General features: G+C 53.5%; 51 protein-coding genes and 1 riboswitch (1 of these 52 only partly in view). Of the genes, 40 read left to right on the top strand and 11 right to left on the bottom strand.

All coding sequences use genetic code 11. From position 1 onward, the window contains the following. The 11 genes from NFS35_RS07295 to NFS35_RS07245 all read left to right on the top strand — a co-directional run. On the top strand, nt 1-89 hold the final stretch of the coding sequence (locus tag NFS35_RS07295) for a Na+/H+ antiporter subunit E (protein WP_251206467.1). It extends 427 nt beyond the left edge of the window; 89 of the gene's 516 nt are visible here — the last part of the coding sequence; the start codon falls outside the window, past its left edge; its stop codon occupies nt 87-89. Further along, nucleotides 73-444 (top strand): monovalent cation/H+ antiporter complex subunit F, encoded by a 372-nt coding sequence (locus NFS35_RS07290; RefSeq protein ID WP_251206466.1) that lies wholly within the window; start codon nt 73-75, stop codon nt 442-444. Before NFS35_RS07295 ends, NFS35_RS07290 begins: the two co-directional genes overlap by 17 nt. A gap of 82 nt (nt 445-526) precedes the next feature. Beyond that, nucleotides 527-988, top strand: a complete 462-nt coding sequence (locus tag NFS35_RS07285; RefSeq protein WP_251206465.1) for a cation:proton antiporter — start codon at nt 527-529, stop codon at nt 986-988. Next, a complete protein-coding gene (locus NFS35_RS07280; RefSeq protein ID WP_251206464.1) occupies nt 985-1269 on the top strand; it encodes a hydrogenase subunit MbhD domain-containing protein in 285 nt (94 codons plus the stop codon). The genes NFS35_RS07285 and NFS35_RS07280 overlap by 4 nt, the downstream gene beginning before the upstream one ends. Further along, nucleotides 1250-2212, top strand: coding sequence for a hydrogen gas-evolving membrane-bound hydrogenase subunit E (gene mbhE, locus NFS35_RS07275; RefSeq protein ID WP_251206463.1), 963 nt, complete (start codon nt 1250-1252; stop codon nt 2210-2212). The genes NFS35_RS07280 and mbhE overlap by 20 nt, the downstream gene beginning before the upstream one ends. A gap of 59 nt (nt 2213-2271) precedes the next feature. Further along, on the top strand, nt 2272-2649 hold the full coding sequence (locus NFS35_RS07270) for a sodium:proton antiporter (RefSeq protein WP_251206462.1): 378 nt from the start codon (nt 2272-2274) through the stop codon (nt 2647-2649). Continuing rightward, nucleotides 2649-4313, top strand: a complete 1665-nt coding sequence (locus NFS35_RS07265; protein ID WP_251206545.1) for a complex I subunit 5 family protein — start codon at nt 2649-2651, stop codon at nt 4311-4313. The genes NFS35_RS07270 and NFS35_RS07265 overlap by 1 nt, the downstream gene beginning before the upstream one ends. A gap of 36 nt (nt 4314-4349) precedes the next feature. Next, nucleotides 4350-6053 carry a complex I subunit 5 family protein gene (locus NFS35_RS07260; protein WP_251206461.1) on the top strand — a complete coding sequence of 568 codons (1704 nt, stop codon included), beginning with the start codon at nt 4350-4352 and terminating at the stop codon, nt 6051-6053. A 92-nt stretch (nt 6054-6145) separates the two neighbouring features. Continuing rightward, nucleotides 6146-7612: a complex I subunit 5 family protein gene (locus tag NFS35_RS07255; RefSeq protein WP_330640090.1), complete on the top strand. Its 1467-nt coding sequence runs from the start codon at nt 6146-6148 to the stop codon at nt 7610-7612. Continuing rightward, nucleotides 7609-7866 (top strand): hypothetical protein, encoded by a 258-nt coding sequence (locus NFS35_RS07250; RefSeq protein WP_251206460.1) that lies wholly within the window; start codon nt 7609-7611, stop codon nt 7864-7866. The genes NFS35_RS07255 and NFS35_RS07250 overlap by 4 nt, the downstream gene beginning before the upstream one ends. 1 nt (nt 7867) lies before the next feature. Continuing rightward, a complete protein-coding gene (locus tag NFS35_RS07245; protein ID WP_251206459.1) occupies nt 7868-10036 on the top strand; it encodes a complex I subunit 5 family protein in 2169 nt (722 codons plus the stop codon). Between the two features lie 68 nt (nt 10037-10104). Here NFS35_RS07245 and NFS35_RS07240 read toward each other — a convergent pair whose 3' ends face one another. The 4 genes from NFS35_RS07240 to NFS35_RS07225 form a co-directional block, all read right to left on the bottom strand. Continuing rightward, entirely contained in the window at nt 10105-10329 is a 225-nt protein-coding gene (locus NFS35_RS07240) for a hypothetical protein (protein WP_251206458.1), read from the bottom strand. 16 nt (nt 10330-10345) lie between these two features. Next, complete coding sequence (locus NFS35_RS07235) at nt 10346-10660, bottom strand: hypothetical protein (protein WP_251206457.1); 315 nt, start codon at nt 10658-10660, stop codon at nt 10346-10348. Nucleotides 10661-11000: 340 nt separating this feature from the next. Then, nucleotides 11001-12641 (bottom strand): glycoside hydrolase family 32 protein, encoded by a 1641-nt coding sequence (locus NFS35_RS07230; RefSeq protein WP_251206456.1) that lies wholly within the window; start codon nt 12639-12641, stop codon nt 11001-11003. A gap of 243 nt (nt 12642-12884) precedes the next feature. After that, the gene (locus NFS35_RS07225; protein WP_251206455.1) at nt 12885-13868 is read right to left on the bottom strand and encodes a LacI family DNA-binding transcriptional regulator; all 984 of its coding nucleotides are present in this window, start codon (nt 13866-13868) and stop codon (nt 12885-12887) included. A 713-nt stretch (nt 13869-14581) separates the two neighbouring features. Here NFS35_RS07225 and NFS35_RS07220 point away from each other — a divergent pair. Beyond that, nucleotides 14582-15610 (top strand): glycoside hydrolase family 172 protein, encoded by a 1029-nt coding sequence (locus tag NFS35_RS07220; RefSeq protein WP_251206454.1) that lies wholly within the window; start codon nt 14582-14584, stop codon nt 15608-15610. A 9-nt stretch (nt 15611-15619) separates the two neighbouring features. On the opposite strand, the gene NFS35_RS07215 is transcribed toward NFS35_RS07220, so the two are convergent. Both NFS35_RS07215 and NFS35_RS07210 read right to left on the bottom strand, forming a co-directional pair. Beyond that, a complete protein-coding gene (locus tag NFS35_RS07215; protein WP_251206453.1) occupies nt 15620-16300 on the bottom strand; it encodes a potassium channel family protein in 681 nt (226 codons plus the stop codon). A 64-nt stretch (nt 16301-16364) separates the two neighbouring features. After that, nucleotides 16365-17717, bottom strand: a complete 1353-nt coding sequence (locus NFS35_RS07210) for a TrkH family potassium uptake protein (protein ID WP_251206452.1) — start codon at nt 17715-17717, stop codon at nt 16365-16367. A gap of 277 nt (nt 17718-17994) precedes the next feature. On the opposite strand from NFS35_RS07210, the gene nagB reads away from it, so the two are divergent. From nagB to NFS35_RS07190, 4 genes are all read left to right on the top strand, one after another. Continuing rightward, complete coding sequence (gene nagB, locus NFS35_RS07205; protein WP_251206451.1) at nt 17995-18759, top strand: glucosamine-6-phosphate deaminase; 765 nt, start codon at nt 17995-17997, stop codon at nt 18757-18759. Next, a complete protein-coding gene (nagA, locus tag NFS35_RS07200; RefSeq protein ID WP_251206450.1) occupies nt 18749-19849 on the top strand; it encodes an N-acetylglucosamine-6-phosphate deacetylase in 1101 nt (366 codons plus the stop codon). Before nagB ends, nagA begins: the two co-directional genes overlap by 11 nt. A 134-nt stretch (nt 19850-19983) precedes the next feature. Next, nucleotides 19984-20269, top strand: a riboswitch (cobalamin riboswitch). A 164-nt stretch (nt 20270-20433) separates the two neighbouring features. Further along, nucleotides 20434-20853 carry a DUF4430 domain-containing protein gene (locus tag NFS35_RS07195; RefSeq protein ID WP_251206449.1) on the top strand — a complete coding sequence of 140 codons (420 nt, stop codon included), beginning with the start codon at nt 20434-20436 and terminating at the stop codon, nt 20851-20853. 143 nt (nt 20854-20996) lie between these two features. Then, a complete protein-coding gene (locus NFS35_RS07190; RefSeq protein WP_251206448.1) occupies nt 20997-21548 on the top strand; it encodes a hypothetical protein in 552 nt (183 codons plus the stop codon). Nucleotides 21549-21617: 69 nt separating this feature from the next. Here the strand turns inward: NFS35_RS07190 and NFS35_RS07185 are convergent, their stop codons facing one another. From NFS35_RS07185 to NFS35_RS07170, 4 genes are all read right to left on the bottom strand, one after another. Further along, nucleotides 21618-23045, bottom strand: coding sequence for a HAMP domain-containing sensor histidine kinase (locus tag NFS35_RS07185; protein ID WP_251206447.1), 1428 nt, complete (start codon nt 23043-23045; stop codon nt 21618-21620). Next, complete coding sequence (locus NFS35_RS07180; RefSeq protein WP_251206446.1) at nt 23042-23752, bottom strand: response regulator transcription factor; 711 nt, start codon at nt 23750-23752, stop codon at nt 23042-23044. Before NFS35_RS07180 ends, NFS35_RS07185 begins: the two co-directional genes overlap by 4 nt. An 84-nt stretch (nt 23753-23836) precedes the next feature. Next, nucleotides 23837-26254: an endonuclease MutS2 gene (locus tag NFS35_RS07175; RefSeq protein ID WP_251206445.1), complete on the bottom strand. Its 2418-nt coding sequence runs from the start codon at nt 26252-26254 to the stop codon at nt 23837-23839. 29 nt (nt 26255-26283) lie between these two features. Continuing rightward, nucleotides 26284-26838: a Uma2 family endonuclease gene (locus NFS35_RS07170; RefSeq protein WP_251206444.1), complete on the bottom strand. Its 555-nt coding sequence runs from the start codon at nt 26836-26838 to the stop codon at nt 26284-26286. Between the two features lie 190 nt (nt 26839-27028). On the opposite strand from NFS35_RS07170, the gene NFS35_RS07165 reads away from it, so the two are divergent. The 11 genes from NFS35_RS07165 to NFS35_RS07120 all read left to right on the top strand — a co-directional run bounded on the left by NFS35_RS07165 (nt 27029) and on the right by NFS35_RS07120 (nt 41521). Next, nucleotides 27029-27874: a sugar phosphate isomerase/epimerase family protein gene (locus NFS35_RS07165; protein ID WP_251206443.1), complete on the top strand. Its 846-nt coding sequence runs from the start codon at nt 27029-27031 to the stop codon at nt 27872-27874. 114 nt (nt 27875-27988) lie between these two features. Then, nucleotides 27989-28963: a type 2 periplasmic-binding domain-containing protein gene (locus tag NFS35_RS07160; RefSeq protein ID WP_251206442.1), complete on the top strand. Its 975-nt coding sequence runs from the start codon at nt 27989-27991 to the stop codon at nt 28961-28963. A 204-nt stretch (nt 28964-29167) separates the two neighbouring features. Further along, nucleotides 29168-29290: a hypothetical protein gene (locus NFS35_RS28960; protein ID WP_275564665.1), complete on the top strand. Its 123-nt coding sequence runs from the start codon at nt 29168-29170 to the stop codon at nt 29288-29290. Then, nucleotides 29287-30507, top strand: a complete 1221-nt coding sequence (locus NFS35_RS07155) for an MFS transporter (RefSeq protein ID WP_251206441.1) — start codon at nt 29287-29289, stop codon at nt 30505-30507. Before NFS35_RS28960 ends, NFS35_RS07155 begins: the two co-directional genes overlap by 4 nt. Nucleotides 30508-30673: 166 nt before the next feature. Beyond that, entirely contained in the window at nt 30674-32440 is a 1767-nt protein-coding gene (locus NFS35_RS07150) for a sensor histidine kinase (RefSeq protein WP_251206440.1), read from the top strand. A gap of 4 nt (nt 32441-32444) precedes the next feature. Beyond that, nucleotides 32445-33812 carry a helix-turn-helix domain-containing protein gene (locus NFS35_RS07145; protein WP_251206439.1) on the top strand — a complete coding sequence of 456 codons (1368 nt, stop codon included), beginning with the start codon at nt 32445-32447 and terminating at the stop codon, nt 33810-33812. A gap of 182 nt (nt 33813-33994) precedes the next feature. Then, nucleotides 33995-35803, top strand: coding sequence for an extracellular solute-binding protein (locus tag NFS35_RS07140; protein ID WP_251206438.1), 1809 nt, complete (start codon nt 33995-33997; stop codon nt 35801-35803). 94 nt (nt 35804-35897) lie between these two features. After that, the gene (locus NFS35_RS07135) at nt 35898-36818 is read left to right on the top strand and encodes an ABC transporter permease (RefSeq protein ID WP_251206437.1); all 921 of its coding nucleotides are present in this window, start codon (nt 35898-35900) and stop codon (nt 36816-36818) included. 14 nt (nt 36819-36832) lie between these two features. Next, the gene (locus NFS35_RS07130) at nt 36833-37723 is read left to right on the top strand and encodes a carbohydrate ABC transporter permease (protein WP_251206436.1); all 891 of its coding nucleotides are present in this window, start codon (nt 36833-36835) and stop codon (nt 37721-37723) included. 68 nt (nt 37724-37791) lie between these two features. After that, nucleotides 37792-40104 (top strand): hypothetical protein, encoded by a 2313-nt coding sequence (locus NFS35_RS07125; RefSeq protein ID WP_251206435.1) that lies wholly within the window; start codon nt 37792-37794, stop codon nt 40102-40104. A 130-nt stretch (nt 40105-40234) separates the two neighbouring features. Next, entirely contained in the window at nt 40235-41521 is a 1287-nt protein-coding gene (locus NFS35_RS07120) for an MFS transporter (protein WP_251206434.1), read from the top strand. 284 nt (nt 41522-41805) lie between these two features. On the opposite strand, the gene NFS35_RS07115 is transcribed toward NFS35_RS07120, so the two are convergent. After that, nucleotides 41806-42720 (bottom strand): AraC family transcriptional regulator, encoded by a 915-nt coding sequence (locus NFS35_RS07115; protein ID WP_251206433.1) that lies wholly within the window; start codon nt 42718-42720, stop codon nt 41806-41808. A gap of 424 nt (nt 42721-43144) precedes the next feature. Here NFS35_RS07115 and NFS35_RS07110 point away from each other — a divergent pair, with 424 nt between their 5' ends. The 13 genes from NFS35_RS07110 to NFS35_RS07050 all read left to right on the top strand — a co-directional run bounded on the left by NFS35_RS07110 (nt 43145) and on the right by NFS35_RS07050 (nt 57444). Continuing rightward, the gene (locus NFS35_RS07110; RefSeq protein WP_251206432.1) at nt 43145-44368 is read left to right on the top strand and encodes a Gfo/Idh/MocA family protein; all 1224 of its coding nucleotides are present in this window, start codon (nt 43145-43147) and stop codon (nt 44366-44368) included. Continuing rightward, nucleotides 44365-45435 (top strand): phosphotransferase enzyme family protein, encoded by a 1071-nt coding sequence (locus NFS35_RS07105; RefSeq protein WP_251206431.1) that lies wholly within the window; start codon nt 44365-44367, stop codon nt 45433-45435. Before NFS35_RS07110 ends, NFS35_RS07105 begins: the two co-directional genes overlap by 4 nt. A gap of 266 nt (nt 45436-45701) precedes the next feature. Continuing rightward, nucleotides 45702-46895, top strand: coding sequence for an MFS transporter (locus tag NFS35_RS07100; protein WP_251206430.1), 1194 nt, complete (start codon nt 45702-45704; stop codon nt 46893-46895). Nucleotides 46896-47079: 184 nt separating this feature from the next. Beyond that, on the top strand, nt 47080-48492 hold the full coding sequence (locus NFS35_RS07095; protein WP_251206429.1) for a DUF3810 domain-containing protein: 1413 nt from the start codon (nt 47080-47082) through the stop codon (nt 48490-48492). A gap of 166 nt (nt 48493-48658) precedes the next feature. Continuing rightward, nucleotides 48659-50242, top strand: a complete 1584-nt coding sequence (locus NFS35_RS07090; RefSeq protein ID WP_251206428.1) for a PDZ domain-containing protein — start codon at nt 48659-48661, stop codon at nt 50240-50242. Continuing rightward, on the top strand, nt 50243-51187 hold the full coding sequence (locus NFS35_RS07085) for a 3'-5' exoribonuclease YhaM family protein (RefSeq protein ID WP_251206427.1): 945 nt from the start codon (nt 50243-50245) through the stop codon (nt 51185-51187). Between the two features lie 43 nt (nt 51188-51230). After that, nucleotides 51231-52403, top strand: a complete 1173-nt coding sequence (locus NFS35_RS07080) for an FprA family A-type flavoprotein (RefSeq protein ID WP_251206426.1) — start codon at nt 51231-51233, stop codon at nt 52401-52403. 159 nt (nt 52404-52562) lie between these two features. Continuing rightward, nucleotides 52563-54437 (top strand): 23S rRNA (uracil(1939)-C(5))-methyltransferase RlmD, encoded by a 1875-nt coding sequence (gene rlmD / locus NFS35_RS07075; protein ID WP_251206425.1) that lies wholly within the window; start codon nt 52563-52565, stop codon nt 54435-54437. Nucleotides 54438-54458: 21 nt separating this feature from the next. Further along, entirely contained in the window at nt 54459-55499 is a 1041-nt protein-coding gene (locus NFS35_RS07070; RefSeq protein ID WP_251206424.1) for a DUF2971 domain-containing protein, read from the top strand. 172 nt (nt 55500-55671) lie between these two features. Further along, nucleotides 55672-56040, top strand: a complete 369-nt coding sequence (locus tag NFS35_RS07065; protein ID WP_251206423.1) for a hypothetical protein — start codon at nt 55672-55674, stop codon at nt 56038-56040. Between the two features lie 104 nt (nt 56041-56144). Beyond that, on the top strand, nt 56145-56852 hold the full coding sequence (locus tag NFS35_RS07060) for a DUF2971 domain-containing protein (RefSeq protein WP_251206422.1): 708 nt from the start codon (nt 56145-56147) through the stop codon (nt 56850-56852). Between the two features lie 237 nt (nt 56853-57089). Then, nucleotides 57090-57284: a hypothetical protein gene (locus NFS35_RS07055; protein WP_251206421.1), complete on the top strand. Its 195-nt coding sequence runs from the start codon at nt 57090-57092 to the stop codon at nt 57282-57284. 16 nt (nt 57285-57300) lie between these two features. Beyond that, nucleotides 57301-57444, top strand: a complete 144-nt coding sequence (locus NFS35_RS07050; protein WP_251206420.1) for a hypothetical protein — start codon at nt 57301-57303, stop codon at nt 57442-57444. The last annotated feature ends 227 nt before the right edge of the window (nt 57445-57671 follow it).

Here is a 57671-nt window from a genome sequence, read left to right as displayed (position 1 = left end):
TCGTGACATATATACGAAAATTCGAGTCTGAAATTATGCCATTCCATAAATTGTGCGGCGGAGAGGATAAGGATGGGAAGAGGGATTGAAAGCCTGGAAAAGGCTTATGACATATTTTTCACAGGGGCGCTCATTGTGCTGGCGGTTCTGGTGATACTATGTCTTGTGAGGGCCATCATCGGGCCGAGAGTGGCGGACAGAATCGTGTCGGTGAATATGACGGGCACCATGGTCATCGTGATGATCGCCATACTGGCGCTGATGCTGGAGGAAGGATATCTGGCGGATATCTGCCTGATTTATGCCATGATCAGTTTCCTGGCGGTGATCGTGCTGGTCAAGGTATATATGGGAGTGTATCTGGAGGAAAAGCAGAAAGGACAAGAAGACAATAATGCAGTAATAAAAGCGGAAAAAGGGGAAGAGGCTCAGGACAGGCTGTAGGCGGCCCGGAAACTACGGCGCCGGGAGCTTTCCCGCAGGCGCATAGGAGCGGGGAGACGGACGGGAGACAGGAGGACAGGAGATGGCTGTGCTGGAATGGATACGTTTTTTGGTTGGCGGCGGACTGCTTTTGTGCGGGCTGGGAACCTTTATCATCGAAATCATAGGGGTGTTCCGGTTCCGGTATGTGCTGAACCGGATGCACGCGTCAGCTATCGGGGATACTTTAGGCATCGGGTTCGCGCTGTCAGGGCTGATTGTCGTCAGCGGATTCAATTTTACATCCCTGAAGCTGTTTCTGGTGATTGTGTTTCTGTGGTTCTCCTCTCCGGTGTCCTCCCACCTGATTGCCAGGCTGGAGGTGAGCACCAATGAGGAGAGCGCGAAGCATTACAGGATTCTGGAGCTGGATGCTGGGGACAGCGCTGGCGATATGGCCGGGACAAAGCCGCCCGGAGCAGCGCAGAGCGGAAAGCCGGGAGAGGGCATGGATGTCCCCGGGGCCGTGAAAGTGACAGAAGCCCAAAGGAGGCGGGAATTGTGACGATATTTACCTGTATTTTGCTGGGATTTCTGGTGGTCTGCGCCATTGCGGCCAGTTTGTCCAAAAAGCTTTTGAACACCATATTGATTTTCATGTCCTACAGCCTGATCATGTCCATTATCTGGGTGCTGCTGGAGTCCCCCGACCTGGCGATTACGGAGGCAGCGGTGGGAGCGGGCGTCACCACGGTCCTGTTTTTGGTGACCCTGAAAAAAATCAACGCCATCATCAAGAAGGAAAGTTCGCAGGAGGAGAATGCCAATGAGCAGGAAAATACCTGAGGAGAAGTATCAAAAGACCTTTTCCTGTCAATTCAGACGCTGGCTTGAGGGCACGAAGGATCCTTTTGTGGGAGAGGTGGAGATGCAAAAGCAGGCGGCTTTTGCGGAGAGCCAAGAGGCCAGGGAGCGCAGGGAACAGGATGAAAAGCTGCTGAACACAAAAGTCTATGATCTGGAGAATAACTTTGAAGTGCGGATATTCCGCAGGTTCTACAAGGTGTTCAGCGTGCTGTTCTGCATCTTTCTGGTGGCCATGCTGCTGGTGGCGGTGTCGGACCTGCCGGTATTCGGCCATGCGGAGAATCCGGTGAACAACGAGGTGGCGGAGCGCTATATCGAGAAGGGCCTGGAGGAGACCGGGGCGGTGAACATCGTCACAGGCATGATCCTGGACTACCGCGCCTTTGACACCCTGGGGGAGTCCCATGTGCTGTTCATCGCTACCTGTACGGTATTGATTCTGCTGCGGAGGGACGGAGAGAAGGAACAGGAGCTGGACGAGGACAATGACAGAATCCATGAGCCGAAAGACGACGTGATACTGCAGACTGCGGCCAGGATTCTGGTGCCGCCGATCTTTCTCTTCGGCATTTATATCATCCTTGCCGGGCACCTGGGGCCGGGAGGCGGCTTTTCCGGCGGCGCGGTGATCGGAGCCGGATTGATTCTGTATCTGAACGCTTTCGGCTTTGCCAGGACGGAGCGGTTCTTCACGGCCAGGACTTACCGCAGGATGAGCTTCTGCGCGCTGGCCTGCTACAGCCTGGCGAAGAGCTATTCCTTCTACACCGGGGCGAATCACATTGAGAGCGTCATCCCGCTGGGGACGCCCGGGGCAATCTTGAGCAGTGGACTGATATTAGTCCTGAATATCTGCGTGGGCGTGGTGGTGGCAGGCACCATGTATACCTTTTATGCCATGTTCCGGAAGGGCGGCTACTGAGGAATCGTCCTGAAATGGGCACAACACCGGAAGGGTTCGCTGCCAGGGAGGTAAGATAGATGAATTGGACATATTTATTTGAAAATTATGAGGAGGCCGTGGCCATGATTCTGTTCGGCATCGGATTCTCCAATCTGCTGCTGCAGCGGAATCTGATCAAGAAGATCATCGGGCTGAATATCATGGACACCGCCACCTATCTGTTCCTTGCGCTGAAAGGCTATATCGCGGGCAGAAAAGCGCCGGTGGTGGTGGACGGGGTCACGGACGTGGAAGCCTATATCAATCCCATCCCCAGCGGGCTGGTGCTGACGGGAATCGTGGTGTCGGTGTCGGTGACGGCTCTGATGCTGGCCCTGACCATCCGCCTGTACCGCAGGTACCACACGCTGGATCTGGACGAAATCAGCACCCGGCTGAAGAAGGAGGGGAAATGATGGCGTTCGTGCAGAATTTCCCGTTCCTGTCCATTATCCTGTCGCTGTTTTCCGGGCCGCTGTGCGCTGTCCTGGACGGGAAATGGGCCAGGCGGGTGAACGGGGCGGTGATTGTGATAATCGGAATCCTGTCTGCCTTTGTGCTGAAAAACGTCATTTCCGCGGGACAGCCCTATGTGTACCGGATGGGGCATTTTTCGGCTCCCTGGGGGAATGAGATCCGCGTGGGCGTCCTGGAGGCCTTCATGGCGTGCTTTTTCTGCGTCATCATGCTGCTGTGCATGATGGGGGGCATCAGAGAGCGGGAAACGGAGATTGAGGAGGGTAAACAGAACCTGTACTATGTGATGGTGAATCTACTGCTGTGTTCCCTGCTGGCGCTGATCTATACCAATGACCTGTTCACGGCTTATGTGTTCGTGGAGATCAATACGATTTCCGCCTGCGGGCTGATCATGATCCGGCAGACCGGCAGGACCTTCGAGGCGGCTACCCGGTATATGATCATGAGCCTGCTGGGGTCGGGCCTGCTGCTTTTGGGGATCTGCTATCTGTATGCCATCACGGGGCATCTGTTGATGAGCAATATCAGGGAGCAGGTGCAGCTGCTGGCTGCAAGCGGGCAGCATCATATTTCTTTGATGGTGGCGCTGGGGCTGATGTCCGTGGGGCTTGCCATCAAGAGCGCCCTGTACCCTTTCCACGCCTGGCTGCCGGATGCCTATGGGTATTCCACGCTGTCTTCTTCGGCCATTCTGTCCTCGCTGGTGTCAAAGGGGTACATTTTTCTGCTGATCAAGATTTTCTGCCGGGTGATCGGGTTCGATGTGGTCACGGAGAGCAAGGTGGTGAATGTGCTGTTCGTGTTCGGCATCATCGGGATGATCATGGGGTCCTGGAGCGCTATCAAAGAGAAGAATCTGCGGCGGATGATTGCCTTTTCTTCTGTGGCGCAGATCGGGTATATCTATATGGGGCTGGGGCTGGCTACGGAGGCTGGGATTGTGGCCAGTATCTACCATGTGCTGTCCCATGCGGCTACGAAGTCTTTGCTGTTCGTGGCGGCTTCGGGGCTTTCGGACGCATCGGGGGGCAGTGACCGATATGCGGACATCACGGGAGCGGGATTTCGAAATAAACTGGCCGGGACAGCGTTCCTGGTGGGGTCGCTTTCCATGGTGGGCATGCCCATGTTTTCAGGATTTATTTCCAAGCTGTTCTTCGCCCAGGCGGCGGTGGGACATGCCCATAAAATGCTGCCTACGGTCATTGCGCTTGCCATCAGTACCATTCTGAACGCGGTCTATTTCATGAAGACTGTAATCCGGATATATACGCCAATGGGCGCTTATGAGGCGGTGAAAGGTGATGGAACAGGAAAAGCTGACGGCATAGGAAAGGCTGATGGAACAGGAAAAGCTGACGGCATAGGAAAAAGGGATGGGACAGGAAAGACGGATAGAGCGGAAGAGAACGGGGCCGGCTCTGAGAGGAGTGCCAGTGACTGTCAGGAAGTGGGAGGGACTGGCAGACAGGTAATCATTTGGGAGCAGCCAGCCAAATCGGCGGCATTGATTTGTTTTATTCTGCTGAATCTGATCCTGGGCTTGAATTCAGATCCGATTATGCGGCTGATCCAGGGCGGGATTGAGATGTTCGACTAGCGGGGCCTGAGGGCTCTTTTAGGGAGGAAAGTTTTGATGGATGTATGGTTATTGGTTCCGATAGCGCTGCCGGTGATAGGCGGTGCCGTACTGCTGGTCTCGGCTTTCCGGGAACAGGCGGCCTCGGACGCGGGGGATTCCGGAACCGGGGCGGAAAGGGAAAATCGCGTATCGGCGGGGCTCTGCGCCTATGTGGGCGCGGTGCTTGGGATTTCCGTGGCCCTGGCGCTGGCGGCGGCCTGGACAGGGGACAGGGAAGCGGTGCTGTTCACGCTGCTGGACGCGATACCGGTGTACTTCCGCGTAGATGCGGTGGGCAGGCTGTTCGTTACGGTGGTCAGCGTCATATGGGTATTGGCGGCGCTGTTCGCCTTTGTCTACATGCGGCATGAGGGGAAGGAAAAACGGTATTTCGGATTTTACCTGATGCTGTATGGTGTGCTTGTGGCCTTTGATTTTTCGGGGAATCTGGTGACCATGTATCTGTTCTATGAGTTGACGACGCTGGTCTCCATGCCGCTGGTGCTCCACAACGGGAAACGGGAGTCTGTGATGGCGGCGCTGAAGTATCTGTTCTATTCCCTGTGCGGCGCGTATGGGGGGCTGTTCGCCATCTTTTTCCTGTACCGGTACAGCCATTCGCTGACATTTACGGCGGGCGGGACGCTGGACATGGCGGCCGTACAGGGCCATGAGGGCATTCTGCTGATTGCTGTGTTCGCCGCGCTGCTGGGCTTTGGGGCAAAGGCCGGCATGGCGCCGCTGCACGCCTGGCTTCCCACGGCCCACCCGGTAGCTCCCTCCCCGGCTTCCGCGGTATTGTCCGGCGTCATCGTGAAATCCGGCGTGCTGGCAGTGGTGCGGGTGGTCTTCTATATCGTGGGGGCGGATTTTCTCCGGGGGACCTGGGTGCAGCAGACGTGGATGGCGCTGGCGCTGTTGACGGTGTTCATGGGTTCCATGCTGGCCTACAGGGAGCGGGTCTTCAAGAAAAGGCTGGCGTACTCCACGGTGAGCCAGGTGTCTTATATTATGTTCGGGCTGTCGCTGTTGACGGCGGATGGGTTTACGGGGGCCATGCTCCATGTGGCGGTGCATGCGGTGGTGAAATGCGGCCTGTTCCTGACAGCGGGGGTGTTCGTCTATTATTTCAATTATACAAGGGTGGAGGAACTGGTGGGGATTGGGAAGCGGATGCCGAAGATGCTGTGGTGTTATCTGCTGCTTTCTCTTGCGCTGGTGGGGATTCCGCCTACGGGGGGCTTCGTCAGCAAGTGGTATCTGGCACAGGGGGCATTGCAGTCGGATATGGGAGTATTCGCGTGGCTGGGGCCTGTCGTGCTGTTGGTTAGTGCGCTGTTGACGGCCGGATATCTGCTGCCGGTGGCCATGAAGGGATTTTTCCCGGGAGACGCGGCAGCGGCGGATTCCGGGGCGGGAAATCATGGAGCGGCGGCTGTGGCTGCGAATGAGGTAGGAGAGCCAACTAAGGGTACAAAGACAAGCGGGACAAAAGCATCCCATGAATGGGAAATATCCGGCAAAGAGGAGCCGCCCTTGGCTATAAGGGCTGATGGCAGAGAAGAAGCTTTCCCGGCTGCGAAAGCTGATTGCAGAAAAGAACCTGCTTTTGCCATGCTGCTGCCCCTTGTGATACTGGCTGCCCTGGCGGTGCTGGCGGGAGTCTTCCCCGGTGCTCTGATTCAATATGCCTCTGAGATTGCCACATCGGTATTATAGGCAGCCAGCGAGCGTTCAGGCATTAAGAAATGTCGTTTACTATATCTCGGCGATGACGATGGAGAAAGGGTTTGGTTGCCATGAGGGAAGTCATGATGTTGATAGTGGTGCTCCTGCCTGTGTTCACGGCCCTGCTGCTGCCGCTGCTGTCCTTTCGGAGCAGAAAGGCTATGTGGATTTATCTGGAGACGGCAGTGTGCGCCAACTCTGTGCTGGTATGGTGGATGCTGCTCCATGCGCCCGATAAGACGCTTACGGTATTCCGTTTCATGCATGATTTGAGCATCACCCTGCGGCTGGACGGGCCGGGGGCGGTGTTCGCGGGGCTGGTGGCCTTTCTCTGGCCTTTTGCGGAGCTGTACTCCTTTGAGTATATGGAGCGGCAGGAGAATGCGGAATCTTTCTTCCTGTTCTACACGGCCACCTACGGCGTCACCCTGGGCGTGGCCCTCTCGGAGAATATCCTGACCATGTACTTCTTCTTCGAGATGCTGAGCCTGGTGACGCTGCCGCTGGTGATGCATACCAGGACCAGGGAGGCCACCCTGGCCAGCAGGAGCTATCTGTACTATATGCTGGGGGGCGCGGCCTTTGCGTTCATCGGCATGATATTCGTGCTGGTCTACGGCACTACCTCTTCCTTTGTGCCGGGCGGGGTGCTGGACATGGCCCATATCCAGGAGAAAAAGGATACGCTGCTGCTGGTCTATGTGCTGTGCTTCGGGGGGTTCAGCGTGAAGACTGCCATGTGGCCGTTTTCCGCCTGGCTGCCCAGGGCCGGTGTGGCCCCTACTCCGGTGACGGCGCTGCTCCATGCGGTGGCGGTGGTGAACACGGGGGCTTTCGCGGTGATGCGGGTCACCTATTACAGCTTCGGAACCGGGATGCTGCGGGGGACCTGGGCACAGGATACGGTGATGGGGCTGGTGGTGTTCACGATTCTGTACGGCTGCAGCCGGGCGCTGAAGGAGACCCATTTCAAAAGGCGGCTGGCATGGTCTACGGTGAGCAATCTGTCCTATATCCTGTTCGGGGTGGCGCTGATGACGCCTATGGGGATGACGGGGGCCCTGACCCATCTGGTGTTCCATTCCTTTATGAAGATGTGCTCTTTCCTCTGCGCCGGGGCGGTGATCCATAAGACGGGGCGGCATTTCATCTATGAGCTGGACGGGCTGGGGCGGAAGATGCCGAAGGTGTTCGGCTGTTTTACGGTGGCGACCCTGGCGCTGATGGGCGTGCCGGGGCTGTGCGGCTTCGTCAGCAAGTGGTACCTGGCCAGGGCGGCGGTGGAAAGCGGGAAGCCCCTTGCCTATGCGGGGGTGGGGGCTTTGCTGGTCTCTGCGCTGCTGACGGCGATTTATATGGTTGGCATTGTGGTGCGGGCTTTTTTCCCGGGGCGGGATTTTGACTACAGCGCCGTAGAGGATGTGCGGGAGCCGGGGTGGAAGATGCTGGTGCCGCTGGCGGTGTTGGCGGCGTTGATTCTCTGCTTTGGGCTGCATTCCGAGCCTGTGGTGAGGGTGTTGGAGGAGTGTGTGAAGGGGTTCCGGTATTGATAGAATTGCCTGATAGATTTGAATCAAAAAGAGGGTACATTCCCCGCAGGGTTCTTTCTGCACTTTGGGTATCCTTATATTCCCAGGATTTGCTACAAGCCGCCAAATTGGGCAGCATAAAGGCGGCAAAGTATAGAGTTCCTGTAGCGGCTGAGGCATTTTTTGCAGGCAGATCTGAAAAGGTCATGTTTTGCGGAGGAAAAATAAGGGACTTCTCAGGTGAAAGTATGACAGAAGCAGAGTATGGAGGATAGCATGGAATCAGGGACAGGGTTGGGATTTTTGATATTTTTTCCGTTTATAGCGGGGGGCCTGGCGTACCTGGCAGGGCATGCTTCCGGAAAAAAGAAAGAAAATGCTCCCCACACCGGAGGGATTCTGCGGGATGCCATTGTAATCGTCTCGGTGGTGCTGGAATTCATTGTTATGACATCTGTGTCATATTTTGCCGTCAGCAGTCAGTCTTCCTATGTCCTGGAGATTCCGGATATCTGCGGCCTGGGCCTGGGTTTCGTGCTGGACGGATTTCGGTCTGTTTACGGCTGTGTGGCGGCGTTCATGTGGATGATGACGGCGATTCTCTCCAGGGAATATTTTGCCCATCTGCACCATCGCAGCCGTTTTTACCTGTTTCTGCTGTGGACTTTGGGGGCTACCCTGGGCGTGTTCCTGTCCGCGGATTTGTATACTACATTTATCTTTTTTGAGATAATGTCCTTCACCTCCTATACGTGGGTGGCCCAGGAGGAGAACGGGCCGGCGCTGCGGGCGGCAGACACCTACCTGGCCGTGGCGGTGACAGGGGGGCTTGTGATGCTTATGGGCATTTTCCTGCTGTACTATCAGCTGGGGACGCTGACGATCAGCGAACTGCCCGCCGCCGCTGCGAACTGCGGGGAGAGGAATCTGCTGTATGCGGCCGGGGCCTGCATGCTTTTCGGCTTCGGGGCCAAGGCGGGGGCTTTCCCTCTGCACATCTGGCTGCCAAAGGCCCATCCTGTGGCCCCGGCCCCGGCTTCCGCGCTGCTGTCCGGCATTCTGACCAAAACGGGTATTTACGGTATCCTGATTCTGGGCTGCTGCCTGTTTCCCGGGGACGGGAAATGGAGCGGGCTGATACTGGCGCTGGGAGTGGTCACCATGCTGGGGGGCGCTCTGCTGGCAGTGTTCTCTGTGGATCTGAAGAGGACGCTGGCCTGTTCCTCTATGTCCCAGATTGGTTTCATCCTGGTGGGAATCGGGATGCTGGGCATGTCCGGGATAGAAGGGGAGACGGAATACCGTATATTTGCAACCCATGGAACGTTTCTACACATGGTGAACCACTCCCTGATAAAGCTGGTGCTGTTTATGGCCGCCGGGGTGGTGTACATGAATGCCCATGCCCTGAACCTGAACGATATCCGGGGCTTTGGCAGGAAAAAGCCGCTGTTGAAGTGCATTTTCCTCATCGGTGCGCTGGCTATCGGGGGGATTCCGCTTTTTGGCGGTTATATCAGCAAGACCCTGCTGCACGAGAGCATCGTGGAATATGGCGGGGGAGCTGCGCTGAGGGCTGTGGAGTATATTTTCCTGTTCTCCGGGGGGCTCACGGTGGCTTATATGACGAAGCTGTTCGTGGCGGTCTTCGTGGAAAGGAATGGGGATTTTGCGCTGCAAGAGAAATATGACAGCATGAAAGGTTACATGAAGCCTGCAACGGTCTTTGCCCTGGCGGGGAGCGCAGCCGTTCTGCTGGCGTGGGGCCTGTGCCCGCATGCCCTGATGGACAGGGCGGCGCAGCTGGCACAGGGGTTCTTCCGGCTGGAGGAGACGGGGCACCAGGTGCATTATTTTAGCTTTGGAAATCTTAAGGGCGGATTGATATCTATTGGAATCGGCGGGCTGGTGTATCTGTTCTTTATCCGCAGGGCGCTGCGGAACGCTGAGGGGGAATATGTGAATGCGTGGCCGGAATGGCTGGATTTGGAGGAGCTGTTGTACAGGCCGCTGCTGCTGCGCTTTCTGCCCTGGCTGCTCGGGGGATTGTGCGGGCTGCTTCACAGGCTTCTGAGCAGTCCGGCGATTCTGAAGACCTTGTCTGCCGTGGCCGGGGTGTTCTGCCGGATACTGGACAGCCTTGTGGACGGGCTGGTGGTGTTTCTGCGAAAGACCCTTTACCGGGACAGCCCGCTGCCCTATGAACGGCCGGAGGGGAATGTGTTCACGGAAAAGCTGGGAGTCGCGCTGAACGCTTTCCAGAGCCTGGGCAACCGCACCTGGCGCAGAAAGAATCCTGTCCACAGGGACTATGTGCACCTGGCGGCAATGAAGAACGAACAGTTCAGGGAGACCAACCATATCATCCAGAGGAGCCTGTCTTTCGGATTGCTGCTCTTCTGCATCGGGCTGTCGCTGACCTTGCTCTATATTATCTGGTGGTAGCGGGGAGTTCCGGGGGTTGGCAGGCGGCCTGACAATCTGGCGGGCTTTTTTGCCCGTCACGTTGGAGCTCAAATCCCATACTGCTTGTACAATTCGTGACGCCTCTTACGGTTTGTGGATACGGCATCTATTTCGCTGAACTTCTTTTCCTTCAGGAGCGCCTGTATCAGGTTCCCCAGGCGGGTTTCGCCTATGGTGATGCCACGCTCCTCGCCTCTTGCTTCCCCTCTCGCCTCCAAGAAATCAATATACTCGCACATGGTAATCTCCTTTCCTTCTTCCTGCTTTCTCAATAATTCGTCCACCTGGTCAGTGAAGCGCGTGTCCCCGGTAAGCGCCGCCCTGATAAGAGGCCTTCCGCAGGATCTGCCTTCCCTCCAGGGCCGTCTCATTGCCTATGAGGAACTGCAGCTTTATTTCGCCGTTTTTTATCAGATAGGCGCTCACGTCCTCGAACTGGCTGTGCACCTTTCCCTTTCTGCGGTAAAAGCTTTCCGTGGGCGCCGGGAAGACATCCTCCGCCTTCAGCCGCTTCCGCCCGCTATAGACAAGCGCGTTCCCACAGTCCGCGAACACGTCGCTGTGTGCCATCAGTACTTTTTCCAGAATGTCCTTTTCTGCCATCCTGTCGTCTCCCTTCTTCACTTTCCGGGAGGAACGGAACCTCCCGCCTTCGTTGTATTTTGGATAGTTCAGCAGGAATTTTCCGATTTACAAGAATGGTCTCTTTGAAGTTAAGAATCTGTGTCTATAGGAAATCTGCTTGCATTTATCCTAACACAGTTCCGGGGGATTTTCAACCCTTTTTCAAGTTCGCTTATCTTCTTTAATTGGTTCGGACAACTCTGGAAAAAATGAATGATAAAGAAGTCAGAGGAAGGCAATAGGTATCGTAGATGAATTAGAATTCAGAGCCCCCTATGATTGCAAATAGATGCAGGCGGAGGCTCCGAAAACTTTCTGTTCATTCATTTGAGGGTTCCATTCCCTGCTCCCAGACATTCTCCACAGCATGGCAGACATACTGCGCCCGGCATTCCCCTTTCACAATCAGGCTCATATGTTCGGGGGCCATGGCATAGGTGGCCATGACGCTGTCCTGGAAGCAGAATTCCATGGTGGTGGTGTCCGCCAGTACTTGGAAATGCAGGTTTTCCCCATCGAAAACCGCGGCGTGGCCGTTCTCGAAGGAGAGGGTGCGGGAGGAGGAGTCGAAACGTATCCTATGCTCCCCGGCCCGGATGGAGACCGTGCCCTGGATGGCGGAGAGGTTCACGCTGTAATGGGCGGGATTGTGCATGGGCAGAGCGGTCTCGCCCTGCAGCTGGAAATCCGCTTCCGATGCCACGGCTCCGAAGAGACTGTCAACCTGGTCTACAGGCCTGCGGCAGACCCGGAGCCCGTCCTGGAAGCGTTTCAGGAAGATTTCCGCGGGTATGGACATGCACTGTGAAAAGGGCATCCCCTCGTACCCTAAGTCTTCCCCTGCGCCGCCCATGCCCCGGATCCAGCTGATGTGGACGCGTTTTCCCTCCGGGTGGTGGCTCCAGGTTTGGCCGGCGTAGGTGGCGCTGCCGTAGTCCAGGGGATTGCAGTGCCCGGACTCCACGAAATGGTATCCGTCGAAATCCCCGATCCTGGCCATGCCGTCCGCGCCGTAGAGCACCCATTTCGTCCCTTCCTCCCCTTCTATGGGAAGCGGGAAGATGTCCGGACATTCGTAGAGATTGTCGCTGCGGGAGGTGCGCCGCCAGGTGTGGAAGTCCTCCGACACATAGAAGGAAACGCAATTCCGTTCGTTTTCATCCGTCTCATAGACAGCCATCACATAGTGGTCCTCATAGCGCAAGAGACGGGGATCCCGCCAGCCCTCGCCGTTGCGGGTGGGGACGGTGGCTTCATGGGAGAAGCGGTAAAAGGTGTTCCCATCATCGGTGCTGGCGGCGAGGAACTGCCCGCCGCTGGGATAGCCGGGCTTGGTGCGGTCCGTGTTCTGTGTCCCCAGCACAGTGAAAGCGGCGATGATGGCGTCTTTGCCGTAACCGGCCCTGTCCTCATAGTCCACCACGGCGCTGCCGGAAGCGATGCTCCAGTCCCTGCGCCAGGGACAGATGGCGTCGTCCTTTTCCTCCCAGTGGAGCAGATCTGTGCTGACCGCATGGCCCCAGCAGATGTTGACACTGCCGTGGGGAGTGCCCAGGGGATTGTGCTGGTAGAACATGTGGAAGACGCCGTTCTTGTACACCAGCCCGTTGGGATCGTTGAGCCAGCCCCGTTTGCTGGAGAAATGGTAGGCGGGGCGCAGGGGCTCTCGGTACAGATCCGGATAGAGGGGGTTCTCTTTGGTGGCGGCTTCCCCGCTGACGATTCGGGCAAGGCATTTCTGGGTGATGCCCCTGGGGTCGGGCAGCAGGATTGTCAGTTCTTTTCCCCTGTGCTGGCTGACGTTCACATAGAAATAGGCTCCGCCCTCATCGGTGAGGGCCAGAAGGGGGCTCAGGACCAGCTCGCCGCCGGCCCAGATCTGCATCTCGTTGCGCTCCCCGCCAGGGATGACAGGGATGTGCAGATAGTCGTGGCTGCATAGGATTTTTCTTTGGATCATGGTGTGCGCTCCTTTTTATTGTTGTTGTAGTAGTTTTATTTACTGCGCTGCTTGAAATCCGTTTTTCGAAATTCGCAATTTGCTAAAACCCTGATTTATATGGAACTGTGAATCCAACTGCCCAGGGCTTCGGCATTGTCTTAGCAACTGTCGGAAAACAACGGATGCAGCCTGTTTAGGAGGAAGCCCGGAAATACAATGAAAACAGCTATAAACTCGCATCGGTTATTTGTAGACAAATCCTTATACCTGGATAGAAAGGACGGAATTCCGTTCTATCAAAAAGGGCTTAAACGAAGTGGAAGAGGGGTAAATCTCGTTTTCGGTTTCGTAGGACAGAATTTCGCGGACGATGGAACCGGCCAGGGCCTGTATGGGATGCCCGATGACGGATATCCGCAGAAGCTGCAGCCAGCGGTCATCGTCGAATGCCAGGAAAGAGATATCTTCCGGCACTTTCATATTCAGCTCTGTGAGGACTTCATAGGCCAGATAATTCATATCGTAGGCGATGGCGAATATGGCAGTGGGCTTCTGGCGGAGAATCGCCGCCTTTATTTTCCGGAAGTTCTGCTCCTTGCTTTCGGAGGACAGGTTCTGATAGGGAAAGGCGGGTTTGCAGCCAATCTCTTCAAAGGCCCTTGTATACCCCTCCACACGGTTAACCCCTCCCACCATCAGGATATTGCGGTGCCCCTGGGAAAGGAGATGGCGGGCGCCCAGATATGCGCCCAGGTTGTCGTCAAAGGTAAAACTGGCGAAATCGTCATAGTCATTGGATATCAGCTGCAGAAAGTGGATATTGGAATTCTTCATCCAGCGGTACAGTCTGTTTTTCTGATTCCCATCCCGGTACAGCGGAGTGAAAACAATGGAATTTACCTGGGCGCTGGCGAGGGATTGCAGAATGTTCCATTGTCTGTCAGGATTGTCTTCATCAAACGCTATCAGAAGCCGATATCCATGCCTGGCAAGCTCAGTCTCCAGGGTGTGGGTGATTTCCAGGAAAAAAGGGTTAAAGCCGAAAGAAATAATTAGTCCCACGGTCTTGGTCTTCTGAGACCTTAAATTGGAGGCAACTTGATTGGGGGTGTAGCCCAGTTCCTCCGAGATTTTCATGATACGTTCATAGGTTTCCGGTTTGACTTTCGGGTCTTTTCTGAAAGCGCGGGATACGGTGGTATGGGATACCCCTGCCAGCCGGGCCACGTCCTTGCTTGTTGCCATAAATACCTCCAAAGTAAAAACTTCAGATAACACATCCTACAGTGATTTTGAAATTGCTGTTGACAGTGATTAGATTATATGTTATTTTTGAGAAAATGTAAACGTTAACATTTTAAAGGCAAGGAGAGAACATGAAAGAAAGAAGACCGGGAAAAAGGGAAAGGGCGTGTGCAGAGAACTGAAAAAAGCTGGCAGCTGTGGCTGCTGCTTCTTCCATCTTTATGCTTACTTTTCATATGTAATCTCCATATACAACCGCCTTTCTTTGTGCTAAACTGTTTACAGATACGAATAAAAGAATTTATCACATTCTCCCTTTATCACAACATCTGCAAGTTTCCACTCACCACAAATGAGCCAGCCGCATATGTTGTATTTTAGCAGATGCGCATTTCCGCTAAAATACAGCGTTTTAGGCAGGCCTGCGTTTCTCGGATTGTGAGTAGCGGGGATTTCGAACAGAGTGGTTCGAAAACAAAACTGAGATTTTAAGAAGTATCTAAATGACAATTCGGATATTTCGTAGTAAAATTAAATTTGGAAAGATACCTGACAGAATCCGGAAAGCTTTTTGGAAATGGTCATGGCCGGATGAATTTCAGAAAGAAAAGATAGCGAGTTCGTGTTTGAACATGACCGTCTGCTGTTTCAGGGAGACAGAAGCATCTGTGGTGCAGGACAGTACATTATAGCAACTAACCAGGAGGACGACTATGGAAAACATTCATCTGATTCAAGACATCAAAACATTTGCCTTTTCCGCCGAAAACCCCACAGGCAAAAGGGGCGGCGGCTCCAGGGGCGGGGACTGCACCAAGCTTCGGCCCTGTATCGGCATCCGTCCCGGAGAAACTGTCACCCTTTTGGAGACCGACGGCCCGGGAATGATTCAGAACATCTGGTTCACGGGATATGTGGGACACAGCTTTATACTGCGGATCTACTGGGAGGGCAGTGAAACACCATCTGTGGAAGCGCCTATATCGGCTTTCTTTGGCTGTGCCTATGATGAAAATTTTGAAGACCGGGAGGGCAGGTACCCTGTCCTGAATTCCGCCAAAATCCTGGTTGCCCCCGGGAGGGGCCTGAACTGCTACTGGGAGATGCCGTTTTTGAAGCATTGCCGGATTACCATGGAAAACCGCAGCAAAGAGGAAAAGACACTTTTCTACATAATAACAGGATGCTATATGGATTTGCCGCAAAATATCGGCTATTTCCACGCGTCCTACCGTCAGGAGCATCCTGTAAAGAAAGGCCGTTCCTACACTGTCATAGACAATATCCATGGAAAGGGCCAGTTCATGGGCCTTACCCTGGCAGCAGGCATGAACGGCAACAACACCTGCTGGGTAGAGGGGGAGGCGCGGATGTATATCGATGAAGACAAGTACCCTTCCATCCACTATACCGGCACGGAGGATTACTTCGGAGGCTCCTATGGGTTCGGCAATGATATCTATCTGAAGAGATACCACACTTACAGCGGTCTTTATGCCGGAATGTTTGCCATCCTGGGCGACAATTCCGCCTTTTACAACGGCCAGCAGAGATTCCTGCTGTACCGTTTCCATGTGCCGGATCCGATTCATTTTGAGACCGGCTTTCGGATGACACTGGACAATCTGGGATGGACAGGCCCCAGATATGATGACTACACATCTGTGGCATTCTGGTATCAGACCTTGCCCCATGAGCCTTTCAGGCCTTTGCCGGAGGATGGGGAGATGGTAATGAAATAAATCATAGAATCAGTTCTTCCGCGGCGCATTGGCGCTGGCGATTTTCTTCAAAGTGGAATTAGTCCCCAGAAGCATGAAGACATCGTCCTTTTTCGTGGGCTGGTCTGCAGGAGGGTTGACCAGCAGCGTACCGCCTCGTTTGACGGCGATGGCGTTCACGCCGTATTTCTCGCGCAGCTTGAGCTGGCGCAGATCCTTGCCGATCCAGTCCGTGGGGGTGATGATTTCGCCGATGGAGTACTCAGAGGACAACTCAATGGTATCGAACATATTGTTGAACGCCAAATCGTTTGCCAGCTGGACGCCGATTTCTTTTTCCGGATAGACGATTTTGTCCGCGCCTATTTTGGTCAGAATCTTCCCCTGCTTTTCATCATATGCCTTGGCGATGACCTGGCCGATGCCCTGTTCCTTGGCCCAGATAGTGGCCAGCACGGAGGCGTCCAGGCTGTGGCCGATGGAGATTACCGCCCCGTCGAAATTCCTGCCGCCCAGCTCCCCCAGGGTCTCGTCATTTGCCACGTCCAGGCACATGGCCAGGGTGACGTAATCGGCGATGAGCCGCACGCGCTGCTCGTTGCGGTCTATGGCCAGGACTTTGCAGCCGTTAGCCTCCAGCTGGACAGCTATGGTGCTGCCGAATCTTCCCAGGCCTATGACGATGTATTCTTTTTGTGATTGTTTTTTCATGGGAAAATCTCCTTATTTTCATATAGGATATTTAGTGTTCTTTCAAACGCCATTTTTGGCTTTATTATCCAATAATGACCTTGCCGTCAGTATAGGAAATGTCGTCTGCCGGCGTGTGGCTGTTGAAGACCAGCGCCAGGGTGATAGGACCGATTCTGCCAAGGTACATGGTGAGGGAGACTATCAGCTTCCCGGCGGGAGACAAGGCACCGGTCAGGCCTCTGGAGAGCCCCACGGTAGCGATGGCGGAGGTCATTTCATATATGGTGTCAAGGAAGTCGCTCCGCTGGACAGCGAGCAGGGTGATGGTCAATATCACCAGCACGGAAAAGCTGAAAGTGACGATGGCCACACAGCGCCGTATGGTCTCATCGGCAATCTTCCGATTTAAGACATTGACGTCTTTCCTGCCCTTGATATTGGCGAACATGGAGGCCAGCAGCAGCACTACGGTGACAGTTTTGACGCCGCCTGCCGTACCGGCGGGAGAGCCGCCGATGAACATGAAAATCAGGTACGCCAGGCAGGAAGCGGGCCGGAACGCCTCCTGGGGAATGGTGGCGAAACCTGCGGTCCGCAAAGTGACGGACTGAAACAGGGATGCCATCACCTTTCCGGGCCAGCCCAAAGGCCCAAGAGTCTGCGGATTATCAAATTCAAACAGCAAAGTCATGGCCGTACCCGCCAGCACAAGGAACGCCGTAGCCCAGATGACGATTTTGGCATGGACGCTCATCTTGCGGGAATAAGCGCCGTCTGCGGCTCCGCGGCGGGGACGAAGCACGCGCAGGACTTCCCAGTAGACAGGGAATCCCAGGCCGCTGACGATGATCAGATAGATGGTGGTGAAATTTATGATGATATTGTCCGCGTAAGCACAGAAGCTGTTGCCGCCCAAAAGGTCGATTCCGGCGTTGCAGAAAGCGGACACCGCGTGGAAGATGCTGTACCAGATTCCTGCCAGACCGTACTCCGGAATGAAGACAAATGAGTAACAAAGAGCGCCAATCCCCTCCAGTATGAGGGTCACTTTGAGGATGCGCATGGTCATCCGCACCAGTCCGGTCAGGGTATCCAGGTTATAGGCGCTCTGAATCAACATCCTGTCAGATAATGTGATCCTGCGCCGAAAGAGGCACAGCACGATGGTGGTAAAGGTCACGATTCCCAGGCCCCCGAACTGGATAAGGAGCAGAAGCACTATCTGCCCAAAGGCGGAGAAAGTCTGGCCTATATTGACGGTGGAAAGGCCGGTGACGCAGATGCTTGAAGTGGACACGAACAGCGCGTCCAGAATATCGATGGATTGGCCGTCCCTGACGCTGACGGGGAGCATCAAAAGCAATGCCCCTAAAAGCGCGCCGGTGAGAAAGCCCAGCATGATGATTCCGGTTGTAGTGGTTTTTCTTTTTTTCATATCTTTAAACGTTAGGACGTTCTTCCTTCTTTGCTGTTTTTTGATGGTTCTGTTTCTGTTCCTGTGGGCAGGGAGTCGCAATTCCTCTGGCACGATGCCAGTATACTACGAAAATGCGCAACTGTCAAAGAAATATCGCGGCCCTTACCGGCTGTACAGCAAGCGGCTCCAGGTCAGAAAATCATTGCTTCTGACTAATAAATATGCTAGAATACAATCATAATGAGTACAGAACTATATGACAGAGAATACAGCAGGAAAGGAAATTGGTGTAAGTATGAAGATTTATGCAGCAAAGGATTACAAAGACATGAGCCGTAAGGCGGCTAACCTGATTTCCGCGCAGGTCATCATGAAGCCGGATGCCGTGCTTGGGCTGGCTACAGGCTCTACTCCGGTGGGCGCTTACGAGCAGCTGAGAGAGTGGTATGAGAAGGGCGATCTGGACTTTTCCCGTATCCGCAGCGTAAATTTGGACGAGTACAAGGGTCTTTCGGGAGAGCACGACCAGAGTTATCGGTATTTCATGAACCACAATCTGTTTGACCATGTCAATATCAAGAAAGAAAATACCAATGTACCAAGCGGCCTCGCCGAGGATGCGGAGGCGGAATGCGCCCGGTACGACGGCGTGATCAGGGAACTGGGCGGTATTGACCTGCAGCTGCTGGGGATCGGCGGAAACGGCCATATCGGCTTCAACGAGCCCTGTGATGTCTTTGAGAAAGGGACTCACGTGGTGACACTGACAGAGGAAACGAGGCGCAGCAACGCCAGATTCTTCAGCTCCATAGACGAGGTGCCCACCCACGCGCTGACAATGGGCATCGGCGGCATCATGGGCGCGAAGAAAGTGCTGCTGTTAGCCTCCGGCGAGGCCAAGGCCAAGGCGCTGTACGACTCCTGCTTCGGCCCTGTAACACCCGGTGTGCCGGCTTCTATTCTGCAGCTCCACAACGATGCCGTCATCATCGCGGACGAGGCGGCTCTGGCAGAGATTCGTGAAAAGACAGGCTGGGAGGGTGACGTTTATGATAATTAAAGATGGCCTGGTCTATCAGGAGGATAAGACCTTTGTCAAAAAGGATTTGTATATTGAAAACGGAAAAATCGCGGGAAGCCCTGCAGAGGTGACGGATAAGACGGAAGTGGACGCGTCAGGGCTGCTGGTGCTTCCCGGGCTGGTGGACGTCCACAGCCACGGCGCGGTGGGCTGCGATTTCTCAGACGGAGATATGGAGGGCCTGGGCAGGATCCTGGCCTATGAGCGTGCCCATGGAGTCACATCCTACTGTCCTACTTCCATGACCATCCACAAGGACGAACTGCGCAGGATTTTCAAGGCCATGGGAAGCTTTTCGGAGAGTGGGGAGATGGCCCGTGTGGCCGGTATCAATATGGAGGGACCGTTCCTGGATGTGAGCAAGAAAGGCGCCCATCTGGCGGAGCATATTCTGGCTCCGGACGCGGAGTTCTTCAGAGAGTGCAACGCCTCCAGCGGAAACAAGATTCGCCTGGTGACTCTGGCGCCCAACGTGGAGGGAGCTCTGGAATTCATACGGGAGCTGCACGGCGAAGTGGTGATTTCCCTGGGACATACCGCGGCGGATTATGAGACTGCGAAGCAGGCCCTGAAAGCAGGCGCCAACCATGTGACCCATCTGTGCAATGCCATGATGCCTTTGGAGCACAGGAATCCCGGTCTGATCGGCGCGGCATCGGAGGATGAGAACTGCTATGCGGAGCTGATCAGCGACGGCATCCATGTGCATGAGAGCATGGTGCGGGCGGTGTTCAGGATGTTCCCCGGCAGGGTGGTGCTGATCAGCGATTCCATGCGGGCTACGGGCATGGAGGACGGAACCTATGATTTGGGCGGGCAGCAGGTGACTGTGAACGGCAGGCTGGCCACGCTGGCAAGCGGCACTATCGCCGGTTCCGCCACCAATCTCTACGACTGCATGCGCACCGCCGTGTCTTTCGGCATCCCGAAGGAAGAGGCTATTGCCGCCGCTACCATGAATCCGGCTAAGAGCATCGGCGTATATGGCGAGGTGGGCTCCCTCACCCCCGGCAAGCGGGCGGATGTGGTGCTGGCAGACCAGAATCTGAATCTGGTAAAGGTGATGTAGATATCAAAAACCGTGTCAGGCAGCCGCCCGGCAGGGCGGCTGTTTCGGCAGCGGGAGATATGGAGCCGGCATGTGGAATCGGCTGAATTTGCCGATTGCATTTTGGGAGATAGTATGCTAAAATACTGATTCAAGTGAATAGAGACATGACAGGTGCCGGAGGGCGGAAGTATCCGTCCGGTCCGGTGAAAAGGGAAGCAGGTGGAAGACCTGCACGATCTCGTCGCTGTGAGAGAGGAGTCATGCTTCGTGCCGCCATGGGAAGAGGGCGGCGTATGCCACTGGGAAAAGCGGTTTTTGCAGGCAATGGGTCAGGCTTTAAGGCCGGCCTGGCGCGGAAATCTGCGGAGCCGTCTCCTGGGAAGGTGAAGCAGGCGTTGACACTCAAGTCAGAAGACCTGCCTGCCATGTGCGCCATGTAGCCACGAGGAATTGGCTGGTGCGGAATGTGCTTCGGATGGGGCACATTATTTTCCGTATGCCAACTTCTGCGTTCAGCAGGAGTTTTTTTGTGGCTGCAGCGATATTCGCTTGCCCGAAAGAGACAGGCTGCAGAATGGCAGCGGAAAGCGGAGGAAGAGAAAATGCAGAGCAAGAAAAGCAACAAAAAAGTGATTATCGGCGCAGTGGCGCTGGTGGCAGTGATAGCGGTGCTGGCCATCGTGTACGCCATGTTCCGGGAAAAGCCCGTGGAGGGTTCAAAGGCCATCACGATCGAGGTGACGGGAAAAGCAGGAGACACAAAAGAATACCAGCTGAAGACGGACGCAGAGTACCTGCGCCAGGCCATGGAGGAGGCGGACGGGCTGACCTTTTCAGGCACGGAGAGCGAGTATGGCATGATGGTGGATACGGTGAACGGCGACGTGGCGGATTATAACGCGGACGGCGCTTACTGGGGCTTTTATGTGAATGGGGAGTACTGCAATTACGGCATTGACACCCAGCCTGTGGAAGACGGCGATGTATTCGGGATTGTCTATACGGTAGATTCCGCGGAATGATTTCAGGGGGCCGGTCTGGATACAAGAATAGATTCATGTGTCGAGGGCGCCGGAAACAGGAGACAGAAGAACGGCACAGGGCCTTGGGCGGGGATGGAGAAAGGAGCTCCTGATCCTGCTCAGAAAGGCCGGGGGTACATCATATGGGAGAAAAGAAGCAGAAAAAGCTGTCGATAGGGGATATCGCCCTGATGGGCGTGATGGTGGCGGTGATAGAGGTGTGCAAGGCAGCCATGGCATTCCTGCCCAACATAGAGCTGACCAGTTTCTGGATTATCATGTTCACGCTGCTGTTCGAGTGGAGGATACTGTTCGTGATTCCCGTGTTCACTCTGGTGGAGGGAGCCATGTACGGATTCGGCCTGTGGTGGGTCATGTATCTGTATGCATGGCCCCTGCTGGCGCTGGTGGTCTACCTTTGCAGGAGACAGGAATCCGCATGGTTCTGGAGCTTTGTGTCAGCTATCTTCGGTTTCCTGTTCGGTTTCCTCTGCGCCTTTCCCTACGTAGCGATAGGGGCCGCGGACAGTGGTCTGCGGGGCGGCCTCTATGCCGGATTTACATGGTGGGTGGCAGGCATTCCCTTTGACATCGCCCACGGCGCGGGGAACTTCGTGCTGATGGCGGTGCTGTACCGGCCTGTACATCAGGCGATGAGGCGGCTTGGCCCGTCTTTGAGCAGGAGCGGAGAGTAGATTTGCTTTCCGTGAGGTGCTGCATAATATAAAAGCGAGGAGTGCAGGGAAATGACAGGGGAATAAGCTTCAGTCCTCATCGTCATCGCTGTCCGCCAAAAGCAGCGAGAAGATAAACTCGCTTCCCGCGCCTTCCGTGCTGATGACATTGATGTGTTCCCCGTGGCAGTTAATGATTTCCTTGACGATGGAGAGCCCCAGTCCGGTGCCTTTCTTGTCCTTGCCCCGGGAGTAGTCGGATTTATAGAATCTGTCCCAGATCAGCTTCAAATCGTCCTTGGGGATGCCGATGCCGGTGTCCTTGACGGAGACGAACAATTTATTCTTTTTCACAGAAGTCTCCACCTTGATGACGGAATTGTGGTGGCTGAACTTGATTGCATTGTCCAGCAGGTTGTAGAGAACCTGCTGGATTTTTTCCATATCCGCATTGACGCGCATGGCCTCGCCGGTGAGCATCATTTCGATGGCGATGGTCTTCTTGCGGCAGGTGCCCTCAAAGGAGGCGGCCGTGCTGCGGATGATGCTGTTGATGTCGAAATCCGTGCGCTTCAGGAGCATTCCCTTGGTATTCAGATTGTTCAGGGACAGCAGACTGTTGGTGAGCTTGGTGAGGCGCTCCGTCTCGTTGAGTACGATATTCAGATACTTGTCATGCATTTCCGGCGGGATGGTGCCGTCTATCATGGCCTCCAGATAGCCCCGGATGGAAGTCAGGGGGGAGCGGAAGTCATGGGAGACATTGGCCACGAATTTCTTCTGATCATCCTCCGCGCTGGCGATCTGGCTGGCCATGTAATTCAGGCATACTGCAAGATAGCCTATTTCGTCATCGCTTTCCACCTGGAACTCGTAGTGCATATTTCCGGCGGCGTACTGCTCTGTGGCATAGGTAATCTTCCGCAGGGGGATGTACACCATCTCCGTGAAGAAAATCAGGATGATCAGGGACAGCAGCAGCAGGATTACCAGTGTGATATAGGAAATATTCAGCATGCGGTTGCAGGAATCCTCGATTCGCACCATATCGCAGTGGATGACCACATAGCCCTTTACCCTGTACTGAAAGGTGATGGGCGAGAAGACGCTGAGCATCCTGGAATCGAAATTGCCGAAGAAATCGTTGACCATATAGTAGGAGCCGCTGGTGGCAGTGGGGTCAAAATTTTCTATTACGATTTCGTCTTCGACATTCAGCGTCATGCCGGTGTCCAGCACCAGGCGGCCCGAGGGGTTGATGATACGGATGGTGGAGTCCAGATAGACGGCAAGGGAATCCAGCTGATCTTTTACCGTCTCCAGATCCGTCTCGCTGGCGTACAGACTTGTGGCATAGGTGTCGGAGATGCGGGTGGCCTCCACATAGAGATCTTCCGCTTTCTCCCGGATCAGGTGCTCCCTGGTCATACTGGGCACAAAAGTAGTGACGATGATGAAGCTGAACACGCCGAAGATGAAATAGGCCAGTATGAACTTCAGGTAGAGGGTCTTCTTCATGTGTTGCGCACCTCGAATTTATAGCCCACGCCCCAGATGGTGGTTATCTTCCAGTTGGCGTGATCCTTGATCTTCTCCCGGAGACGCTTGATGTGCACGTCCACGGTGCGGGTGTCCCCCACATACTCATAGCCCCAGATTTGATCCAGCAGCTGCTCCCTGGTGAAGACATGGTTGGGGGAGGAGGCCAGGAAATACAACAATTCCAGCTCCTTGGGCGGCATGTCCACCGTGCGCCCCATGTAGAGGACGGAATAGTTGGTCAGGTTCACGGACAGATCTGCGTACTGCACGCATTTGTCGGCGGAGGCCGCAGGGGAGGGCTCGGGGGCGGCGGGCTTGTAGCGGCGCAGGACGGCCTTGGCCCGGGCCACCAGTTCCTTGGAATCAAAAGGTTTTTCGATATAGTCGTCGGCGCCCAGCTCCAGCCCCAGCACCTTGTCGAAGATTTCGCCTTTGGCGGAAAGCATGATGATGGGCACGGAATATTTCATGCGCACCTCCCTGCAGACCTGATAGCCGTCCATGCCGGGCAGCATGATGTCCAGCAGAATCAGGTTGGGAGAAAAGCTTTCCATGGCGGGCATCACCGACTCGCCGTCGTTTACGATTTTTGTCTCATAGCATTCTTTCGTCAGGTAGAGGGCAATCAGTTCGGCGATATTGTTGTCGTCGTCTACAATCAGGATTTTCTGTTTACTTACCATTTTCCGCTGCTCCTATTTTGATTTTTTATGCACGGGGATGCCCAGGGGTATATTGCCGGCAGAGTTGGCGGGCGCCTGTGGGGTCTACTTGAAAGTGACGATGGTGACGCCGGAGTCTCCCTCTCCATATTCTCCCAGACGGTATTCCTGCACATATTTCAGCCGTTTCAGATGGCCGTGGACGGCGTTTCGCAGGGCCCCGGTGCCTTTTCCGTGGACTACCCGGACACTGGGCAGATGGGCCAGGTAGGCATCGTCCAGATATTTGTCCAGCACGGAGAGGGCTTCGTCAACAGTCTTGCCCAGCAGATTGATTTCCGTGGAAACAGACAGGCTCTTGGACATCTTTATCTTGCCGGAACCGGAGCCGGAGGAACTCCGCTTCAGGGGCGGGGTGGAGACGGTCTCCTCCTCCGCGTACACCAGATCCTTGACATTGGTGCGGGTGCGGATGATGCCGCATTGCACGAACAGGCCGCCCTTGGCATCGGGCAGGGTGCTGACAGTGCCTTTTAAGCCCATGGAAACGATTTTCACGGTGTCGCCTTTTTTGAGTTTTTTAGGGTCGATGGTTTTCTTCTCCGGCGCTTTCTGGCTGTTTCCGCCCACGGAGAGGCGCTCGTTCTTTTCGTTTATTTTGTCGCGTACTTTCTGGCGTTTCTTTTCCAGCTCCTTAATGTCCGCCCCGGCGCCTGCTTTGTTGAAGTCCCGGATGGTCTCGTCGGCAACTTCCTTGGCCTCCTGGAGAATCTCCCGGGCTTTTTCGTTGGCTTCCCGCAGGATGCGGTCTTTGGCCTGGTCGATTTTATCATTCTTCTGCTGGAGCTGTTCCTGCAGGGTGCGGATGCGCTCTTTGTGCCGGGCGATTTCCAGCTGTTCTTTTTCAATGGTGATACGGCTCTGTTCCAAATCGGAGATGACATCCTCGAAAGTCTTGTCCTCCCTGCCGATCTGTTCCCTGGCAGCCTCTATGATATCCTCCGGCAGTCCCAGTTTGGAGGAGATGGCGAAGGCGTTGCTCTTTCCGGGGATACCGATCAGCAGACGGTAAGTGGGCTGCAGGGTCTCCACGCTGAATTCGCAGCTGGCGTTCTCCACAAAGGAGGTGGAGAGGGCGTAAATCTTCAGCTCGCTGTAGTGGGTGGTGGCCATGGTGCGGATGCCCCTGTCATGGAGGAAGCTTAAGATGGCTATGGCCAGGGCGGCGCCCTCCGTGGGATCCGTTCCCGCGCCCAGCTCGTCGAACAGGCACAGGGAGCCGGCATCCGCGTGCTTCAGGATGTATACGATTCTCTTCATGTGGGAAGAGAAAGTGGACAGGCTCTGCTCAATGCTCTGTTCGTCGCCGATATCTGCGTAGACTTCCGTAAAAATGGATAATTCTGAACGGTCTGCCGCAGGGATGTGCAGGCCGGCCTGGCCCATCAGGGTGAGGAGCCCCATGGTCTTTAAGGAAACGGTCTTTCCTCCTGTGTTGGGGCCGGTGATGATCAGCAGGTCGAAATCCTTTCCCAGGTGGATGTCGATGGGCACTACCTTTTTCTTATCCAGCAGGGGATGCCGCCCTTTTCGGATATTGACATAGTGGTCCGTATTGAAAATCGGTTCCGTGGCGTTCAGCTCCATGGCAAGCTCCGCCTTGGCGAAGATGAAATCCAGCAGAGTCATGATTTTCTGGTCATCGGCCAGCTCTTCGGTGTGGGCCGCGGCCTGGGCGCTCAAATCCGCCAGGATTCTCCCGATTTCCTCTTTTTCCTCCAGTTCCAGTTCCCTCAGCCTGTTGTTCAGCTCCACCACGGCGGCAGGCTCGATAAAGTAAGTGGAACCTGTGGCGGACTGGTCATGAATCATGCCGTTGACCTGTCCCTTGTACTCCGCCTTGATGGGGATGCAGTAACGGTTGTCCCGCATGGTGATGACGGCGTCCTGCAGGTAGCTGCGGTAGGAGCCGCTTAACATGGAGGTGAGTTGACCATGGATTTTGTCATTGGTCTGTATCATGGAACGGCGGATGCTTTTTAACTTGGGGCTGGCATCATCCGCAATCTCCTCCTCCGAGAGGATGCAGCGGTGGATTTCATTGGAAAGCCCTGTGAGAGGGGTCAGCAGCTCGAAATATTCGTCCAGGGTGTCCCTGGCGCCGTCATCCTCGGTGACATCTCTGCCGCCTCCCCTGTCCCGTCTGCCATAAGCTTTGATGCGGGAAACGTTGTCCAGCATGGAGGCAATGTTTAAAAGCTCCAGGATGGAGAGCGTGCTGCCCACCTCCAGGGAGCGGATGGTGAAGCCGATATCCTTGTTGTTGCCGAAAGATGTGCTGCCGAACTGGAACAGGCGGCGCAGCGCATCGGCGGTCTGGCGCTGATTCCTGCGGATTTCGTCTAAGTCCGTGGAGGGCACAAGTTCTCTGCAGAGTTTCTTGCCCGGCGCGGAGCCTGCTTTGCCCGCCAGCATTTCTGTGATTTTGGTGTATTCTAATGTTTTTAATACTTTTTCGTTCATAAGTGCTCCTTTGATCTAAAAAATACGTTTTAGTCCAGCCCCTCGAAGATTTCCTGCAGGGTCATAGTGATATGGGGAAAGGCGCGCAGTGAGATCTGCTCTTCCGCGTTATAGTGCTCTTCCTCCATATCATTTTGCAGGATATAGCCTTCTTCCAGGACATATCTGCCCTCCCGGAGATAATATATTTCCAGATGGCCCTCGGGAGAGACAATCCAATATTCTTCCACGCCCGCTTTTTCGTAGATATCCTTTTTCTCCGCCCTGTCCCGCCTGGCGGTGGAGGGACTTAAGGTCTCTGCGATGAACTTAGGCGTTCCGCTGTAGGAACCGCCCTTTAAGTGTTTGCGGTCGCAGATGATCATGATATCAGGGCACAGGTAATCGTCATTTTTGTCCGGATGGTATTTGAAATCCAGATTTTCTATGGAAACAAGACAGATACTGTTCTTTAAGCCCTGCTTTATAATGGCGTAAAGATTCCCATTCACGATTCCGTGCTGAAAGCTTGGCGCGGGAGACATATTATAAATTACACCGTCTATTTTTTCATCTTTTCTGCGTTCCAGTTCTGCCATTCCCATGATATCATCTCTCCTTTTTTGTATTATTTTAACATGTACCGCCAGGTTTGCCAACAAAAGAATACTACTTCTTTCATATTGAAGTTGGAAAAAGAGCTTGCACAATCCGGAGCGTGATTGTAAAATGTCGAACAAGAACCGGCTGTGAAACTGACCGGCAGGCCCTGAGGGGCAGAAGGAGGCAGTACTGATGAAGACGGGTATGTGTTCCCAGTATTATGAACGATGGGGGAAGATGCGCTACAGGAAGCTCAAGGAGCATGGCTACGATTATGTAGACTATGATCTGTCGGACACCGATAAGCCGGTGTATTCCTGTGACGGAAAGGAACTGGAGGCTACGCTCCGGGATGAAAAGAAGCTGATGGATGAGGCGGGGATAGAAGTGAGCCAGGTTCATGGTCCGTGGCGCTGGCCGCCCAGGGATCATACTCCGGAAGAGCGGCAGGAACGCATGGAGAAAATGAAGAAATCCATCCGGATGACAGCGCTGCTGGGCTGTAAGAACTGGGTGGTTCACCCCGTAATGCCTTATGGAACGGCGGACAGGGGAACGGAACATGTCCGGGAGACATGGGATATCAACATTGCGTTCATGGGAGAGCTGCTGAAGACTGCCAAAGAATGCGATGTCACCATATGCCTGGAAAATATGCCCATGCCGGAATTCTCCATCGGCTCTCCCTCCGAGATATTGAAGTTCGTCAGGACGATAAATGATGAACGTTTCAAAGTATGTCTGGACACGGGCCATGTGGCGGTCTATGAGGGTCTGACGCCTGACGGGGCCATGCGTGAACTGGGGGACACCGTCCGGGTGCTGCATGTACACGACAATAATGGGCGGTCCGATCTGCATTATATGCCTTATTTTGGCGTCATTGACTGGAAAGCCTTTGCGAAAGCGCTGAAAGAATGCGGGTTTGGGGGCGTGTTCTCCATCGAGACAGCGCCGCCGCAAAAGCTGCCGGATTCCCTGTATGAAGAGATGTGCCTGACGCTCTCCAAAATAGCGAAAGAGATTATTGCTGGATAAAGTACAGATACAGAGGCCAGACTGTAGAAATGAAAGCTCCTGCCTAAAAGCAGGAGCTTTTGCGCATGTACCTTTGACGATCCGGACGGCAATGGAATCGATGACACATGGTTCATGACAGGCGCAGGCGGCGGAAAGGGCTGGCAGTCGATGACGGCGTTCAGGCCCTGGTTCGGCAATCCCTCCGCTCATGCGGAGAATGGGAAACTGGTACACCCCATGCTGGACGGAAGCACCAGAGGATGGGTATCTTTTATGAACGAGCTCTGTGAGATGGGGACTCTTGCTCCCGACTGGTTCACCATCGACTGGGAGACGGCGAAATCCTATATGCTTCAGAACAGACTGGGCGCGCTTTACTATCCTGCCGCCAACCTGTATCTTGAAATCGTCAGATCTCATGACTGGGATTATTCCCTGGCGTCTTCGTGGGAATATCTGCCCGATCTGCCAGAGGGCATGAAAGGCACCGCAGGGGGCAATGCGGGATATCTGTGGGCAATTCCCAAGAGCAATGTGGAGGGGGATCAGGGAAAGCTGCTGAGGATTCTCCACATTATGGATGCCATGTGCTATGGTGGCGACTGCCATTTTGAAACTGTTCAGGGAGGCGGAAATGAAGTTCATGACATAGACATTTGTGTAAGGGAATATCTGGAAGACGGCCTGAGTTATTGTACTACTCCGACAGAGCATCCTGGATTTGACGGGACATATGGAACCACTAACCTGAATCTGGCTCCCTGGCAGACTTTCGGCTATACCGTAAAATGGCAGCTGGAATATACACCCGAAGATGCCGGCGAGGATCAGAAGATGTATGTGGACAAAATAAATAATGGTAAGAAAGTCATGGCAAGCTATGACAGATGGCCTAACGATAATCTGCTGAGCGCCGTCAACATCAATGAAATCGCGCCGAACCTGTCGGAATATGAGCTGCAGCAGCAGTACAAGTTCGTGACCGGTGAGCGCAGCATGGACGAGTGGGATGATTTTGTCACGGAGTGGCTGAATCAGGGCGGCCGTGATGTCCTGGCGGCTCAGGCAGAGAAGCTGGGCGTCGAATTGTCGGATGAGGCGAAATAAACCGGCAGATTTCAGCGATTTTCGGCATAAATAATGTGAATCAAGTGAAAAAAACACTGCCGCACAAGCGATTAAAAATCGTGAGTGCGGCAGTTGGTGTAAATTTGTGGTTGCAGAAGAAGATAAAGGATGTATAATGATTATGCCTGACAAAAACCAGCCGGTAATAGGGAGCGCAGGCTGGGGCAGGAACGGAGGATGTTCATGGAAGAGAAACTGAAAAAGGTATTGGAAAGTGCGGAGCGCGTCATTACTCTGCGGCACATTCCGCTCTACTGTGACACGCTGCATGAAGATACTGTGAAGAATAAGAAGCTTCCCGCATGAAACTGGGCATAAGGGAAAAGAAAGGGCAGCAAGGAATGGCAGATAAAAAGAAATCGCTGAAAGCGGAAATCGTATTTTGGATATTATACCTGGCTTACACATCTACCTATATCGTCAGGCTGAACCTGTCAGTGGCGAAACCGGCGCTGGAGGAGATGGGAAAGGTGGATACGGCGCAGCTGGCTTTCCTTGGCAGCATTTTCTCTCTGGTATATGCTGTGGGAAAACTGGTAAACGGCGGAATCGGGGACAGGGTAAAGCCGTGGATTATGGTGTCTGTGGGTCTGGCGCTGGCCGGTATGGGAAATATTATTATGGGGCTGCTGCCTCCCTATGGCGCGCTGATTTTTTGCTGGGGAGTCAATGCTTTTGGGCAATCCATGCTGTGGGGGCCTATCCTGAGCATGGTCTCCGCGATTTATGATGAACAGACAGCCAGAAAAAAGGCCACTGTCATGGGAACCAGCATTGCGGCGGGAAATGTCATGGGGATTCTGGCGGCTTCTTTTCTGGTGAACGCGTTCGGCCCGGCTGCTGCATTCATCGTGCCGGGGATTTTCGCGTTGGGGCTGGCTCTGACGGTAGTCCTTTTTACTGCCAAAATTCCTGTCAGAATGGGCAAAGGCGTATCGCCCATAAAGCAGCTGCTGCGCAGAGAGGTTCAAATCATGATTCTTCCGGCCATGATACAGGGGATAATGAAAGACAATGTCAGCCTTTTCATGGTGGATTATTTTGTCAAACGTTTCAGCGTGGACCCCACCTTGAATCCGCTGTATATCCTGTTCATCCCGGTCAGCGGCCTGGCGGGAAGGATGCTGTATCCTTTTGTGTATAAAAGGATGAATGAGAATGAGGACAGGGCGGCCGCGGCGGGCTTTCTTCTTTGCGCTCTGTTCGCCTTGCCTTTGGGCATGAGCCTGTGGGGGCCGGTGGCCGCTACGCTGTGCCTGTGCGGAATATACGCTGCGGTGTCCGTTGTGAATACCTCTTTTCTGGCGATATATCCCATGCGCTATGCAAAGGAGGGGACAGTGTCTTCCGTGAGCGGTATCATGGATTTTGCCACCTATCTGGGGCATGCAATCAGCACGGCAGTCTACGGGATTGTAATCGTGAAATTCGGATATGCGTCTATGTACCTTTCCTGGGCGTTTCTCTCCGTGGTGGGACTGCTGATATTGGCAGCGGTACGGCGGGGCGCCGCAGAGAGCTGAATATCTTCTTTAAAGACTGGCGATTCATGACCTGAAAAAAGACCGCCGCTGAATCTCCGAATAGAGAATCCGCGGCGGTTTTATCTATGGTTGCGGCCATTTTCAAAAAGGTGTATACTGAAAGACAGGTTATTGTTGTCTTGCATAGTGAGATGGAGGGCATGGAATGGTCCGGGGGGGCACGAACAGGGGACGGAAACAGGGTTCTTTTGCCAGACGGCTGGTGAAAGTCTGGGTGCTGGGGGTAGCGATTCCCCTGGTGCTGGTGGAGCTTTTGTTTCTGTCGCAGTTTTACCGAATCAATTACCGGCAGGTGGAGGAGTCCATTGCCGGTGAGCTGAACCGGATGTCCAGAGACCTGACGGATCTGATGGACAATATGAAGATGCTTTCCTGGCTGATGGAGGCGGACGGCACAGTGGGAAAGAATCTGAGCACCTATCTGGAGGAAGAGAGCACCGCGAAAAAGGCGAATCTGCTGATTTATCTCAGGGAGCAGATCGCCAATTATGAGGTGGCGAATCCCACCGTGGCCAATCTGACTTATCTGTACATCCCAAAGGGGCAGGAAAAGCCCGTGAAAATCAACCAGGATTCACTGGCGAACGGAGAGCTTCCGGCGGAAGAGGACTTTTTGTGCAGCTGGGAGAACATGACGTTTTACGGTCCCCACAGATCCAAGTCAAGGGCGGGGGAATATTCCTGTCTTTCATTGCTGAGAAAATACAGGACATTGGAAGAATACGGGGAGATTTACGTCTATGTGGAATCCGGCTTCCGGTACCTGGACGCTCTGGAACTGGACGGCATGACAGAACTGGAGGGGATATTCCTGATAGAATCCGCGGATGGCATCATCAGATACAGTTCTGACGAAAGCATCGTTCCGGCGGGGACGGTCATGCAGATTCACGAAGATGAAATACAGTTAAATAAAAAATGTTATAAGGCATATGAGAAAGATATGAAAGGAGAGTGGAAAATCCATATCTGGATGCCGGTACAGGGCTACTACAGCCTGGTGTATAAAATGGCGCTGAATCTGGGCCTGGTCACGCTGATTGTCATATCGGTCTGCATCCTGATTTCCGTTCTTCAGTGGAGGAACATCTACAAGGCTTTCGCGCGGTTTGACGAAGGGCTCCGCGCTATCGCCGAAGATGACGATGTAGGCTCAAAAGTAGAGCGGATGAACATCCGGGAATTCGACGAGCATTTTGAGCTGTTCGACAAGATGAAGAAAAATATCCTGCGGCTGCTGGGCAAGGCACAGGAGGAAGAAAAGCGGCGCAGGGAACTGGAAGTGCGGGTAGTTCTGGGAAAAATCAATCCGCATTTCCTCTACAACACGCTGGATACCCTGAAATGGTACGCGGCGGGAAAGAAGGACAGGGAGATGATGGGATTTATCACTGCCCTGAACAAGTTGCTTCTATATAATATGTCCCGGGACGAGGGGACCACCCTGGAACAGGAGCTGGAGGCCATCCGGGCATATATCGTGCTGCAGCAGCTTAGATATGACATCCGCTTTGTGGTGGACATGGGAAAACACCAGGAAATCCTGCAGACTGCCATGCCCAGGTTCATCCTGCAGCCGGTGGTGGAGAACGCGATCAGGCACAGCGGCTGTGACAAGGGAGAGATACGGATAGAGGTGGAGCTGCTGGCCAGCGGGAAGATTCTGATTCTGGTGAAGAATAACGGCAGCCCCATCGATCCTGAGAAGATAAGGCAGGTTCTGGAGCAGAGGGAGGATGTGTCCGCCAACGGCATCGGCCTGCAGTATGTGGCCCGGATGCTGGAGAACTTCTACGGAAGCGATTTCGCGCTGCAGGCGGAGCGGACGGAGGACGGCTTTAATGTGGTGGAGATCCGTATTCCTTTCGCGGCGGAGGCGATTGTAAAGAGCAAGGGCGGGATTGGGGGATGACAGGATGATCAGGGTATATGTGCTGGATGACGAAAAGCTGGTCCGTCGGGGGATTATCGGCCTGATTGACTGGGAAAAGTATGGCATGGAAGTGGTGGGGGACTCCGGCAGCAGCGAGGAGGCTCTGGCTTTTCTGCGGGAAAAAGGAGCGGACATTCTCTTTTCGGATCTGGAAATGCCGGGCCTGTCCGGAATCCCTTTCCTGCAGGAGGCGAGGCGGCGGTTTCCCAGGCTCCAGATCGTGGTGCTGACCATGCATCAGGAGTTCGGGCTGATTCAGCAGGCGCTGCGCATCGGTATCCTGGACTATATCACAAAGGCGCAGATTGAGGAGGAGAACGTGACTCCTTTCATGATGGGGGTGCGGAAGCGCTATCTGGAGACGGAGAGGCATTACCTGAGGCAGGAGCGGAAGATAGAGACGGAGACAGTCTATGTCTGGGAACTGCCGGACTATGCGCAGGCCCAGGATGCGGCCCGGGAACTGGTAAGCCAGGGGACGGCTCATGAGCTTTTGAATGAGGTTTCTTTCTTGTTCTCCGGCACGGTCGGTTTTGACCGGCTCAAACGCATGGCGGGGCGCTTCGACACAGAGCGCTCTGCCCTGCTGGAAATCAGCCAGATCCGGGACGTCCCCTATGACCGGCTGGAAAATGTCCTCCAGTCCGAGGGGAAACAGCGGCTGTTCGAGGACAGGAAGCCAGGCTGTTATTGCTATGCCTATTCCTATCCGGAGCTGCAGAGGGAGCGGGAAAGCAGCGCCAAAGAGGAGGTCATGCGGCTGAGCCTGGAGATGGCCTTTATGGCCCGGGACGACTGCTATGAAAGGGGAATGGAGCGGATCAAATCGGCGGTCCTCTCCGCGGAGGAGCGCATCGCGGTATTCTATCATTTTAATCTGCACTGGTCTGAGTTCTCCGGCAAGGATATTTCCCGGTACTTCCAGGAGACGGCGCATTTCCTCTGGTGGTATCAGTGGCGGGAATGGTTCGACGAGGTACGCGGCAGGGTGCTCCGAAGCGTGGAGGGGACGGACACGGAACTGGCGGCCATGGAGGAGATTCACAAAGCCATGAACTATATCCGGGAGCATATGGACAAGGACATCACTCTGGAGGAGCTGCTGCGGTTCACGGGCATGAGCAAGAGCCATTTTTCCAGGAAATTCAAGAAGATTACGGGCAAGACTTTCGTCACCTATCTGAACGACATCCGAATCGAGTCTGCGAAAAAGTACCTTTTGGAGACGAAGCAGCCTATTTACTGGATTGCCCGGCAGGTGGGCTATGGGGATGAAAAATATTTTCGGAGAATCTTCCGGGAACGGATAGGGGACAATCCCAAACAGTTTCGTGAAAACAACCAAAAATAGCGCAGAGAACATAAAAAACCGATAAAAATGCACAAAAGTATTTGAAAAGCGGGGCAATTGTGTCTGAGAAAAAAGAAAAGGCATAATTATCCTGCTTTTTTGTACAATTATCCCTTAAAATTACGGATTGCAAAACATATAATGTATATATCAACCAAAAATGAATATGGAGGAGGAAAAGTATGAAAAAAAGGACAGTAAAAAGGCTGCTTTCCAGCGCGCTTGTGGCAATTATGACAGCGAGCATGCTGGCCGGCTGCGGCGGAGAACCCGCATCCACAGGAGACGGCGGGGCTGCAGAGAGCAAGGCGGAGGAGTCATCCCGGGCGCCTGCGGAAAGTTCTGAGGAGACGCCCTCTGATTCTGGCGAGGCAGAGGCGCCGGCAGAAAGCGGCGAGGAGGCACAGGGCGCGGAGGCGCTGCTTTTGGAGCCTTACGAGGAGCCCGTGGAAATCCATGTGGTACTGCAGTACCGTGAATCCGAGGATCCGGAAACGCCTACAGATGTGACGCCGGAGACTTCCACAGCGGTAAAGCTGCTGAGCGAGGAGCTGAACATCAATCTGGTTTACGACTGGATCGTGAACGCGGATCAGTTCTCCCAGAAGTTCGGCGCCGAGATGGCGGCGGGGAACATTCCCGATGTGGTAATGCTCTCTCCCAATGATTTTGAGGATCTGGCAAGTCAGGGAGGTCTGATAGACCTGACCGAGTACTATGAGAAGTATACCTGCCCCGATTTGGAGAACATCTATAACTTTGACGGCAATTTCATCAACGTAGGCAAGAAGGACGGCAAGCTTTACGGTCTGCCCATGGGCACGGATCCCGCGCAGTCTACCTCCCAGATGTACTACGACATGAACCAGCTGAAAGAAGTGGGCATCACTTCCGCAGATCAGCTGCCCAAGACCATCGAAGAGTTCGAGGAGCTCTGCGACACACTGATGGAGAAGACAGGAGGCCCTGTGCTCCCCGCCTGCAAGAATTATTTCGGCGCCCAGCTGGGAGATTTCACGCCTTTCTTCCATGCCTATGAGTCCTGGGCCGGCGGCTGGTACGACAACAACGGCACGCTGGAATACGCCGGCATCAATGAGAAGAACAAAGAGGTCCTGTCCAAACTCAACGAGTGGTACGAGAAAGGATATTTCAAGAAAGACTTCGCGGCTTATGATATCTGGGCGGCGGATTCGCCGGTGGTCAACGACATCGTTGCCGGAAAGTATGCCATTGTTCCCGGCTCCTGGTGGGTTCCCAACTGGCCCCTGAACAGCAATAAGGTGGAGCATCCCGAAGCTGACTGGGTGGTAGGGCCGAACCTGTCCTTAGACGGAGAGCAGCCTGACATCATGATTTCCCGCTATCCCGTGAATAACTTCATCGCGGTAGGCAAGGACTGCACCAATCCGGAGGCAGTGTTCAAGATGATTTACTGGTCTTTGCAGTACACCCTGAAGAACAGCCCGCCTGAGGTACAGAACGCCATGAGCGACGAGGAGAAGACAGAGTGGCACAGCTATGTGTACACCTGGCTGCCTTACAGAATCTACTCCCCTACCTGTTTAAGACAGAACTTTGAGGTCATCAATCAGTACGCCAAGGACGGCAAGACAGAGATTAGTGTAGGAGACGCGCCCCGCAACAATGAGTTCTGGGGATCCTGGGCATCTTATCTCAACTATGCGGAGAACCCGGATGACGGCGTTGCATGGGGAACCTACTTCAGCCGTCTGGCCGAGAACGGCGGCGTGGACAACATGATCAAGACTGTGGAGACGGCCGACATCATTTATGATGAGGTCTATGTGACCACACCTTCCATGATATCCAAGCAGGGCGAGCTGGATAAGCTGCGCGACAATACCTATATCAGCATCATCATGGGTGAGACCCCCGTCGACGGTTTCGACACGTTCGTAGAGCAGTGGAAGGCTCAGGGCGGCGACGATATCGCGAGAGAGGTGAACGAGTGGTACCAGAACAAATAAGAATAGAAGCGTGAAAAGGACAGGGTCGCCGCTGGAATGAGCGGCGGCCCTGTAAAGCTTTACCTGATTTCATTTTGGAAAGGAGCCGCATCTTATGGCAGAAAAAGAGAGAAAGAAAAAGAAAAAAAGCCTGTACAAGACCAGGGAACTGCATGTCATGCTGCTTCCGGCGGTGATTTTTACCGCGGTTTTTGCGTATTTTCCCATGTTCGGCCTGATTATGGCTTTTCAGGATTTCAAACCCCTTCTCGGCTTTACCAAGTCGAAGTTCGTGGGATTTGACCAGTTCGCCTATATCTTCACCATGCCCAGTTTCCGCCAGGCTTTCGTAAATACTTTCATTATCGCCTTTTTTAAGATCATTCTGAGCATTCTGGTTCCCCTTATCCTGTCATTGATGCTCAATGAGGTGATAAAGAGCTGGTTCAAGCGTTCCGTGCAGACCATAGTCTTTATCCCCTATTTCTTTTCCTGGGCGATTCTGGCAGGAATGCTGCTGGAGATTTTCGCGTATGACGGCATCGTCAATAATGTGCTGGAGAGTTTCTTCCATATAGAGCCCATCGCGTTCCTGGTGAGCAATAAGTATTTCCGGACGATCATCATCGCCTCCGATGTGTGGAAAGGGATGGGGTACAATACAGTTCTGCTTCTGGCAGCCATCACCAATGTGGACGCCGCCCTGTATGAGGCGGCCAGGGTGGACGGGGCCAGCCGCTGGAAACAGGTGCTCCATGTGACGCTGCCCAGCATCCTGCCCATGGTGGCGGTGCTGACGGTGCTGGGGCTTGGGGGCATCCTGAACGCCGGCTTTGAGCAGATTCTGGTCATGTACAATCCCACTGTGGAGAAGACAGTGGATATCCTGGATACGCTGGTGTACCGGATGGGTATCGCGGGGCATCAGTATTCCGCAGCCGCCGCCATGGGACTGTTCAAATCTGCCGTGTCGCTGGTCTTCGTGGGAATCAGCTACTGGATTCTCTATAAGAAGAGCGATTACCGCGTATTTTAAAGGAGGTGCATTCTATGAAAGTCAAACGGTCTGTGAGTTTTTATGTATATCAGGTGTTCAATACAGTCGTTCTGGCCCTGGTGGCGCTCTCCTGTATCCTGCCTATCCTGCATGTGTTCGCCATGTCCCTGAGCTCCAGCAATGCGGCCATGGCGGGCCGGGTGGGCTTCGTGCCGGTGGAATTCACGTTCACGGCTTATGAGTATCTGATTTCCAAGAAAGATTTCTTCCACTCCGTGGGCATCTCGGCCCTCCGCGTGCTGGCGGGAACGTCATTCAATATGATTATTATCGCGATTACGGCTTATCCCCTGTCGCGGCCTGCGAAGCAGTTCAGGGCGAGGACGGCGTACATGGTGTATTTTGCCATCACCATGTTCATCGGGGGCGGCCTGATTCCCACCTATATGGTGATCAAGAACCTGCACCTGCTGGACAGCTTCTGGGTGCTGATTCTGCCCTCTGCCATGAGCATCTGGAATGTGATCATCATGATGAACTTCATCAAGGGGCTTCCCAGGGCCATCGAGGAGGCGGCCTTTGTGGACGGCGCCAATCACTGGCAGACATTGATCAAGGTCATCCTCCCCATGTCCAAGCCATCGCTGGCATCTTTGCTCCTGTTCTCCATGATAGGGCATTGGAATGCATGGTTTGACGGTATGTTCTATATGAATAATCCGAACAATTATCCCATGGCAACCTATCTGGCGACCCAGGTCATCAACAATAACCAGACCATGACCAACATGACGCCGGAGCAGCTGGCTCTTCTGTCCAGCTTAAGCGAAAAGACGGTGCGGAGCGCCCAGATGTTCATAGCGATCGTCCCGATTCTGGTAGTTTATCCGTTCCTGCAGAAGTTCTTTGTAAAGGGAATCACGGTGGGGTCGGTGAAAGAGTGATTGTTCTTTGAATGCGGCAGCGTCCCCGGATGTGCGGGGACGCTGTAGAAACGAGGAGGAAATTGGATATGAGTTTTGCGGAAGTGAAAAAGGTAAACGGGAGCCCCGCGCTGGTAATCGACGGAGAAGTCTTCCCGCCCATGGCTATGACCACGCGCTTTAACAAGCCGGACTATATCAGGAATCTGGGGGAGGCGGGGCTCAGGGTCTTTTTCCTGATGACCAATACGGACTGGCTGCGCCCGGGGAAAGATTATGTGGACGAAGAAGGGGTTTCACGGCATGAGCCCGGCGGCCTGGAGGCCTTTGTGAAAAACGCAAAGACCCTGCTCTCCCAGGTGCCGGATGCCTATATCATAGTGCGCATCGGACTGCATCCGCCGGTGGACTGGATGGAGGAGAACTTAGACGAGCTGATTACATATCAGGACGGGAGCCATGAGCCCTCCATTCTCTCTTCGGAGGTGCACAGAGACGAGATTCCGGGGATGTATTCCTTTGCCTCGGATAAGTGGAAGGCTGCGGCGGGAAAGGCCTTGCAGGATTTCTGCGATGCCATAGACAGGCTGCCTTTTGCGGACAGGGTCATCGGCTATTTCCTGGCGGCGGGAGGCACTTCCGAGTGGTATCCCGTGAATGCCATCTGCGACAGGGGGAAGAACAAGTACGGCGATTTCTCCCCGGCGTTCCGGAAAGCCTACGGGAGTTTCCTGAAGAAGCGCTACGGCACGGAAGAGAGTCTGTGCAAAGCCTGGAAACGGCAGGACGCTTCTTTTGAGAATCCGCTGATTCCCAATGTGGAGGAGCAGTATTACATCCATGTGGAAGAGGGCATTCTGGACGCCATGAAATATTATGAGAGCGCGGACCGCATCATCGGAAAGAATATCGATATGAACGGGAAAAAGGCCGCCAATCTGGGCGTGTTCCTGAATCTGGAGGATTACGCCTATGTGGCGGATTTCTATGATGCGCTCCACGAGGCCACGGCGGAGGCCATCGTCCATTTCGCCGCGTTGCTGAAAAATCGTTATGAGGGGAAAGTGGTGGGAGCGTTCTACGGTTCTTACGGCTGCACGGACTTTTACAACAGCACCACGGCTACGGCCACCCTGACGATTTTGGACAGCGGAAAGGTGGATTTCCTGGCCGCTCCCGGCGTGTACAACAACAGGGAGCCCGGCGGATGTGTTGCCCAGCGGGAGATGCAGGATTCTTTCCGGCTGCGGGGTCAGATGTTCGTGGCGGAGGAGGACAGCCGGACCCATCTGGAGGACAGCTTCTACCGGGATGCCATGGGGCTGTATGACGTGCGGGACAGCATGGTGACACTGAAGCGGGACTTTGCCCGGGTACTGTGCGAGGACATCTATGCCTGGTGGTTCGATCAGCACGCGGAGGGCGGCAGGTATCAGCATGAGGATATTTATGGATTGTTCAGCCGCCAGAGGGAAATCGCGAAATTCGCCTATTCCCTGAACCGTGACAAACAAAACGAAATAGCGGTTATCTATGACCAGGAGAGCTGCCATGCCGTATCCGGCTACACAAATACCATGATGCTGGATTACTACCGCACATCGGATCTGCACAGGATAGGCGCTCCTGTGGATTATTATTTCCACAATGATCTGAGCAGGGAGGATATGCCGGATTACAAATTGTATATTATGATGAACCTGTTTCGGCTGACGGATCAGGAGCGGGAGGCAGTGCTGCGCAAGGCCGGGAAGAACCATGCGGTGGTGCTTTGGCTGTACGCGCCGGGATTCGTGAACCCGGATGCGGAGAAAGTCATGGACAATGCCCACATAGAGAGCCTGATCGGGATGCATGTGGGCCGGATCGACCACACCTGTTCGCCCCGGTTCCGGCTTACGGATCTGTCCCATCCTGCGGTGCGCTATGGGGTGGAGGACAGGCGCTACGGCTATATCGACAGGGATGTGCACAGTAATGTGTGGCTGGAGAATGTGCTGGCGCCCCCTTACATGAATCCCGGGTTCTATATTGATGACCCTAGAGTACAGGTGCTGGGCGCTTACTGCGAGATGGGGCTTGCGGCTTACGGAATCAGGGAGATGGACGGCTGGACCAGCGCCTATTGCGCGCCGCAGATACTGCGCTCGGAGCTGATTGCGTCCCTGGCCGAATATGCTGGCTGCCATCTGTACAATACACAGGATGACGTGATTTACGCCAATGCGAACTTTGTCACGATTCATGCCTCTTATAAAGGAAAGCATACCATTCGGTTCCCGAAGCCGTGCAGTCCTTATGAAGTCTATGAGAAGCGCTATTACGGGCATAATGTCACGGAAATCATGGTGGATATGCGGCTGGGGGATACTTTGATGTTCTCCCTGAAAGGTACATGTTAAAGGCTGCCGTGACAGGAAACGGATTGCAGGATGGCAGTTTGTAAAAGTTGATGATTAATGGCTTGACATTGGCGGTGACCAGTGCCATAATCATATCATCACGCGACAGATTAGAAGGGAAATGCCTGCTATGCTGACGAAACTTCCATCCGAGAAACAGATGAAATTCCTTTGTTTTCTTTGCTGCCTTGTCTATTTCATGAGTTACATGACGCGGCTGAACTATGCGGCCTGTATGGTGGAACTGCAGGATGTGCTCCAGATTGGCAAGAGCGTGGCGGGACTGCCGGTGACGGTATGTTTCCTGAGCTATGGACTCGGCCAGATTATCTGCGGGATTCTGGGGGATAAGTTCAAGCCCCAGATGATAATGTTCGCGGGACTGGCCGGGGCATGCGGATGTAATCTGCTGGTGGCCGGCTTTCCCAGGATGGAGATCATCATCCCGGTCTGGTGCGCCAATGGTTTCTTCCAGGCCATGCTCTGGCCTCCCATGGTGCGCATCATGGCGGAATGCCTGAATGATAAATGGTATAAGTATTCCTGCGTGCTGGTGTCCATGTCATCCTCTGTCGCTACAATCGCGGTCTATGTGCTTACGCCGGTATGCATTTCGGTTTCCGGGTGGAAGTCGGTGTTCATGCTGCCGGCTGCGCTGGGGATTGGGGCGGCTTTTGTCTGGTTCTGGAATACGCGGAAACTGGGGGCGGACAGCCCTGCGCCGGAGGAGAGGCAGAAAGGGGCACGGCAGAAAGAGGCGCAGCAGGACGAGGCCTCTGAGAAAGACGGGCGCCGAAGCGGGAAGAAATCTCTGTTCCTGCAGCTGGCGGGGGACGCGCCTCTGGTTGCGATTCTGCTGGCTATCATTTTGCAGGGAACTTTGCGAGACGGGATAACCACCTGGATGCCGGTATATATGAGCGAAATGTTCGGCATGAGCAATGCCAGCTCCATCCTGTCGGCGGCGGCGCTTCCGGTATTCAGCGTGTTCAGCGTCCTGCTGGCCTCTTTGCTGCTGGAGCGCCTGAAGAATGAAGTCTTTACGGCGGCATGTCTGTTCGTGGCGGGCGCCGTGGCGGGCGTGGTGATGCTGATGGTATTTGACGGACTGCCGGTGGTGTGCATCATGATGATGACTTTGATTACCGGCTGCGCCCATGGCATCAACCTGATGCTGATCAGCCGTGTGCCGGGGCATTTCACCAGGTACGGCAAGGTCTCTTCGGTATCCGGCATCCTGAATTCGGCCACCTATGTGGGCAGCTCTCTGTCTACCTATGGCTTCGGGGCCGTGGCGGAAGAGGCGGGATGGCTGCCGGTGGTGGCGCTCTGGATAGGAATCTGCCTGGCGGGAGCGGCGCTGACGCTTCTCGTGAGGGGGAGATGGGACCGGTTCTGCCGGATGCCTGAAAAATGACAGAGGAAATTTCAGCATATACTGCATAACGCCGGAATTTACCGTACCGCACTGGTTAAACGCATATGGCTGGCGTTATGCAGTGGGGTTACTCGGAAATTATAACTGTTAAGCAATATAAATAAAGTTTGCTGTCGGCCGAAATGCGGCCTGTCAGCGGCTGGATTGGAAGTATGGCCTTTCGCCGTGAGGCGGGGGCTTTTTCCATAATGAGGATTGGCAGATGAAGATAGCGGGGATCGGGCTGATTCGATTCATGCCTTAAGGGCATAAAGACAGCCGTCTCATTGGGAGGCGGCTGCTTTCAGGTTCGAGGGAGCAAGGCCTGTCTCCCGCTTGAAAGCCCGGGAGAAGTAGCTCTGGTTGTTGAAGCCAAGCTGCTCCGCCACGCTGGAGACGCTTTCCCCGCTCTGGAGAAGCTCTGCCGCCGCCTTGACCTTCAGCTTCAGCAGGTATTTGTGGATGCCCATACCTGCGTATTTATCGAAAATCCGTTTAATACTTGCCTCGCTGACGTTGCAGTACCGGGCGATTTCCGGCACGGAGGGCTGGGCGCTGACGTTGCTGTTCAGGTAGCTGATGGCCCTGCGGAAGATGACAGCGTCCGGCGCGGAGGACACGGAGGAGACAGATCCGGTTTCCGCCAGGGAGAGCATCAGCTGGTGCAGGTAAGTCGACAGCATCTGGGAATAGGCGGGGCTGGTAAGGAAAGGCTCCAGACAGGAGCTGGCATCCCGGGCGGACAGGATTTCCCTGAACCGGGGCTCTTCCATTTTGGCACGGATAAAGGAGAGCATGGAAGCCAGGATGTCCTGCTGGGCATCGGAAAGCGCGAAGACCTTTTCCGCCAGACAGGAAGTCAGGGGCCCCTCGGCGGCAAAGGAGAAAATCAGCAAATCCGCACCGTCAGGGCCGTTTACGATGAATTTGTGCAGTTCCAGGGGCTTATGGAAGATGATGGAGCCCCGGGTGAGGTTGTAGACCCTTTCGTTCCCGGAGGCGCAGACCTCCCCTTTCATGACATAGAGGCATTCCCAGAAATTGTGACTTTCTCCGGGGAACGCGTAGCCGTTGTCGAAATGAGCTTCGAACAGGGAGTACATGTCCGTGATGCGGATCTGCTCCCTGACGGAATATGCCAGCCAGACCATGGATTCTCCTTTCCGCCTCCCGATACTCTCGAAATCTCCGAACCGCATACTGCGCACCGCCAGTGAGGCCGCAGTGCCGCCCGGGCTTTCCGTCCTGGCCGGAAGCCCCGATTGCGGATTCTGTCGGCGGCTGCGGCATGAACTGTAATTGGCTGAGCCGAAAGTATATATTTATGAGCCGTTTTGATATAGATATATACTTTTTCCAATGCTATGATACCAATTACAGGAGACGCTGTAAAGACCTTTCGGAGGGTTTGCGGCAGAAATTGTTTCGGCACCCGCGCTCTCGGGATTTTATACAAATCACGCACGAAAGCACATCACGGAAGTATCTGTGAACAGTGACGTTTTGGCTGCTGTGCAGGGTGGTTCCGCGAGGCATTCCCATGGGAGCTGCAGGAGGCTGCGGATTGGAACGGAGCTTGTTCCGCACGGGAGGCGGGAGAGAAACGACATGGAGGGATATGGAATGAAAGACATCAGAATCGGATTTATCGGACTGGGCGGCAGAGGGTACGGGCTGCTGGAGTGGGCAGTGCTCCCCCAGGGGGAACAGGTAGTGGCAGTGTGCGATGTCTATGAGGACAGGGTGCAGAAAGGCATTGAGCTGGTGGAGAAATTCGGCCAGGCAAAGCCTGTGGGTTACGCGGATTACAGAGATGTAATCAAGGATGCGAATGTAAACGTCATTGTTGTGGCCACCGCATGGGAGACCCATGTGGAGATAGCGCTGGAGGCTATGTACGCGGGCAAGGCCGTGGCCATAGAGGTAGGCGGAGCCTATGAAATCAGGGACTGCTACGATCTGGTGGAGGCCTGTGAGAAGACCCGCACGCCTTTCATGCTTCTGGAGAACTGCTGCTTCGGCCGCAGGGAGATGATGGCCCTGAACATGGTGAAGAAAGGCCTCTTCGGCGAGGTGGTGCACTGTGCCGGCGGGTACCACCACGATCTGCGCAGCGAGATTGCTTACGGAAAAGAGAACAGGCATTACAGGCTCAGGAACTATCTGAGCAGGAACTGCGAGAACTATCCCACCCATGAGCTGGGCCCCATCGCAAAGGTGCTGGACATCAACCACGGCAACCGCATGCTGACCTTAAGCTCCACGGCTTCCAAGGCGGCCGGGCTGCGGGACTATATCAGGGCCGGCAAGAGCGACGACCAGCGTCTGATGGGAGAGACTTTCGCCCAGGGCGACGTGGTGACCACGGTGATCAAATGCGCCAGGGGAGAGACCATCACCCTGACTCTGGACACTACTCTGCCCAGGTACTACAGCCGCGGCTTCAACGTCAGGGGCACGAAAGGCATGTACGAGGAGGTCACGGATTCCGTGTTCCTGGACAGGAAAGAGGACAGCGCACATGACTTCGACTGGCTGAAGCACTGTGTGGGCAATGCCAAGGACTATGAGGAAGAGTACGATCATCCGGTCTGGAAGAAATATATCCAGGAGGGCGTCAAGGGCGGCCATGACGGCATGGACTGGCTGGAGTTCGAGACATTCTTCCGCTGCCTGCGGGAGGACGCGCCCATGCCGGTGGACGTGTATGACGCGGCCAGCTGGATGGCGGTGACAGCCCTGTCGGAAATGTCCATCGCAAAGGGAGGCGCAGTGGTGGACTTCCCTGATTTTACAAAGGGAAAGTGGCATATGATAGTGGACGAGAATGAGCGGGAGCGGTTATGAGCAGAGAAATCGATCGGAATGAGATATTGAAGCATTTTGAAATCAGCCCGGTGACGGAAGCGTACGGCAACGGCCACATCAATGATACATATCTGGTCGCCATGCCCCGCTATATCCTCCAGAGAATCAATACCTCTATCTTCCGGAACCCGGACGAGCTGATGGAGAACATCGAGAACGTCACAGCGTTCCTCCGGGAGAAGCTCCGGGAGGACGGCGGGGACTTCCGGCGGGGGACGCTGGAGGTGGTGCCCACTTTGGAGGGCGGCAGGTATTACAGAGTCGATGATGAAAATGTCTTTCGCGTCTACCGTTTCGTGGAGGGCACCAAGACCATCGAGAGCAGCAGGACCCCGGAGGACTTATATGAGGCGGGGGTGGGCTTCGGGCACTTCCAGAGGATGCTGGCGGATTTCCCCGTGGAGAAGCTCCATGAGACCATCAAAGACTTCCATCACACGCCTAAGCGGGCGGAAGCCCTGCGGGAGGCAATCCGCGCCGACAAGGCCGGGAGGGCAGAGAGCGTAAGGGCGGAGATAGATTTTGCCCTGGAGAACGCCGCCTGGGCGGGAAGAGTGGTGAAGGGGATGGAAGAGGGCAGGATTCCTGTCCGTGTGACCCACAATGACACCAAGATCAACAATATCCTGTTCGACCAGGAGAGCGGAAAGGCCGTGTGCGTCATCGATTTGGACACCGTTATGCCGGGAAGCATGCTGTATGATTTCGGGGACGCGCTGCGCATCGGCGGCTCTACAGCGGCGGAGGACGAGGTGGATCTGGGTCAGGTATGGTTCGACGAGAGGGCTTTTGAGGCTTTTGCTAAGGGATACTTAAGCGAGATGCGGGAGGCCCTGACGGAGGAGGAGCTGGCACTGCTGCCTATGTCCGTGAAGCTGATGACCTATGAATGCGGCATCCGGTTTCTGACGGATTACCTCAATGGGGATACTTATTTCAAAATCCACAGGGAGCATCACAATCTGGACCGGGCCAGGAACCAGTTCAAGCTGGTGACGGATATCGCGGGAAAGGAAGCGCGGCTGGCGGAGATGGTTCGGGGATAAGGGAAATTATAATGTCTGAATTCGGACATTGAAAAAGAGCGGGGATTCGTGTGAGGACGCGGGTTTCCCGGCTCTTTTTTGTTCCATAATTGTCCGCAAATTGCTGAAATGACTGGAAAAATCCGGGCACCTGTGCTATAGTGGCATATTGCAGGCAATACCCTGCGGAGCCGTCGGCTGACGGCAGGAGAGCGCGTCTTTGCCATTCGGCAGGGCGTGATAGCCCTGGCAGGCAGAAGAAAGGCCTGGGGCGGATAGGAGCAAATGTGAAGAACGGATATCAGAAGACCGTTTATGCCTGTTTCCTGGCGTATATCGTGCAGGCGGTGGTCAACAATTTTGTACCTTTGCTGTTTCTGACTTTTCAGGACACCTATGGCATTCCTCTTTCAAAGATTACCATGCTGGTGACCATCAATTTCGGACTGCAGCTGCTGGTGGATCTGGGGTCTGTGGGCTTTGTGGACAGGATAGGCTATCGGGCCTCTATGGTGACTGCCCATATTTTTACGGCATCCGGGCTGGGGCTGCTGGCAGTGCTGCCGGATCTGTTGGGGAATCCTTTTGCGGGGATTTTGGTGTCGGTGGTTCTGTACGCAATCGGCGGAGGGCTTCTGGAGGTGCTGGTGAGCCCGGTGGTGGAAGCCTGCCCCTCGGAGCATAAGGAGCAGACCATGAGCCTGCTGCATTCTTTCTACTGCTGGGGGCATGTGGGAGTGGTGCTGGTGTCTACGGTATTCTTCCGGGTATGCGGCATCGGGAACTGGAAAGCGCTGGCGCTTATCTGGGCGCTGGTGCCTTTGGCCAACGCGTTCATCTTTACGAGAGTGCCCATGGCTTCTCTGATAGGGGAGGGGGAGAAAGGGCTTTCCATCAGGGAACTGGCGGGCATGAAGATATTCTGGGTGTTCATGCTGATGATGACATGCGCCGGGGCCAGCGAGCAGGCTGTGAGCCAGTGGGCCTCCACTTTTGCGGAGAAAGGTTTGGGCGTGGGCAAGACTGTGGGGGATCTGGCGGGGCCGCTGGCTTTTGCCCTGTTGATGGGCAGCGCGCGGGCCTTTTATGGAAAATACGGGGAGAAAATCGATTTGGACAGATTCATGGCCGGGAGCAGCCTGCTGTGCGTGGCTTCTTATCTGTGCGTGTCGCTGGTGCCAAGTCCCGTGCTGGGACTGGCGGGCTGCGCGGTGTGCGGGCTGTCCGTGGGCATTATGTGGCCCGGGACTTTCAGCAAGGCGGCAGCGTCCATACCCAGAGGCGGTACGGCGCTCTTTGCGCTGATGGCGCTGGCCGGGGATCTGGGGTGCTCCGGAGGCCCTACGGTGGTGGGAATGGTTTCCAGCTGTTTTGGGGAGAATCTGAAGAAAGGGATTCTGGCTGCGGCGCTGTTTCCGCTGCTGCTGCTTTTGGGAATCGGCATGTGCAGGCGGTGCGCGGGGAAACGCGGGGAGGCCTGACATTTTGGTGAGATGTCCTTATTCAGGGGATGCGGCTGGCGGATGCCCCTCTTGCCATGAGCGCTGCAAGGCTTGTTGCCGTGCTTATGGAAGAATAAGGAAAAGGCGATTCCTGCCGCCTGTGCTATACTGTATATATGGGGGAGTGTTCTTATAGGCTCCTTAAGGCACAGGGGGTATGGGGATGGAAAGGACGGAAGTCAGGTCTGCCCTGGCGCGGAGAAAGCGTAAAGGGCGCGCGCCGGAGGGCGGCGGCTTAAGGGGGGAAAGGCGGCTTTGCCGGCGGCGCTGTCGGATTGTATACATAAGCATATGGGGAATCATGCTGTTGCTGCACGCTGTGGCGTGGAGTAGTAAACGGTTTTGCGACTGGTATGTGTCCCGTGTCTATCGGATATGGGTGGATACCTATGGGCGGGCCGTGGGCATGGTTCCTTTTTCTGTGGGGGAAATGCTGATTGGGCTTGGGGCGGGCTTCGCGGCTGCGGGGGCCGGGCTCGGGGCGCTGTGGCTGACTGGCCTGGCGGTGAAGCGGTATGAGAGAGGGCGGAACCAGGGCGGAGATTTGAAAGAAGCCCAAAGGAAAGAACGTAAGCGGGGCAGGATTCCCAAAGAGGCTCAGGGGAAAGAAACGGAAAGGAACTGGAGATGGGAAACGAATTCCGGAAGAGAGCCGGAACCGGGCCTGGATATGGATGAAACCCGGCGGAAAGAGCCTGAACGCCAGGCCTGGCATAGCCGCTTGAGGAAATTCATCAGGGCATATTGCAGAGCGGGGCTGTGGATATTGCTTGGCATATTCGCACTGATGACGCTGAACTGTTACATACTTTATCATGCCTCCGGCTTCGCGGAAAAATATCTGGAAGCCGCAGCCGCGGAATACAGCCTGGAAGAACTGGAGACGCTGCGGAATTTCGTGGTGGAGCAGTGCAATGCCCTGTGCTGCCGGATTCCCCGGAATGAGGACGGCACGCTTTCCTACCGGGGAGATATGGAGGAGACGGCAAAGACAGCCATGAGACAGTTAGGCGAGACTTACAGCCTCCTGGAGGGTTTTTACCCGAATCCGAAGCCCCTGCTCTGCTCGGACTTCATGAGCCGGCAGTATGTGGCGGGGTGCTTCTATCCTTTCTCCATGGAGGCCAATTACAATGATGTGATGTACCTGCTGAACAGGCCCTCCACCATATGCCATGAACTGGGGCATCTGAAAGGGTTCATCCGCGAGGATGAGGCGAATCTGATCGGCTATCTGGCATGTGTCCGGACGGAGGACATCTATTTCCAGTACAGCGGTTATCTGAGTGTGCTGTACTATATCGACAATGACTACCGTGAAGCGGCAGATTATGAAAGGTACCTGACCGGAGCTGCGATACACCCGCAGGTCCATAGGGATAACATATTCCTGACGGCACAGGAGCGGGCCAGGATAGAAAGGGAGGCGCTTCTGGACACGGAAACCGTGGACGCCGTATCCGACAGCATCGCGGACGCCAGCCTGAAGCTGAACGGCGTCCGGGACGGGATGGTAAGCTATAGCAGGGTGGTAGAGCTTTTGCTGCGATATTATGATATCTGCGGATATCCCTGAAAAGAAATGAGCATGTCTCTTCTGGAATATTTGTGGAAAGGCAGGTCTTTATAACTTTACTTTTCCCCTATATTTTTGTATACTAGGAAGCGTAGATGTGCCAGGGGCGGTTCCTCCTGACAGAGGGGACTGTTTTTGCGGCTTTAGGAGAGGGAAAGGAGCGCAAATGCCTGATTTGGAGCAGAAAGATTTCCCCGATGAGCAGAAAGACTTTCTTATCGAAAAAATCAAAGAGAAACCGGTCAACAAGAAAAAGCTGATCCGCCGGACTATCATCACGATTTCCATGGCGGTCATCTTCGGCCTGGTGGCCTGCGTCACGTTCCTTGTGCTGGAACCGGTAATCAGCAATTGGCTGTATCCGGAGGAGGAGCCCGAGATACAGACGGTGGAATTCCCGGAGGATTTGGAGGAGATGTCGCCGGAGGAGATGCTGGCGGAGAATCTTCCCACGGAGAGCCCGGAGCCTACGCCCATGCCGTCCCGGGAGCCTGTGCAGAGCCCGGATCCGGAGGGCGGGGAGGAGACGGAAGTACGGCTTGGGGAGGAGCAGGTTCAGGAGATTCTGGCCCAGGTCACTTTTGATCTGAATCATTACAAAGAGCTGTACGCCGCCCTGCATGAGTACGGAAATGAGCTGAGCCGCTACATCGTGACGGTGACGGCGGTGACTTCCAACATCGACTGGTTCAACAGCGTGCAGGAGCGGGAAAACCAGTGTTCCGGGGTCATCATATCCGAGAACGGCATGGAACTGCTGATTCTGACGGACTATTCCGCCATCAGGTCCGCGGAGAGGCTGCGGCTGACCTTTTACGACGAATCCCAGGTAGAGGCCCAGCTGAAGCAGCACAACGAGGCCACCAATCTGGCGGTGCTCTCAGTACCTTTGGAGGCATTGTCCGATGAGGTGCGGGGCAGTAGGCAAGGCGCGCAGGAGGGTTCTGAGGGCCGGACGGAAGAGGGGCAGGAAGGCGCCGGGAGCCAGGGCCAGGAGGGGACGGAAAGCCAGGGGGCGCCGGGCGAGAGCGCTCCGGATGGCCAGGGAGCAGAGGGCCAGGGAGTGCAAGGCCCGGAGAGCCTCGTAAGTACGGAGGGCCCGCAGGAAGAGGGGCTTCCGATCGTGAAATTCGGCTACTCCAACTCGAAGAGCCTGATTGGAACGCCGGTCATCGCCATCGGCAGCCCTGTGGGCACCAGCAATTCCATCAGCTACGGCATGATAACCGCCTCCGGCACCACGGTGTCCGCCTCGGACAGGAATTACAGAATCCTGCTGACGGACATCAGCGGAAGCCAGAACGCCAGCGGCGTCCTGTTCGATCTGCAGGGGCGGATGCTTGGAATCATCACCAACCACAGGACAGGCACGGACATGAGAAACCTGATTACGGCCTATGGCATCACTGATTTACAGAAAACCGTAGAAAAGATGTCCAATGGGGCGCTGATCGCCTATCTGGGCATCAGGGGCGCTGATGTGCCCCGTGAGGCGAATCAGGAACTTGGAATCCCCTTTGGGGCCTATGTGGAGGAGTTCGACATGGACTCTCCCGCCATGCTGGCGGGCATTCAGCGGGGGGATGTGATTACAGCCATAGGAGGGAAAAACGTCTCTTCTTTTGCGGAATACAGCAAGGCCCTTATGGACCTGGAGCCGGGTGATACGGTGGAGGTGGCCGTCATGCGGCAGGCCCAGGAGGAATATAGGGAAATGAAGTTCAATATAGAATTGGGAGGAGTCAGATAGATGAAATTCATCAAAGATTTGAAAGAAGGGGACAGAGTTTTTGATATCTATCTCTGCAAGCATAAGCAGGCAGCGGTGACCAAGAACGGGAAACCCTACGAAAATGTGATTCTGCAGGACAAGACGGGCACCATTGACGCGAAAGTCTGGGAGCCCAACAATCCGGGCATCGGGGATTACGACACGCTGGATTACATAGAGGTCTATGGGGATGTGAACAGTTTCCAGGGGACGCTCCAGGTCAGCGTCAAGAGAATCCGGGTCTGCAGGGAAGGGGAATACAATGCCGGGGACTATCTGCCGGTGAGTTCCAGGGATAACGATACCATGTATCTGGAGCTTCTGGAAAAGGTGGACAGCATTCAGAATCCTTATCTGAAGCGGCTTCTGGAGGCCTTTTTCGAGAAAGACGATGATTTTGTGAAAAAATTCCGTCATTCCTCTGCCGCAAAAACGGTACATCACGGGTTTGTGGGCGGATTATTGGAGCATACTTTAAGTGTGACGAAGCTGTGTGAATATTATTGCGGCGCTTATCCGATTCTGAAACGGGATTTGCTGCTGACGGCAGCTATGTGCCATGACATCGGCAAGGTAAAGGAGCTTTCGCCTTTTCCGGAGAATGACTACACGGATGACGGACAGCTGCTGGGGCACATTGTCATGGGCTCCCAGATGGTGGCGGAGAAAGCGGCGGGCATCGACGGATTTCCCCATGAGCTTCTGGCACAGGTGCAGCACTGTATTCTGGCGCATCATGGGAAATATGAGTACGGTTCGCCGAAGCTGCCCGCGCTGATGGAGGCTATGGCCCTGAATTACGCGGACGATACGGACGCGAAGCTGGAGACGTTCAAGGAGATACTGGAGAACAACAGCGGGAACCAGGGGTGGTTCGGGTACAACCGCCTGTTTGAGTCGAATCTGCGGGCCACGAGAGAATGATGAAAAATGAAGTAAAAACAAGAGAAAGTCGGATAATCTTCGGGTGAAAGAAAGGATGGATGGAAAGATGAAAGTGACAGACGATATTTTATACGTAGGGGTCAATGACCATGAGGTGGATTTGTTCGAGGGGCAGTACCGGGTGCCTAATGGGATGGCCTATAATTCTTATGTGATAATGGATGAGCATATCGCGGTGATGGATACCGTGGACGGAAGCTTTGGGCAGCAGTGGATGGAGAACCTGGAAGAGGCGCTCGCCGGGCGCAGGCCTGAGTATTTGATCATCCAGCATATGGAGCCGGATCATTCAGCTAATATCCCGCTTTTCCTGGAGAAATATCCGGAGGCCCAGGTGGTGGCTACGGCACAGGCCTTTAAGATGATGCACCAGTTCTTTTCGCTGGAGCCCCGGATGAAGCAGATGCCTGTGGCAGATGGCGGGGAGCTGGACCTGGGCGCCCATAAGCTGACTTTTGTCTGTGCGCCCATGGTGCACTGGCCGGAGGTCATGATGACCTATGATGCCAGGGACAAGGTGCTGTTCTCGGCGGACGGCTTCGGCAAGTTCGGGGCTCTGGACGTGGAGGAGGACTGGGCGGACGAGGCGAGACGGTATTATATCGGCATCGTAGGGAAATACGGGATGCAGGTGCAGAATGTGCTGAAGAAGGCGGGCGCGCTGGACATTCAGAAGATTTGCTCTCTCCATGGGCCGGTGCTGGAAGAGAATCTGGAGTATTATATCGGGCTGTATGACACATGGTCGTCCTATCGTGCGGAAACTGACGGCGTAGTGGTAGCTTATGCCTCTGTCTATGGCCATACCGAAAAGGCGGCGCTGTATCTGGCGGATGTCCTCCGGGAGAAAGGGGCGGAAGTGGTGGTCTATAATCTGGCCAGGGACGACATGGCGGCTGCGCTGGCGGATGCTTTCCGCTACAGCAAGCTGGTGCTGGCCTGCAATACCTACAATATGAGCATCAATCCTTTCATGCATGATTTCATTATGCGGCTTGTGGAGCACAATTATCAGAAGCGGACGGTGGCGCTGGTGGAGAACGGCTCCTGGGCGCCTGCGGCGGCGAAACTGATGCGGGCAAAGTTCGCGGGCAGCAAGGAGATTTCGTTCGCGGAGAATACAGTGACATTGCTGTCCGCCATGAAGCCGGAGAATGAGGCGCAGCTGAGGGCATTGGCGGAGGAGCTGGCGTAGGAGAGGTTTTTCGGGAAGCTGGAGCGGTTTATTTCAGGCTGCGGGAGGGCTTGCTGGAAGAGGCTTATTGGTTCATTGGAAAGCCGGAAGTGCAGGAAGCCGGCCGGATTTGATGTCGGGCCGGCCAGAGCCGAAAAGAAGAAAAACGGGAAAACATATATGAAATATCAAAAAAACGAACTTGTTGCTGTGGCGATCGAGGACATCGGAAATGAGGGCTTCGGAATCGGCAAGGCGGAGGGCTTTACGCTGTTCGTGAAAGATGCCGTGGTGGGCGATGTCGTGGAAGCCAGGATTGTTAAGCCTAAGAAAAATTATGCCTATGCGCGGCTGGAGAAGGTATTGGAACCTTCTCCTTTTCGCGTGGAGCCGAAATGCGCGTATCACAGGCAGTGCGGGGGATGCCAGCTGCAGGCGCTTTCCTATGAGAAACAGCTGGAGTTCAAACAGGACAAGATTCGGGGCAGTCTGATCCGGATAGGCGGGTTCGCCCCGGGGTACATAGATGAGCGGATGGAGCCTGTCGTTGGGATGGAAGAGCCTTTCCGCTATCGGAACAAGGCACAGTACCCGGTGGGGACGGACAGGGATGGGAATGTGATTGCCGGATTTTACGCGGGCAGGACCCACAGCATCATCGCAAATACGGATTGTCTGCTGGGGCCTGTGGAAAACCGGGCCGTCATGGAGGCGGTGCTGGAGTATATGCGGGAGAATGGCGTCAGCGCCTATGATGAGACGTCCGGAACCGGGCTGGTGCGGCATGTGCTGATACGCAAGGGCTATGTCAGCGGGGAGATCATGGTATGTCTGGTGATTAACCGAAAACCCCCGGCACGTGCACGGACAGAAAATATGACACATATGTCGCATTTTGCCCGGGAGACAGGAAAGGGCAGTGTGATTCGCGGTATGGGAAGAAGAACAGCGCCATCAGGAAAGAGTATAACGGAGGACGGTACAGAGGATGCTGGTTTGATGCCTGGGAGCGGGAGAGAATTTTTGCCCAGGCAGAAGATGCTGCTTCAGAAATTGGCCGGCATAGAGGGCATGGCCAGCATATCCGTGAGCATCCAGACAGAGCGGACAAATGTCATCATGGGAGAGGAAGTGCATACCATCTGGGGAAAGGATGTGATATCCGACACCATCCGCGTCCGGGACATGACGCGCCCGGGATGGCCTTATACAGGGGAGGAGCTGACTTTCCATATCTCGCCGCTTTCTTTCTATCAGGTGAATCCTGTCCAGACGGAGAAGCTTTACAGCCTGGCCCTGGAATATGCCGGGCTCACAGGGCAGGAGACGGTTTGGGATCTGTACTGCGGTATAGGAACCATATCGCTGTTCCTGGCGGGCAAGGCGAAGCGGGTCTGCGGCGTGGAGGTTGTACCTCAGGCTATTGAGGATGCCAAAGAGAACGCGGCCCGGAACGGGATTGGGAATGCGGCGTTCTTCGTGGGGAAGGCGGAGGAGGTGCTGCAGGAGTTTTATCACGGCGGGGATGGGGAGGACGCTTCGCGTCCGGACGTGGTGGTGGTGGACCCGCCCCGGAAGGGCTGCGACGAGGCTTGCCTGAGGGGTATATTGGAAGCGGAGCCTGAGCGGATTGTCTATGTGAGCTGTGACCCGGCGACCCTGGCCCGGGATCTGCGGGTGCTCTGTGACGGGGGGTATGGGATTGAGAGAGTGCGCGGGGTGGATCAGTTTGGGATGACGGTGCATGTTGAGACGGTGTGTTTATTGTCCAAACTTAATGTCGAGCATCATATTGAGGTGGAAATAAATCTTGATGAAATGGATTTGACGAAGGCAGAGAGTAAGGCGACTTATGAGGAGATTAAGGAGTATGTATTGGAGCATAGTGGATTGAAAGTTAGCAGTTTGTATATAGCACAGGTAAAAGAGAAATGTGGGATTATTGAGAGAGTGAATTATAATCTGCCAAAATCGGAAAATTCCAGACAACCGAAATGTCCGCTAGAGAAAGAAGTGGCTATAAGAGAGGCGTTGGAATACTTTCAAATGATTTGATTAGCAATGAGGAGAATTATTATGACGGATAGATGTATTATATCAAAATGTATGGCTATTTCCCGAAGTCACTTTTTAAATACCCCATATAAAGGGGAAGCGGTAATTGATTTATATAAAGTAGATGGATTTGCAAATAAAGCGTCTGGAATATGCCATTATTGCGCAGTTGATACGTTAAAAGCAATTCTTGAAAATAATTCTTTACGTTTTACGGATGTTCGCTTTTTAAATGATTCAACGGAGTTTGTAGAGATTATACCGCTTATAAAAGAAGTATTAAATGAAGAACGCTATACTTCAAGTTTTAGAGAGTTTCTTTTAAATAGTGATGTGATTTGTGAATTAGAAGAGTATAAACAGTCTTATATTGGTTTTTCACGAAGGGAACATGACTTTAAACAAACATCCTATCATACATATACGTGTTCATTTTCTACAAACAGTGATTCGCTTAGCATGTGGAATTATTACGGTACTACAACTGCTGGTCTTAATGTGGTTTTTGATTTTGCTTGGAATATGTTTAAAGAATGCGAAAAAACAGAAGTCAATATTGGGGAAAAATTAAGCAATGATATTATGATTTATCGCGGATTGATTTTGTATTCGAGAGACGATAAGAAAAAGTGTGTTGCAGAGTTGCTGAACAGATTAGCAAAGATTTTTGAAGAAGCAGGAAATGATTTAGACAAATATAAAGGTTCAATTTTATATGCATTCAAAGAGGCAATAAATAATATGCGATGCTTTTTTAAAAATGAGTCGTTTAGAAGTGAAGAAGAATATAGAACTGTGTTAAAAATTCCAGAGGATTTATTAATGGCAGAGACTTTAGTTGATGAAATAAAAGCCAAGGGTGTTTTTAAGAAAGGAAATATCTTAATTCCGTATGTGGATTATAAATTTAAGCCTGAAAGTATAAAAAGTATAACCATCAACCCATATGAAAAAGAAACGGATTCAATGTTTGAACTTGGTATAAGAAACTTATTATGGATGAAGGGATTAGAAAATGTGAAAATTGTCCATTCAAATATTCCGATAAGAAAATATGATTGAGTTTGATGCGAATTATGAAGAGATTATAAATTGATTTCTGTTTCAAAATTTATTAATGTGGATTTTGTTTTAATATGCTATTGAATAACGGAATAATGTGGTACAATGATGGAGTAAATGTATAAACAGCACTGATGACATTAATGCTGAAAGGATATGTGTCAAGAAACTTATGATAGAAGGAAATAACAGTAATTTTAGTAAAGATGATTATAGAAGTAAAAACTATTCTGGCAATTGGACAAAACATTGGTTACAACAGGCAGACAAAAGTGCAATTGCCAGAAAAAAGAGCATTCATGAGGCGATGTGGGAATTGTGTGATGAGAAAGCAGAGCATATGCCTGAATCAGTTTTTAAATTTTATCCATTTACTCCAAACTCATTGAAGTGCTTAGAATCAAATAAAGTCTATTTGAATACACCTGAAAATTTTAATGATCCATATGATTGTTTCATATGTTCGGATCAAGAAACTTTTGCTAAGACTTTTTTCATAGAATACATAGAAAAAATGATTATATACAGCAAGGAATTATAACGGAGGACGAATTTGAAAGAATAAAATCATCATATCCTGATCCGCCGGGTGAATTTATTCCAAGTCATTATTTAAAAACTTTTGAAAGTATCATAAGAAGTATTTTGCTGCTTGATGATAGAGGATTCAAATTAGATGATATTCGTTACAATGCGCATAAAGAGTATCAAAATACAATTACATCTATTAGAAATAATAAGATTCGGGTAAGTTCTTTTTCAAGTCTGAGTGATGATGAATTTTGCCGTTCAACAGAAATGTGGGGGCATTATGCTGCATCACATACCGGTTTTTGTGTTGAATATGATCTGGAGAGTAAATTATCAAATGCAAAGATTGATTCCTTGGTGCGAGGTGGAATGATGCCTTGTAAGTATTCAAAAAAGCCGATTTTTATATCCAGTTCCCTATTTTGGAAATATTATAACGGAAATCGAATGACCGACAACCAAAGAATTCAATTTGAAAAGAGTATCCTTTTATCTTTTTTGAACAAGTCACGTTCATGGAGTTATGAAAAAGAATGGCGTTTAATTGTGCCGGACGATGCATGTAAAATGTTTGATAATATGATAGATTTTTTCCCTATAAAGGCGATATATTTAGGGGTAAAGATGTCATCGGATAATAGAGAATATTTTTATGATTTTGCTAAGAGAAAAAATATACCCATAATGGATATGAGATGTGGAACGGATGCTTATGAATTAGAAGCTGTTGCGGTTGATGTAGACAAATATTATGATTGGAAAAATTTTATTAGGCAAGGTACTATTAATAAGAGTAAATATACATTTTTGTGGAATGTATAGAAAAAGCAAAGGAGACTTTATATAATGGCTAATTTATCGCAAATGAAGCGTGAGCGTATGCTTGCCTTTTAATACTTGCAACTATTTGTTAGTATTAAAAGATGCGGAAATGCCCTTAAAAAATTTCTTGAAAAATCTTCAAAAAAAGTATTGACGTACCGTCTTTTCAGAGTTAAGATACACACACCTTAAGGGAAGAACGAAGAAAAACGGAAGCAAGAAAGGCGGTAAAAATAAATGTTGGCATACGGTTACGAAGTAAAAGGAAGCCCGGAAGCTCTGGCGGACGTAAGGGAAGTAAAGGGAATGAAAAATTGCTGGATCAACTGGAATAACTTTAATACTGGCGATCTGTACTGGGACGGAAACGGTAACGGCTATAAGGTAGAAATAAATCACGAAGCGAAGCAAGTAACGCTTAATGAATGGTAAGAAAGGGGATTCAACTATGAAAAGCAACGTACCAGGCGGGCGGTACTGGGAACCGCAGCCGGAAACTATCGAAGACGAAAAGGCGGCTTATGATGCTTATCTTGAAAAGCTAAAAGCCGAAGGGAAGACGGACGAAGCTCCGGAGCTTCCTTTTGTGTAGGGCGGCACTGCCGCCCCTGGTACTAAACCACCGACGGCCGGTCCAAAGCCCGGCGGGTAGAAGTAAAGCAAGCTCCCCAGCTTGTGGGATGGGTGCTATGTATAAATCAAGGCTTCCCGGCCTGAATGTCGTCTAACAAGTTTTACTGATTTTTAATGCGAAAATCTTAAAACCGTCCGGGGAAACGGTGCAACTCGTAAACCTCCGCAGGATCCGCGCCTGGCGCG

Source organism: Acetatifactor aquisgranensis (assembly GCF_943193215.1).
Lineage (GTDB): Bacteria > Bacillota > Clostridia > Lachnospirales > Lachnospiraceae > Acetatifactor > Acetatifactor aquisgranensis.
This window is presented reverse-complemented; position numbering and strand designations above follow the sequence as displayed.

What these genes read in the sequence shown, in the direction of transcription:
- NFS35_RS07155 (WP_251206441.1), top strand. Translation starts at nt 29,287, where the DNA reads ATGAAACTGGGCATAAGGGAAAAGAAAGGGCAGCAAGGAATGGCAGAT.
- NFS35_RS07050 (WP_251206420.1), top strand. Translation starts at nt 57,301, where the DNA reads ATGAAAAGCAACGTACCAGGCGGGCGGTACTGGGAACCGCAGCCGGAA.
- NFS35_RS07145 (WP_251206439.1), top strand. Translation starts at nt 32,445, where the DNA reads ATGATCAGGGTATATGTGCTGGATGACGAAAAGCTGGTCCGTCGGGGG.
- NFS35_RS28960 (WP_275564665.1), top strand. Translation starts at nt 29,168, where the DNA reads ATGGAAGAGAAACTGAAAAAGGTATTGGAAAGTGCGGAGCGCGTCATT.
- NFS35_RS07215 (WP_251206453.1), bottom strand. Translation starts at nt 16,300, where the DNA reads ATGAAAAAACAATCACAAAAAGAATACATCGTCATAGGCCTGGGAAGA.
- NFS35_RS07125 (WP_251206435.1), top strand. Translation starts at nt 37,792, where the DNA reads ATGAGTTTTGCGGAAGTGAAAAAGGTAAACGGGAGCCCCGCGCTGGTA.
- NFS35_RS07255 (WP_330640090.1), top strand. Translation starts at nt 6,146, where the DNA reads ATGATGTTGATAGTGGTGCTCCTGCCTGTGTTCACGGCCCTGCTGCTG.
- NFS35_RS07180 (WP_251206446.1), bottom strand. Translation starts at nt 23,752, where the DNA reads ATGGTAAGTAAACAGAAAATCCTGATTGTAGACGACGACAACAATATC.
- rlmD (WP_251206425.1), top strand. Translation starts at nt 52,563, where the DNA reads ATGAAATATCAAAAAAACGAACTTGTTGCTGTGGCGATCGAGGACATC.
- NFS35_RS07230 (WP_251206456.1), bottom strand. Translation starts at nt 12,641, where the DNA reads ATGATCCAAAGAAAAATCCTATGCAGCCACGACTATCTGCACATCCCT.
- NFS35_RS07285 (WP_251206465.1), top strand. Translation starts at nt 527, where the DNA reads ATGGCTGTGCTGGAATGGATACGTTTTTTGGTTGGCGGCGGACTGCTT.
- NFS35_RS07210 (WP_251206452.1), bottom strand. Translation starts at nt 17,717, where the DNA reads ATGAAAAAAAGAAAAACCACTACAACCGGAATCATCATGCTGGGCTTT.
- NFS35_RS07140 (WP_251206438.1), top strand. Translation starts at nt 33,995, where the DNA reads ATGAAAAAAAGGACAGTAAAAAGGCTGCTTTCCAGCGCGCTTGTGGCA.
- NFS35_RS07055 (WP_251206421.1), top strand. Translation starts at nt 57,090, where the DNA reads ATGTTGGCATACGGTTACGAAGTAAAAGGAAGCCCGGAAGCTCTGGCG.
- nagA (WP_251206450.1), top strand. Translation starts at nt 18,749, where the DNA reads ATGATAATTAAAGATGGCCTGGTCTATCAGGAGGATAAGACCTTTGTC.
- NFS35_RS07130 (WP_251206436.1), top strand. Translation starts at nt 36,833, where the DNA reads ATGAAAGTCAAACGGTCTGTGAGTTTTTATGTATATCAGGTGTTCAAT.
- NFS35_RS07115 (WP_251206433.1), bottom strand. Translation starts at nt 42,720, where the DNA reads ATGCGGTTCGGAGATTTCGAGAGTATCGGGAGGCGGAAAGGAGAATCC.
- NFS35_RS07110 (WP_251206432.1), top strand. Translation starts at nt 43,145, where the DNA reads ATGAAAGACATCAGAATCGGATTTATCGGACTGGGCGGCAGAGGGTAC.
- NFS35_RS07225 (WP_251206455.1), bottom strand. Translation starts at nt 13,868, where the DNA reads ATGGCAACAAGCAAGGACGTGGCCCGGCTGGCAGGGGTATCCCATACC.
- NFS35_RS07170 (WP_251206444.1), bottom strand. Translation starts at nt 26,838, where the DNA reads ATGGGAATGGCAGAACTGGAACGCAGAAAAGATGAAAAAATAGACGGT.
- NFS35_RS07235 (WP_251206457.1), bottom strand. Translation starts at nt 10,660, where the DNA reads ATGGCAGAAAAGGACATTCTGGAAAAAGTACTGATGGCACACAGCGAC.
- NFS35_RS07185 (WP_251206447.1), bottom strand. Translation starts at nt 23,045, where the DNA reads ATGAAGAAGACCCTCTACCTGAAGTTCATACTGGCCTATTTCATCTTC.
- mbhE (WP_251206463.1), top strand. Translation starts at nt 1,250, where the DNA reads ATGAGCAGGAAAATACCTGAGGAGAAGTATCAAAAGACCTTTTCCTGT.
- NFS35_RS07150 (WP_251206440.1), top strand. Translation starts at nt 30,674, where the DNA reads ATGGTCCGGGGGGGCACGAACAGGGGACGGAAACAGGGTTCTTTTGCC.
- NFS35_RS07290 (WP_251206466.1), top strand. Translation starts at nt 73, where the DNA reads ATGGGAAGAGGGATTGAAAGCCTGGAAAAGGCTTATGACATATTTTTC.
- NFS35_RS07085 (WP_251206427.1), top strand. Translation starts at nt 50,243, where the DNA reads ATGAAATTCATCAAAGATTTGAAAGAAGGGGACAGAGTTTTTGATATC.
- NFS35_RS07165 (WP_251206443.1), top strand. Translation starts at nt 27,029, where the DNA reads ATGAAGACGGGTATGTGTTCCCAGTATTATGAACGATGGGGGAAGATG.
- NFS35_RS07090 (WP_251206428.1), top strand. Translation starts at nt 48,659, where the DNA reads ATGCCTGATTTGGAGCAGAAAGATTTCCCCGATGAGCAGAAAGACTTT.
- NFS35_RS07245 (WP_251206459.1), top strand. Translation starts at nt 7,868, where the DNA reads ATGGAATCAGGGACAGGGTTGGGATTTTTGATATTTTTTCCGTTTATA.
- NFS35_RS07160 (WP_251206442.1), top strand. Translation starts at nt 27,989, where the DNA reads ATGACAGGCGCAGGCGGCGGAAAGGGCTGGCAGTCGATGACGGCGTTC.
- NFS35_RS07120 (WP_251206434.1), top strand. Translation starts at nt 40,235, where the DNA reads ATGCTGACGAAACTTCCATCCGAGAAACAGATGAAATTCCTTTGTTTT.
- nagB (WP_251206451.1), top strand. Translation starts at nt 17,995, where the DNA reads ATGAAGATTTATGCAGCAAAGGATTACAAAGACATGAGCCGTAAGGCG.
- NFS35_RS07095 (WP_251206429.1), top strand. Translation starts at nt 47,080, where the DNA reads ATGGAAAGGACGGAAGTCAGGTCTGCCCTGGCGCGGAGAAAGCGTAAA.
- NFS35_RS07195 (WP_251206449.1), top strand. Translation starts at nt 20,434, where the DNA reads ATGCAGAGCAAGAAAAGCAACAAAAAAGTGATTATCGGCGCAGTGGCG.
- NFS35_RS07175 (WP_251206445.1), bottom strand. Translation starts at nt 26,254, where the DNA reads ATGAACGAAAAAGTATTAAAAACATTAGAATACACCAAAATCACAGAA.
- NFS35_RS07190 (WP_251206448.1), top strand. Translation starts at nt 20,997, where the DNA reads ATGGGAGAAAAGAAGCAGAAAAAGCTGTCGATAGGGGATATCGCCCTG.
- NFS35_RS07260 (WP_251206461.1), top strand. Translation starts at nt 4,350, where the DNA reads ATGGATGTATGGTTATTGGTTCCGATAGCGCTGCCGGTGATAGGCGGT.
- NFS35_RS07270 (WP_251206462.1), top strand. Translation starts at nt 2,272, where the DNA reads ATGAATTGGACATATTTATTTGAAAATTATGAGGAGGCCGTGGCCATG.
- NFS35_RS07220 (WP_251206454.1), top strand. Translation starts at nt 14,582, where the DNA reads ATGGAAAACATTCATCTGATTCAAGACATCAAAACATTTGCCTTTTCC.
- NFS35_RS07065 (WP_251206423.1), top strand. Translation starts at nt 55,672, where the DNA reads ATGATAGAAGGAAATAACAGTAATTTTAGTAAAGATGATTATAGAAGT.
- NFS35_RS07135 (WP_251206437.1), top strand. Translation starts at nt 35,898, where the DNA reads ATGGCAGAAAAAGAGAGAAAGAAAAAGAAAAAAAGCCTGTACAAGACC.
- NFS35_RS07105 (WP_251206431.1), top strand. Translation starts at nt 44,365, where the DNA reads ATGAGCAGAGAAATCGATCGGAATGAGATATTGAAGCATTTTGAAATC.
- NFS35_RS07265 (WP_251206545.1), top strand. Translation starts at nt 2,649, where the DNA reads ATGGCGTTCGTGCAGAATTTCCCGTTCCTGTCCATTATCCTGTCGCTG.
- NFS35_RS07070 (WP_251206424.1), top strand. Translation starts at nt 54,459, where the DNA reads ATGACGGATAGATGTATTATATCAAAATGTATGGCTATTTCCCGAAGT.